A 47,650-nucleotide genomic window follows, 5' to 3' on the forward strand; every position below is an offset into this window, starting at 1 on the left:
GGGGGGAGTACATGGAAACCTATCATAGAAATATGATAAGGCGCTGGGTACTTACCCTACCTTTAACAGTGCAATTTTTTCATTTGGGGGGATACTTCAAAATTTTAAGTTGATGGGCATGTATGGTGACCCCTTATAGGGAAGAAAATTTTAATAATACTTATATAAAAATTATTAAATCTAAATATATTCTTTAATTCTTCCTTTTAAAATTTATATTGATTCTACAAGAAAGGAATAATTATGATGTTAAGGAGAATTTTAAATCGTAAAGTAGTGTGGCTTTTTCTATTTATGGCGGCTATTTCAATTGTAGTGTATTTTTTTATGCATAATAAGTGTATAAAAAATATCGCTGAAAATATTGAAGAAACTTATCAAATATATGAAGAGAATAGACTGTTAAAAAAGAGTCTTCAGCAGTATGAAGTAATGAAAGCACAAATTTATATGCTAAAAAACGATAAAGAGAATTTAGAAAAACTATATAATAAGAGTAAAGAATTAAAAGAACAAGCAACGTATAAATTTATGCATGCTACTGTAATAAATCGTATGTTGGACAAATGGTATGATAGGGTTGCTATTGATAAAGGGGTACAAAATGGTGTGAAACGTGATATGGCTGTAATTACAACAGACGGTTTTATTGGGAAGGTAGAAAGTGTAGAGCAGTATACCTCTATTGTAAATTTGGTGTCTAAAGATGAAAGAACGAATCGTTTAGCAGTAACATTGCTAACTGATCGTTCAATCCTAGGGTTTGTTACAGGATATGATGAGCAGAAGAAAGTTCTTAAAATTGAAAAAATACCAAAAGATAAGGCTGAAAAAATTAAAAAAGGTGATAAATTTGTAACATCTAATTTAAGTACGAAAATAATATCTGGTCTTGAAGTAGCAGAAGTTGTCGATCAAGAGTCAGATGAATATGGTCTTACTCAAATCATTTATGCCAAACCAAAAGCAAATTTGTATGATTTAGAACATGTTATTTTATTAGAGTAAAAAATAATTTCTAATTCTACAAAGAGGCGATTGAAGGATAGCGATAATTTACAAGGGATAATGCCCCCTCGTTATCAACTTAAGAAATTAAATGTGCCCCAAAACGAAAAAATGGACTAAATTCTCATGGATACCTAAGAAAGGAGAAAATTTTCGTTTTGGGGCACTTCAAAGTGTTAGCTTGATGAGCATATGGAAACAATGATAGAAATGAAGTACGGAGAATAAGTAAAATTATTTTTAATGAAATTCAAAAAAATAAAAATGTATTAAAAGCGTCGGAACGTTCGATTAGCTATTGTTCAGATTTCAAAGTAAGACCGGTAAAAGAAAATTAACAAGGAAAAGGTCCTAGCCAAATCTTTTTAGAGAATGGGTTTGACTTAGCTGTGATTGTTGAAGAAGGTTTTTATACAGAACGCCGCGGGAAATGAAGTACGGGACGCCCTTCGGAAAACCTCTCTCTTCTGATGAAAAATTAAAGAAAGCGGAAGCGCGTATTGCGTTTTTAGAAGCGGAATTGACATTCCCAAAAAAGTTAGATGAACTCGAACGGCAGGCGTTAGAGAAGAAGCGTTAACAACACGAGAAACATACACACTGATTGAACAAACCATACGTCGATTCCAATTCCCACGTATGGTACGTTACCTTTGTACACTGGCTGGGGTAAGTCGAAGTGGATACTATGCGTGGCTCATGGTGTTGGAAAAGACAAAAGGAATTTGTATAAATCGTAAACGTATTTACCGTATTATGCGTAAATATAATCTTGTGACAAAGATTCGCCGAGAGAATCCTTATAAACACATCGCAAAAGCGACATAGAAACATAAAACATGTCCGAACCTTTTAAAACGCCAATTCAATCAAGAAGAGCCTAAAAAAGTATGTTAACTGATACTACCTATTTATTTTATGGAAAAGGAAAGAAGGCTTATTTATCATGTGTAAAAGACAGCACAGCACGAGAGATTTTAGCCTATCATGTCTCCTCTTCTTTACAAATGGATATCGTCTATCAAACATTAGATAACTTGAAAGAGAGATTAGTAGAAGTCATCCATCCTGAAGCACTTCTACATTCAGACCAAGGTATTCATTATACACACCCTGAATTTCAGAAACGTGTAAGTGAAATGAGAATCAAACAATCTATGTCTCGTAGGGGCAATTGTTTAGACAATGCACCAATGGAATCCTTTTTTTGTCATATGAAAGATAAATTAGATTACAAAGATTGTCAAACCTTTGAACCTCTTGAGCTCAACATATGGGATTATATGGAGGAGTATAATTATAATCGTTATCAGTGGACATTAAAAAAGGTGGCTCCGATCGAATGATATGATCCCCTTATAGTAGACAGTTGAAAGAAAGTTACTTTACTGTTTATTATGGAGGGAATTTTTTATGGGAAAAATCAGAAGAACTTTTTCCATCGATTTTAAAATGAAAGCTATTGAATTGTACTTACATAGAGGAATTGGAAGTAAATTAATTGGAAAGGAATTAGGAGTTACATATTCAGTTATAGATAGATGGATTAAAAAATATAAAAATGAGAGAATTTTGGGCCTACAAGAAAAACGTGGAAGATCTAAACAAACAAAATAAGTCAAGATGCTAGAATACAGCGATTAGAAGCAGAAGATGCATACTTAAAAAAGCTATTAGCTACGAAAAAGAAGATGAGGTCAAAAAAAGTAAATCAGTAGAATGCGAGGTCATTCATACCTTAAAACAAAACTTTTCAATTGTGTTGCTTTGTGAAATTGCAGCTGTTTCAAGAAGTGGATATTATAAGTGGGAAAAAAGAATCAACGATCCCTCTGAAAAGATGTAAGAGGACCAATTTATCATTTCTAAAATAGTAGAATGCGAACGGGATCCAGCTATAAATAGTAGCTATGGTTACAGAAGAATTTGTATATAGCTCAAAAAGTATTATGGTTTACAGGTAAATCATAAAAGAGTATATCGTTTAATGAGGAAAATGGGGATAAAAGCTAAGATTCGAAAGAAAAATGGGTTACAGATATAACCTATCTTACCTTTAACATGAGCGAATACAACAATTTAAAATTAGTTACAGACACAGTTAATAAAGCTTTTAGAAAAAGAAAAGTCCACGAAACAGTATTACATAGCGACCGCGGTTATCAGAATAAGTCAAAAAAATATAACCAATTACTTAAAAAGCACAAAATAACTGTGAGTATGTCTAGGAAGGGTAATTGTTACGATAATGCATGTATAGAGAGTTTTTTTAGTCATTTTAAGGCAACTAAAAGATATATGAGCTATTACAATAACAAAAGATTTCAAAAAAGATTAAACAACCTTAGTCCTATTGAATTTGGAACTAATGATGCTTAATGAAAAGATACCTAAGCTATTACTGTCTACTTGACAGGGGTAAGACTAGAATATCGGAACCACCTTTTAAGTGCTTGATTTTTCAGGGCTTTTTTATTAAACTGTCCATTTTATAGGGTACAGTTCACTCTAAGGGATATTCGGCTGATATGCTATATTTAGGTTGTAATTTGTTCGCTTCATATTCTTTTAGTAGCTTATAAAAAGTATTTTTTCTTAAGTCCTAATAGTTCCATAAATTTAACGCTCGTTATTTCTCTGTTTTTCACTTTTCATAAGATTTTTTCTATGATAGGTAAATCCTGAAACCTTCTTTGATATCGAGAATGAACTCGCTTCGAGAGTGCGCCACAGTAAGAACAATGTAATAATTCATTCGTAATGAGTCCCTCATCTATGATAATAACATTATATCAAATACATTAACTAACACAGGAAAGAACTCTGATTCAATTATCATTTGTACTTTGTCCATAAACATATCACTTTCTGTAAACCATGAAGTTTACATTGGTACATGTCGTAATTTTCAGAAATATGACGAAGATGTTAGGTTTTTGTCACGTTAATCAATATGAAAAAGGAACTATTCTCTGTATGCTAAGAAAAAGGCATTTCAGTTGTTGAGAAAGGATTTTGAGAGGATAATGAATACTATTTTTGAGGGAACTATAACAACATGAGGATAAAAATCTAACGTTCTTTCAGGGAATTCATTATTGAGCTTAAATAATATTATTTTAAAAGGAAAGGAAACGAGTATATGCAAAAAATTATGATAGTGGAAGATGATATAAAAATTTCAGAATTACTTCAATCTTATATTAATAACTACGGATATAAGGGGGTTATTACAAAAGATTTTGAACATGTCTTGGACTTATTCAAAGATATTCAGCCGGATCTCGTTCTATTAGATATAAATTTACCTTATTTTGATGGATTTTATTGGTGCCGTCAGATTCGAATGATAGCTACTTGTCCAATCCTTTTTATATCCGCACGTCAGGGGGAAATGGAGCAAGTTATGGCATTAGAACATGGGGCAGATAATTATATTACGAAGCCGTTTCATTATGAGGTCGTAATGGCCAAGATTAAAAGCCATCTTCGGCGGATTTACGGTGAATATGCCCCAAAAGTAAAAGAGCGAGTCATACAACAATCTGGATTACAATTGTATCCAGAAAAATTGGAATTAAAACTAAAAGATAGGACGAGTATACTGACGAAAAACGAAGCGCTATTAATAGAAGTTCTCCTACAAGGGTGTCCTAACATTGTCAGTCGGGAGAAAATGTTAGAAAAAGTTTGGGATAAGTATACGTATGTAGATGATAATACACTACGTGTAAATGTTACACGTGTTCGAAAAAAATTAGAAGAACTCGGAATTAAAGATGCACTGGATACAGTTCGAGGGGCTGGATATCGTCTAAAAATAAACTGGGATAACGATGGGGCGCTATAATGAAGTTATTTTTACGTGAGCACATACCTTTGATTGTCATGATAATCATGCAACTCATTGCCATTCTCATGGTGTATTGGTTGGATGGATACAATCATTTGTTAACGGCTTTATATAGTGTATTTTTAGGGATTTGTTTTTTAATTGGGTATTTAATGTACCGTTATTATAGCCATCGTAGATATTACAATATGTTGTCTCATCCTTCTCGAACTTTGCAGGAATCGATACAAAAGATGGATGATACGCCTATATCCATAGCTTTTAGACATGTATTAGAAGCGAAATATAAGCAATATCAAAGTCGATTAAAGGTATGGGAGCATAAACAAAAGGAGCATTTGATATTTATGAATCAATGGGTACATCAAATGAAAACGCCTGTATCTGTAGTGGAATTAATTACACAAGAAGAGCATGGAGAAACGTTTGAAAGTATAGCGGAAGAAATAGATCGTATGAAGTATGGGTTAGAAATGGTACTACACATGGCCCGATTAGAGACTTTTGAACATGATTTTCATGTGGAAAGAGTATCATTAAACACACTAGCTCAAGAGGTGATTTATGAAAACAAACGGTTCTTTATCAGAAATTATGTATATCCAAAAGTGAAAATCGCACAAGATTACATCGTCGAAACGGATATAAAATGGCTCAGATTTATTGCCAATCAAATTCTGTCTAATGCGATTAAATATTCTGCTGGAAGTAGAACGAACATTACAATTGCTGTTTGGAAAACAGATAAATCGGTTGTTTTGGAAATACAAGATTATGGCGTAGGCATTTCAAAAGAAGATCTTCCAAGAGTCTTCCTTCCATTTTATACAGGGGAAAATGGAAGGAAATTCAAAGAATCTACGGGCATAGGATTATATCTTGTGAAAAATATTACAGAAAGGTTGAGTCACAAAATTGAAATAGAATCTGAAATAGAAAAAGGAACAAAGGTCCGGATTATTTTCCCGTCTGCAACGTATGAATCTAATTAAGTTGGAATTTTCAGTATTCTTACGATATTGTTAGAGAGTTGTAAGGGAAATCGATAGGAGAAATAGATTTTCCTCGTTATACTTAGTGATATAGAAAGAATAAAAAGGAGACAAACGAGATGGAAATATTAAAAGTTCACGAACTGAGTAAGATTTATACAGGAAAGATATCGTATGAAGCACTTTCTAATATTAACTTAAACATAACGAAAGGAGAGTTTGTAGGGATTATGGGACCGTCTGGTAGCGGAAAAACGACATTACTGAATATGGTTTCTACCATTGATTCTCCCACATCTGGAGAGGTGTTAATTAATGGTGAGAATCCGCATCGTTTATCAGCTAACAACCTTGCAGAATTTCGAAGACGTCAATTAGGATTTGTATTCCAGTCCTTCAACCTGTTGAACACGTTGACTGTAAAGGAGAACATTGTTCTTCCTTTGACATTAGATGGTATAGATGTCAAACGGATGAATAAGCTTGTGGAACATATCGCAGACAAATTAGGGATTCAAAGCATATTAAATAAACGAACGTATGAAATATCAGGTGGACAAGCACAAAGAACAGCCATTGCACGCGCACTTATTCATAAACCGCAACTCGTACTGGCAGATGAGCCAACAGGGAACCTAGATTCCAAATCGGCTGGGGATGTCATGGCATTATTACAACAATTAAATAAGGAACAAGAGGCAACCATGATGCTGGTTACACATGATCCAATGGCTGCGAGTTATTGTGACCGTGTCGTATTTATTAAAGATGGCAAGCTATATAATGAATTGTACTGCGGTGAAAACCGCCAAATATTCTATCAGAAAATTATGGATGTACTTGCTTTATTAGGAGGACGTAAGGATGAATTTTCGACAATTCGCGTTTAACAACGTCATGCGTAGCAAGCGAGCCTATGCTGCACATTTTCTCAGCAGTACATTTTCCATTATGATTTTCTTTACGTATGCTTTGTTATTATTTCATCCGAATTTACAAGGAGAATTAGCTTCCGGAAGTAAAACAATGGCTGTGCTCGGAACAGTCGGAATGCAAATTTCTCAGTCCCTCATTTTCCTTTTTTCTTTTTTCTTTCTTTTATATTCTGTCAGTTCTTTTTTAAAGACAAGAAAAAAGGAATTTGGGATCCTCATGATGCATGGGATGTCTCCGTCGCAGTTAAATACATTGATATTCTTAGAAAATATGGTAATTGGGGCAGCGGCCATTCTTTTTGGCATTCTGATGGGACTGATTTTTTCAAAGCTGATTTTATTACTTAGTGCCAATCTATTAGCAGTTGAGAATGGGCTTCCTTTTTATATACCGATTAAAGCAATTGGGACGACAGCTGGTGCATTCTTGATTTTATTCCTATTTATTTCGTTATTTACTTCTAAAATGGTAAAAATCAACCAATTAATTGAATTAATGAAATCAGAGGAAAAGCCAAAACCAGAACCAAAAGCATCTTGGATACGAGCATTGTTTTCCCTTCTCTTCATTGGGGCAGGGTATGGGTGTGTATTTGATTTTGTGAAAACATTAACAATTGGGTTTTATCCCCTACTGTTGGTTCTCGGAGTAGCTTGCACCGTGATTGGAACCTATTATTTATTTTCTCAACTGAGTGTGTATGTCTTAGGTAGGTTAAAGAAGAATGAGCGCCTATTTTTTAAGAAAACGAACCTTCTCACCATTTCTGAATTGGCGTATCGTATGAAAGATAATGCCACGATGTTCTTTATGCTTGCGGTTATTTCCGCTGTATCTTTTACAGGAATTGGGACTTGTTTGTCAATGGGAAATTCAGCGTTAATAACAATGCAACAGCCACCATTTGCATTTATCTATGATTCAAGGGGAGAAAATGCGCAAGAAGAAGAGCATATTGAAGAAATAAAAAGGCAACTTACAAAGGCAGGAATGTCTTATCGAGTGGGTAATGTAACTCCAAAACTTAGTGAAATCGATGTAACAAACCCCAAATCAACAAGGCATACAATTATAAAACTTAGTGAATATAATTCACTAGCAAAAGCATTGGGATACCAAACAGAAATGTTACAAAATGAAAACGAAACCATCTTAGTCCCTGGAACCAATTCAGAACGAGATAAATATCAAAAAAGAGTAGGGATACCTTCCGAAATAGACGTCTTACAGGGGGACACGGATCGTTCATTTAAAGTGAAAAAAGCTGTTCCCTATCTTGTTGTACCAAATAGAGAGGGAGTTACTCTTGTTGTTTCAGATTCTATGTATGACGCTATTCCAAGTAGGAACGTCCTGCCTACTACAAAACATTATGGATTTTTTGTAGAAGATTGGACAGAAACAAAGGATGTTGCAAACAAATTAAATGCGAAATTTACGGAAAAAGAGCAGAAAGATCCGAAATACACATTCCAGTCCTTGTATACCGACTCGCATATGTTTAAACAAGCAAACGGAATTTTATTAATTACCAGCTTATTGGTTGGAATTGTATTCTTTACCTTTGCAGCCAGTTTATTATACTTCCGCTTGTATGCAGATTTAGAAAGAGACCAAAAACAATACGAAATGATTGCAAAAGTGGGATTAAGTAAAAAAGAATTAAAACAGATTGTCACAAGACAGCTAACGCTGATGTTCTTTCTCCCAATACTCGTAGCAGTAATTCATAGTAGCGTAGCGTTTCTAGCTTTACAGCAGTTACTTAAATTCTCTATTTGGAACACATCTATTTTAGTACTTGTAGGCTTTATTGGGATTCAAATACTATATTTCTTTATGGTTCGACGGGGATATTTACGACAACTGTATTCAAAGATTTTATATATGTAAAATAAAAGGAGAACTGGAGCAAGAATGATGAACAAAATACTATCTATATGTGGAATTGGAATGCTTGTGATTTCTATGCTGGGTGCATGTTCACTGTTTGGAGGGAAGAAAGAACCAGAAACATTGAATGGGCTGATATTACTAGGTGAACAGCAAGCATTAAAAAAATAGAAGGTGAGCATAAAAAAGATATAAAATCAGCAACTTTATATAAAGCGAAACAAGTAGAAAGTGAAGGTAAGCAAGTATTTGTTATGGATAAAGAAACCGCAAAAAGAGTGATGGATAGAGATATTTTAAGAAAAAGAGATAATAATGACGGTATCATGAGTAGCGCCCCACTGCGTTCTTTCCCCGCTAGCGGAAAAGATGAATCAATTTTATTTGCTAATAAAAAAAATAAAGATATAAAAACTTTAGTCTTGAATGGTACCAAAGTACACGTAAATTATGACAGTGATACATGGTTGGGTGGTTGGAGGCAGCGAAGTAAATTTGATGAAATGATAGTGATTGTACCTTCTTCTACATTTGCTAAGATTTCTGTCCCAGAGATATCTATGGCTATTGTGGAGTTGAATAAAACCTCTAGAGACAATAAAAGACCTGTTGACCAAGATACCGAGGAAAAACAAACTAAATCTGAATTTGAATTTGAAAAAGTAGTAACAGAATTAACAAAAGACCTAAATACCCAAGATGTACTTCGAGTTTCCATTATAAAATAATCAAAATACACATCGAGTGAATAAAAGAAGGATATGTGAACCGGTTCCTTACCGTACAGGGATCGGTTCTTTTTTACTAGGGGGAAGGTATGGTATGATGGATGACACTATGGTTTCAGACGGTTATCCGATAATCATAGTGCATATTATGTGTAATGAGATAGAAGAGAAGCTTCAATAATTTATTTACACATGCAATGGACGCAACTTTATGCCACTTATTATAAGGTGCGTTTTTAATTTATCGTAATACTCAACAATATGATTTTGTCCGTAACGTCGTTGTTTAATCATGTTCTGGATGATGTGGAAAAGGAGCTTCCGCAAATGTTTATTTCCACGTTTATTGATTTTATCTTTAAAAAAGGTTTTACCTGATTGAAACCGGCGTATATCAATACCAGCAAATTAAATTACCATATAACTTTTACCCATACTGACATCAAATGCAATAACGTGTTTCATATAGCTCCTCCTCAGGTGGAATTGAAGTCTTCAACTTCAACTTATCGATTCGCATTTCTTATATACGATCTCGAAGACCAATATACTAAAAACTGATTCAAATAAGGTAAGTGAAGAAGGTCAGTTTTGTATACGGATTCAGGATCCAAAAACACCCACGACCTTCTCTTCACTTCTACTATAAAAAAAATAGTAGTGCGAACCAATGCCTTGGTCTGCACTACTAATCTTAGTATGTTTTGAATAGTTTGGAATAGAAGAAGAAAATAGTCTTTAATCATATATATGGCTTTATACTCACTAAGCTCTTGTTTTATCTTTTTACAATGATGAATTTGAAAGAATGACTTCCACGTTTTAAATAAAATTTGTCGGGTAAAAGACTGGAGCAGTATCATTGTGACCCGTTTCCAGTCTCTCCCCATAAGAACTGCTCGTGAGGTTTTCCCTCAAGCAGCTCACCCCATAAACTTCATCAAAAGGGTTATGAGACCTATCAAATAGCAGAAACTTCCATCGAAAACTTTCTGTACTTTCCAGTCCCAGTAAAGCCCTAGTACACCATAGAGATATTCGTTACTCCATCTTTGCCATCCGATGCTACGCTTTCGTCGTCGTTTCCTTCTCGTTAACAGTGTGCGAATTTTGCTTTTACTGTCGTGCGAGCTGGATTCTTCGGGATCATGAAAACGAAGACTTCTCCTTTTAGGACATTCACCATCTGAGTCTTCTCCAGATTCAGTTCAACTCCCAAAGGGTTTAACTGTTCCCACAGTCGTCGTAATGCCAGTTCAGCCCATCCACTTTTACTGGAGTGTCCGCTTACAGTCGAGTCGGAAAAACGGTGATAGTTTACAGCTTCGTAATTGCCCTCAGCTGTTTTACGTCGAATAGCATCAAATATCCAATCCACTTCATTGAGGTAAATGTTCGCGGCTAGTGGAGAAAATGGCACGCCTTGCGGGACAACGATTTTTCCTGTTGCCTTAATTACCTGTTTTACAAGATGCATAACCTGAGGGTCTTGGACATGTTTCGCGATTTTTTTCAATAATATGTTGTATTGCTTCTAATATGAGTTTTAGCGCTCCTTGTACTACACGATCTCGTATACACGGAATTTGCAGAGTTCGCATTTTGCCGTTTGCCTTTGGGATTTCTACTTTTCGATTGGCTTGAGGTCGGTATATTCCAGCTTGCAATTCCTCTTGAATACCCGTTAAGAATGGGATAACTCCTTCTAGTTATATATCAGCAAAACTTTTTCCGCGCCTGTTGATAGGCTTCGTAAAGGGTGTTTTTGCCATGGCACCCTTGCCTCCTCTAATCATACGAAATGGACCCGTTCTGCCCCCTGACACCTACCGTTCTCACTTCCCGATCGCGGTTATAGAGACGGTCTCCTCGATGAGGTTTCTTCATCGGGTGTCGAGGGCTTCTCCAGTTTCTACATTATCTTTCTCTCCATGTCGGCGCTGATACCCCGCCGGTGAGAACTGCTGTTCCAGACTCGTTTCGGTCAGTTCTTGTTGCTTTCGCACGTTATCGACCGTCTCAGCCACCGGAATTGCGTGTAACGAGGCTACATCTACGTTCACTGTACGTTACAACCTCATGCCTTTTGCATGTGATGTCAGAGTGCTTCGCCATGTCGCTTTCTCTTATAGCTTGATTTTGTAATCGTTTTTGTTGCTGTTGTTTTGTTAATCGATGAACATTTACACGAGCTAGCACTTTATCAATCATTCCTACATAAGCATCAGCTATTTCACATGTTTGTCCTGGTTGAAGGGAGTTCATTAATGTCTCCATATCTATCTGTATATACCCTGTACCTTTCTTAATTCTTCCATCTTGAAAATAATCAGGGTTAGGATTTTTTTTGATAAATACGTGTATTTGACTTGATACGAGAGATATAGTAGGCCTCTTTACCTTGTATATATTGAAGGTCTTTTAAATGAAAATAACCTAAATCTCCGATACATAAATCATTCGCTGTCACAGTTGGGACACACAGAGAGCCGTAAGTGCGATTATGTTGTTTACCTGGACCTGTATGAATAAATATGTAGGAACTGTCCACTTAACAAATCATACTCAAGTTGAAATGCATTTGAATCTAAAATACGAATACGCTTGAAAACAGAAGTGCATGGAGAAGAAATCGGCATAGATGTGGTTAGTAGTTCGGCTAGTAGGTGTTGTAAAAGTTGGACGACCGCTTTATTAAATCGTTGATTCAGTCCCTCAGGACTGATAAGTACTTCTGTTGATGCTTCTAAACAGTTAGATAACTGAGTTAAAGAAGTCATAGCTACATTTTGGCTCACCCATACACATAAAGCTACTAAATCTTTTGCTTGATACTTACTGGTTCGTTGTACCAAACCAACATCTCTAGCAAGATCCCGTAAGGTATTTTGAGATAAAAAACTTTGAATCTCTCGAGCAAATAGTTGTAATTTGTCAGACACAGAACAGACACAAAAAATGCCATCTTTTCCTATGATTCTACAGAAAGAATAGCGTATTTTTTCATTCTAAGGGGCATTTCTTTTTATTAGCTTGATAGCGATGGGGCGCTCCCCCACATCCATCAACTTAAGGAATATTTTCAAACAAAATGTGGTTTTTTCATATAATTTTTTATTATCTTTTGTAGTTTTTATAAAAGGAGGCATATCAAATAAACCCTGACGGGTTTCAATTTTTTACTATGCTACCTGATGATTAGAAGTGGTATACTCATAAACAACACCCAAAATATCAAAGACTGTCTTTTTCTCGTACCGATGAGATTTTCGTCCGTTGTGCTGTAGGAGGTTAAACAGACGAAGGAGAACCTTTGATAATTCTTGGGTGTTTTTGTGTAATGCTTGGTAAAAAAGTGAAAAATAATCCTTAATTATATACATCGCTTTATATTCACTTAGTTCTTTCTGTTTCTTACGTAATAGGAGTTCTCGCATTTTAAACATAGTAGAAGAACATAATAGAATACTAATGAGTTGCCCATAAAGATGACATTCTAATCGCTCTTGTTTAATAGATTTACAACGATGAATTTGAAACCAAGATTTCCATATTTTAAATAACAGCTCAATTTGCCAACGTAATGAATATAAGTCATAGATTTTCTCTTTTGGTACCCATTCCGTAGGAATGTTTGTCATATATACCGTGATACCTTGTAAAAGCTTCGTGCGCTCTGTATATGTAATCCCTTTTTTCTTTTCACGAATAGCTCGGTCACGTAAGCGTTTCTGTTTTTGTTCCTCGGTACACCTATAAACTACAATACGAGTAGGCAGTTTGTCTTTAGTCCCTACATATACATCGTGTAATTCATAAACTTGGCCAGGTTGTAGTTGTTTCATAATGTCTTCCAAATGAATTTGTATATATACTAGTTTCAATTGAGGGGGTTTTGTTTTAAATACGACTGTTTCGAACTCTTTTCTATATATTTTAGTTGGTAACTTAAGACGGGATAAATAATACCCCTGCTTGTCTTGAATAGACTTAAAGTCTTGTAGACGAAAATATCCTAAGTCACGGATATACAGTTCATTCTTTTGTATCATGTCTGTTCGAGTCGCACCATACGCCTGATCACTTCGTTTTCCTGGTTCAATTTTCACATCAGAAAACTCTCCACTCAACAAGTCATACTCTAGTTGGATTTTCACACCAGCTTTATGACTACATCCTCCGGCACCAGGATACATAGCTGCGAATCGATCTGGAACTTGAAAGGTTGTAGAATCAAGGATGCGGATACGCTCAAAGTAGGAAGAAAGAGAATGAGAAATCTTAGATACGCCTCCAATTTTAGCTTGTAGAAGTGTAGTAAATACAGTACGAAAAAAGGCTACAGAAGCCGAGTTAAATCGCCGATTAAGTCCTTCCGGACTTAATAAAACTCCTGTTGAAGTTTCTAATTGACTACATAGTTGAGTAAGAGAGGTAGTAGCGACTTGTTGATTTAACCATACACACAAGGATAAAAAATAATGCCCGTGGCACTTACGTTTTCGTTTCATCCCGCCTGCTTCTATAGCTAATTGATTAAGTGTAGCGGGAGACATATATCGATATAACTCTTCAGCGAATAAAGATAATTCTTGTTTTTGATTCATATTCATAAAAAGCACGTCACTCTTTCTCATTCATATAAGAAAATAGTAACGTGCTTTTAACTTCAAAAATAGTCTAAAACCTTAAGTTGATGGATGTGGGGCGCTCCCCCTTTTTTTGAGTGATTTTTACAAAGGATTAAAAGTAGATATTAATATATAAAATGCAAACGATGTGTAGGATCTCTATACTCTTTGTAGTGTCTTATTTCTTGTTAAAGAGAGAAAAGGTGTTAAGCTACTAATCTAACTGTAATATATAATACGATATGCAACTTCAAGAGGATATAAGAAAGAATCCTACTAACAAAGCATGGGGGATGACATAATAGAAGGTGCCACGGCGTGAGTGGATGGGATTCTTAAGAAAAAGAAAATGTCGATTTTTTCTCTCTTCCAAGAGTATGTAACACCCGTTTGTTATTCGAAAAAAGAGCAATCACTGGTTGGGGAGATTGCTCTTTAGATTATTGAAATATTTTATGCCATCAAGGAATGTTGGCGAAGATATAAATAAGCGTATAATAAATATGATTACAATATGGACTTATGATGCTTGCATATTGTTATTAAGGATTTTTACACACTCCATCATTATTAAAGTGATATTCTTTATTTCCAAGGTATAAAGATTCTGTAACCGCTTGTCCTTCATAAAAGGAATTTTCGTGGGAGTTTGTAACGTCGTCTTGTTCACTGAGGTAATACCTCTCTTCAGCAGGAGTATCAGTAGTATCCACCCAGCCCGTTACAATTTGCCCTTTTTAAAGGTTTTTCCCGTGATGTTTCCAATACCATCGCGTTCGCTAATGTAAAACAATGCAGTTGAATCCTCAAAAATGTCAGCTGATGCTGTTGTTACCTTATTTATTTTCTCAATGTATAAGTCTTTAGCCTGTTTATATGTGTTTTATATATTTATCAGCTAGTTTATAAATCCCATCTTTCGTATACAATTCTTTTAAGCTCTACTCTATAATATTCATTTTAGAAGCTACTGCTTTATCACTTATGTTTTTTTAAAACATTAAATGATCAACTGCAACCTTAGTGTATAGAGGTAAATTTGTTACTTTGTGTGCATCGTCTGAGGTGTGATCTAAAAGGCACCTAAATGATTGCTCAAGAGCATTTGCCAAACACCCCGTTGATTCTTGGTCTTATCATCAGAATTCTGACTGTTTTTTGCATTCAGTGCGTTTAACTGCGATTTAATCCCACTTTTTTCTGGCCATACTGCATTAAGTAGTTGAAAAATATATATTCCTCCATATGGTATGAAATCCGTACCCGCTATGACTATCGATCTTGCAGTATTGTTCAATTGATCTGGACCGCCGTCGTGTGCATACTTAATAATTTCACATATTGAAGTTGTCGTAAATTTATTCATCGATTTGCGATTTATTTCAGTAGTTATTCTTGTAAATAAATTTTTTCTGAAGGTTTTATATTTTCCGTTTGTGTCTCTGCATCGCTGATTGAATTTGATGATATCATTTCAATGTCATCTTGAAACAAATAACACTTTTTTGAATCTACGTTTTGCCTGCGTTCGATCTTTGTATTTCATGAAAAATCTCCTTTTTGTTTTAATTTTATTTTATTTTTCATGGAGGATCAAACTATACCATGTATAAGGGAGAGGATTGTTCAATTTTTTATTTTAATAAAAAGTCGAATAACTTGAAAAGAGATAGAAGGATATAAGCAATTTGATTAATGGCTAAATATTTTCATGGAAATAGGTAAAAATGATTGGATAACAGAAAAAGAGGTCTAAAAAGCAAATAATGCAGTTTCTGAAAAAAATATATGAGAAAATTATAGATGATTTTATAAAAAGAAGCATGTCACCAAACAATCCTCTCTACGAAAAAATTAAATTTGAGATTGATTTTTTGTGCATGTGGAATCATTATGTATATTAAAAATAACGATATTTCTGAATAACCGCACATGGTTATCGTAGTAAAACAAGAGAATTAATTTAAAATATCATATTTTATGTATAGATATGATATATCTATACAATGAATTTTACGATTATATAAAGAGCCTTTTTATATCAAAAAAGTAAAATATAAACACTATAAATGCAATAGACACATAATAATTTCAATTTTATTCCACTTATTTCGACAATGCAAAAGATGAATTTTACAAACTTAATTTTTAAAATGCACATAATAGCTCAATGCCTATAATAAAATTAGGGTTTGAAATGAAAAATCCTATTACTACAAAAAGGGAGCGTAAAACATGACAGAAATTCTATATGAAATGGCTGGAAACTTATACGAAGAGACACAATTAATTGAAAATTTAAATGAGGAGTTTAATTTATATACATGTCCTTCTACACCATGTACAATCCAGTGTGATTAAAATTATATAATAAGAAGGACACCCCTAAAGGGTGTCCTTCTTATTATATTTTCATGTTATAAACAGTTATCAATGTATAAATATTGAAGTGAATTAATGAATGAAGGAGAAAGTATCATGGATCCTCTAGACAACATACTTTTTAGTAATGAGAGAATAAAAATAAATAAACAGCCTTCAAAACATCTACAATTTGATAAAAATATCGAATATATTTATCAAAGAAATACAGGATTAAGAGAAAAAAGTGTAAAAGATATCCTACAGTTCGAATCCCTTGAGAGTATAAAATTAATATACAGTGATTTTATTAATAAATCGGATTATAAACTCAATACTTATCGAAAAATACAAAAAGAAATTTCGGAGCAAATTTTTAATGCTAATAATAATTCTAACATTTTATTTTCCGCATTTCTTTCTAAAATATCTTTATATCTTAAACAACAAATTATTAGTTCGCTTAAATACCAAAATCTAAAAATAATAATTTCTAATGAGGAAATATTTTTTGAGAAAATACAAAAACAATTTGAAAAACAAATGTATAAATTATCTTACCGTACTTTAGTATTAGATTATAATTTTCAAAAAGAAAAAGGGACTTTAAAAGGTAATACTGAGAAAAAAAGAATATCACACTATAATCAAATATTATTAAATGATCCAACCTTTATCATACAACTTTTCAATCGCTTTCCATGCTTATTAAGAATAATTTCAAATGAAATTAGAAAGTTAAAAAAATTTATTTTAGAGTTGCTACACCGTTTTAAAAAAGACTATAAGGTTGTTACTATTAAATTATTAAGTAAACAACAACAAAATATAAAATATATTGATTTTGGGTTAGGCGATACACATTGTGATGGCCGTAGAACTACTAAAATAGTATTAGAAAAAGATATAATTATATACAAACCACGAAATGCATCTCCTGATTTCTTTTATGCAGAAATGATAAAACTATGGAATCAAAAAGGAACAAAGTATAATGTGAAATTTGTAAATGGAGTATATAGAGAAAGTTACAGTTGGTTTGAATATATTGAATATAAAAAATGTACGGATTATCAACAATTAAAAGATTTTTATAGACGCCTAGGTATTCAACTAGCTTTTTTGTATGCATTGAGCGCTACAGATTTCCATTTTGAAAATATAATTGCACAGGGCGAATATCCAATATTAATTGATTTAGAATGCTTATTTCAAATACCTAATGCCTATAAAATAGAAAAAAATAATGATGCTCAATCAATTGTAGAACATAAGATTGCAACATCAGTTTATGCGGTAGGATTACTTCCAACATCTTTAGGCGAAAATAATATTGACATCAGTGGAATTGGAAGCACAAATAAAATTAAAAGTATTAGAAAAGTTCCTCAAATCAACACACATACTATGCAAATTGAACAGAAGATCATAGAGTTAGAAACTAAAAATAAAAATAAACCTATATTATTAGATAAACCTATTGAGACATATAAGTATACAAAATATTTATTGTGCGGTTTTAAAATGGGATATATGCACATAAAAGAAAACCAAAGTGAATTATTAAGATTGATAGAAAAATACAAAATGAAATTACAGGTCAGGTACCTTTTAAAAGGAACAGTAGATTATACCTCTATTTTAAATCTAAGTGTTCATCCGCGCCTATTACATAATTATATAGATAGAGAACTTTATCTTGCAAAAATGTGCGCGCTGTTTAACACTAAAACCATTTTCAATAAAGAAATTGCTTGTGATGAATATAAAAGCCTTATAAATGGTGATATCCCATACTATTCGAATAAAATTACTTCTAAACATTTAATTAATTCTAAAAGAAATACTTTCAAAAATTATTTCGCGAAAACTCCTTATGATTTTGTAAAGCAAAAAATAGAATGTTTCAGTACAAATGATTTGGAAATTCAAATGGATATAATTAAAGGTGCAATGAAATTAAACACACCTTTACAAACTACTACTACCTTTTCTCAAATTATTTTTGATAAGCTATATAAAGTTCCAAAAAATGAGTACCTTAAAGAAAAAGCAATAGAAATAGTTCAGCATTTAAAAAAGAGAGCAGTAATTGGGTGTGATTCCCAAAACGTATCGTGGATAAATACTTCAATTATAGATGGGAAATTTCATCTAAGCTCTATGAATGATTCATTATATGATGGACTATCAGGAATTTCCTTAATGTATCTTTCTTTATGGAAGATTACTAAAGAAAATGATTATCTAGCAACAGCGGAAAAAATAGTTTTTGACATCATGTCTCGAATAGATTCTACAAAAAAGGATATACCAATAGGAGCATTTACAGGTGTTTCTTCTATTCTATATACAGTTTTAAACTTCTATGCTCTTACTGATAAAGCAGTATATGCATTATATGCAAAAAAATTAGTATTCATGATTCGTAATAAATTACCAAAAGATAGCTTTTTAGATGTAATTAGTGGCATAGCAGGGACGTTAATAGTATTAATTAGATATTATGAGTTAACTAGAGAACTTGAAATTTTAGAGTTAGCAAAAAAATGTGGGGATTTAATAATTAATAAAGCAATTAAAGTTTCTTCACAAGAAGTGGGTTGGATTACGATAGATAAAAAACCATTATCAGGTTTTTCTCATGGTAACGCAGGGATTATTTTTGCATTGCACCTTTTAAATAAGCATATAAATTCTAAAAAAATTAAAGATATTATTAATAAGGGGCTTCGATTTGAAGTAAATAATAAATATCGAAGCCGTTGGAATGATTTAAGAACTTCCAAACCTGGTTCGGATATTGGGGCATGGTGTCACGGTTCTGCAGGAATATTACTTAGTAGATTAGAATTGCAATCGTCAGATGATAACTATATCATAAATCAATCAAAAATAGACATTGATCACGCAATATTTAACATTAAACAATTTGGTTTTGGGAAAGAACAAAATCTTTGTCATGGTGATATAGGTAATGCTTTAATAATGTTAAAGTATGCTGAGCACACTCAAGAGGAAAAATGGAATGTAATGCTTCAAGATTATTTTTCAAAGGTTATTCCATCATATATTTTAGAATTACAAAATAACATAAAGCCAATGGGATTGATGACTGGTTTAGCTGGTGTTGTATATGGATTGTTGCTATTTTACGACTTAAGACTTCCAAACGTTTTGACACTAGAATTAGGAAAAACTACATACAAATAATTATTTGACTATAAATAAACTATTCATAAAAAAATATTATTGGGGTGTCTATTATTTCTAAAATTTTACTTGAACAATTTGAAATGACAAGAAATTGTTTTATTCAAGTAGTAGATTCTGTACCTAAAGAACTACTTCATATACAACCATCTTGTTTTAAGAATACAATACAATGGCAGGTTGGTCATGTATTAACAATTACAGAACAGTATATATTTGAATTCCCTGAAAAATCAATGCATATTCCAAAAAATTATATAGAATTTTTTGGCGAAGGAACAAGTCCTTTAAATTGGCCTAAAAATGCCCCGAAAATAAATGAATTGGAAAAAGCATTGAAAAATCAGCTCAATCGAATATGTAAATTATCTTTTGAAAAATTTGAAGCAACATTAAAAGAGCCTGTGTTGGGATATACAACCTTTTACGAATTAGCAAGTATGCTATTATTGCATGAAGCCTATCATTTGGGACAGATATATTCCATGCACAAAATTATTGAAAGTGAAAATCAGGCATCATCAACAAAATTAAAAAAGAAAAATACTTAGAATTTGTTCTTATTTTAAACTGCAATATTGTTCTTCCACCTATGCACACAAATCTGTATTGATGATTTAATTCAGTAAAATAACTGTTGATTTATATATGAGAACATACAAATTGACAAAAGAACAAACTACGAAAATATTGTACAAAATCCTAAAAGACTATTCATTATTTATCAAAGAATAGTCTTTTAGGTATTTCTTTACTTCACTTAATTCCTAATTTAATGCAGCTACAATAGTACGTATTTCTTTTTTATTAACACATTTCAATTATGGGCTTCATATCAGCATATTGTTCTACATTTTTAACTCGTTCTCGGTAAAATTACTTCTATTTTATAAATCTACTTTATCACTTTGCATCTTATAAACTAAATGTGACACAAATGTTAAAGGAATAATTTTTAAATTTAAGAGGTTAAACCTAGTTCGTATTAGATTACTGGTAATATGGTATTAATTGGTATTTTTATTTCTATTTACTTAATGATCATGGATTTAAGCAAATTCCATATTTATCAAACTCGTACTCTTTCCCGCCTATAGTTTTCTTAGTATTGTGTACAAGTTCTCCATTTGGAGAAAAATATAACCAGAATTTTGTGTTTGCTGATTTTTTCATTAGCTCCATTATCTTCGGTAACTCATTGCTATATTTGCCCCCCACATTTTTTGAATACATAAACATCATTACCACGCCCATCTTATTAGAGGGCAAACTTAGCCATCCTGTTGCCATTTGTCCTTTTTCTAATTTATCAGTTTTTTCAGGGCTGAGGTAATACCACTTTCCTCCACTATAAAAGATATGATTAACTAATAACATATCATGATCATAATAATACCATTTACCACTTTCTTGTACCCATGTGTCGATTCTTGCGATTACTCTAAATGCCTGGTTTCCCCATGTTCTATTGTAATATTTATTCTGTTCATTCAATTTATTTCGATAATTATCTATATCTTTTCCGAGATTGTTCATAATCGTATTTTGGCCTGAAAGAACGGAAGCAGCGCCATCACGCATAAAATTCTTTAACAATTCATTATATTTATCTTCCATCTTTTTCAAAGCCCTTACCACAGCATCATCAAAACTACTTTCATTCCCCGTTAAATAAGCATGAGTCACACTTCTTGCTTTTTGTGCTATAGCTATCATTTCTTCTCTGAGGCGGTGTGCTTCAGCGTTGTATGTGTATTCTATATGAATTTTGTATTCCTTAGCAGCTGTCTGGATATCGTGCATAAATTCTTCGTTGAAGCTTGCATTATCAAATTTTATCTTAGGTCCTTTCCCGTTCTTTTCAATGAACTTTAAAAATAACAAATAAGCGGTAGCAACTGTAGTGTACATAGGAAGTTCTTTTGCTTGCAGGATTTCTTTGTTACAATCTCTTATAAGCTCTTTAAATTTTTGGTTAATATGTCGTGCGTGCCAACGACGATTTTCATATACATTACCCGTACTATAATAAACATCAGTTGTATCCAAACTGTTAACTGACCTTTCGAATGATTCTAACTCTTTCAATAAAGTCTCATAGTGTGATTTAAGGGTAGCAGCACTCAAATCTTCAATTTTTTTATCTAGATGATTAATTTGATCTTGTACATATTTCATTTGGTTATCTTCTACATTATTTGGGCATACCGCACCAAGTATTTGGGAAATGAATGCCCCTCCATATGGAATGAGTGCCACCGCCCCTAGTACTACAGTTCTAAGAGTACCACTAAAATCATTAGAATGATATGCGTCTTTATATACTTGTTTTAATGTATCTCCCCCTAATGAAGCAATTGACTTGAGAGTATCTTTATCAAACAACATATCTTTTAAAACTTTAACGACTCCATCGTTCTCCACTTTGAAAACTTCACCAGCACCTATTGATTGATAAGTAGTGCTTTGTGTTTCATTTAAAAATTCTTGAGGGTGTGTCATAATTTAATCATCCTTTCTAAGAAATATTGTTGGTAAAAATCTGCACTAACACACATGCAATAATATAAATAATATTTTGAAATAAAAACTGCCGAAAATAATTAAGTCTTAAGTAATCATATTCATGCCCCAAACATTTCTATTACTAAAAAATGTAACTACTTAAATTTTAAACATAAATATCAATCTAAAAAACGTTCAATTTGTTAAATGTAAAGACAAAATTGACTCTCAAGCAAATGATGAATTTTCAATTTTTTTCAAAAGACCTATCTTTTAGAACACGAAAATTTCAAAAAAACAAGGGATACAAAAATTATTAGAAGAGATTCTAAATGAAAAAAATTGACTGATAAATCTAATTGCAAGAAAACATGCTGTCTTAAGAGTTAGTAATCTAAGATTTCATGATTCTCCATCTGGGAAAGGTGAAGATATTGCTAAGCTGTAGTTGAGGAATTAGGATTCAAAAGAACAAGGTTGAGGAGTTATCTGAGTCTGGTTTAATAAAAAAAGGTCCTAAATTTTAGAGAACTACTTATAATTTAGGTGTTAGCCAAATAAGTGTGCCAGTAAAATCTTCTTTGGGCCATCACATTATTAGAGTACTGAAAAAGACGAATGGAAGCTGTTTGATCAATAGAAAAAATATTTGAGAGGAACTAGAATTAAAATGTTTAACAGACCAGCAATAGCAGCAAAAATTCTTGAGAGAATTATTTAAAGATACTTTTAAAAATTAAATTTGTAAAGCAACTAGTATAATTAAAAAAATTCCCATCTATTTCTTGGAAGTATTTACATCTAAAAGGTATATGAAGTAGCTAGTACAATTGACATATTCTGTGTATCGAATTTTGTTTTAATTTGCCTGGGATTTTATGAAACATTAACTCATGGCATCTTTAAAAAAATAGATTAGAAGACGCGCTAAGTTTCTTTGTTTAAAATAAAGCCAACAATACATTTTTTGTTAAAAAATTTAAAATGCAGAGATGAAAGGAGAATGTTGGCTAAAGTACTATAGTGTGATTTAGCACTTATTTGTTTTTAAAATAGACAAATAAGTGTTTTTTAAATTCTGATTGATGTACTAAAATTATTTTATCATTCCCTGGAATAATAACGGCTAGGAATTCTGTACATATAATAATGGTTCTTTTGGAATAAATGTGACAAAAAATAATATATAGTCTTATTATTCTTCTTATATATCCAAGCAATATAATAAAAAAGTGGGGATGGTGCAAGTATACCTGTACATCCCCTAACTTAAACACTACCAAATCATAAAACAGGGTGATTTTGATATGGATACTATTAATGTTCTGTGATCAATAAAATTTAATGATTACATTCTTTCTTTAAAAATGAAAACTGAACCACTTAACCATCGGAATCTATTGTTTTTAGGATGTGATGAAACGAATAAGGTTGTCACATTTTTTAAAATAATAATTTTCTTTAAATTAATAGTAATGAGATAAAAATAATAATACTTGTCAAACCACAAAAATATTAATTTTCAATACTAATAAGAATACATCATTATGAACTGGTGAAATAAAAACAAATTTATATAAAAATATCTATTTTACCAGTTATTATTTTTGGTTATATTTCTGTAATAATAGTAAGTGATTTTAGAGGTTTGTCATGAATGTTTTCCGCACCTTTCAATGTANNTACATTGAAAGGTGCGGAAACACCGATTTGATGTATTTTATGAATGTATGTATGTTTATTTATGCTTTTACTTAAAGTACGGTTTAATCCTATGGGCTTAGGAGGACTGTGCTTTTTGTTATTTTTAAAGGTTTGATAATGTGATAAAAATTAAGATGATATAATATTTATTCTGTTGAAACCTCGATGGATGTATTGGTAATTGTACGAGATATTTTAGCTCTTACCGTAGAAACTATGGACAAGGACTGTTAAAATTTACTGATGGATCGATGTTTGCAGCTTCAAACAGTCCGTAAAATCAAAAAATCAGAGCAGTTCAAATCTAATTCTAAAGATATTTTTAAATCATCTATTGAAAAATATCTAAATTACTAAGGTGCAAATGTACCTTACGTTAACCCTGTGTACTCCTTTACCTAAAAACTACAGATGAATTTATATACTACTACATATCAACAATTGGATGAGACTATACATACCTGTTAAACAAGTCTGATGGAATAATACTAGCGCATGAATGAGTGTAATATATAATCTGTGTTATTAATTAATATGACTAGAGTCTGTTGTTTGTTTTTTATTCATTTAATTTATTTTCGTACTCTAGTTATAGATCTTTTTTGTATTTTTTATTTAATGAATTAACAAAACAAAAGCACCTATGACCATAATTTTGGTAATAGGTGCTTTATTGATATATGAATCCTGTAGAAATTAAGCGTATGACCAGACCGTTATGAGCCGTTTGGTCTAACTAGCTGAGCTGAAAATACGATTTAAAAAAGCACCCGAAAGAGTGCTTTTTCTTTGTTACTGATAAAAAGTTTTGTTTTCTTACCCAATACCCAATACATATTACATACTATGAACAATAACACTTTCTACACAAATTTATCATTTGTAAAGGGAATAAGAATACGTTTTTTAACTTTGTCAAAATTAATAATAGATTAATAATGGGATTGGTATTTTTTTATAATAATAGAAAATAATTAATTAGAGGGAGAATATTAAATGGATTTTTTATCTAAAAAGGTCTTGATAGGGTTAATTGCAGGGACTATGGGTATATCTCTGCTAACCCCTTCAATACATGCTGAAATTAATAATTCACAAAAAGAGGCAAACTCTACAGCTTTAATGATTGAAAAAAGCACGGGAATTGATGATGTTTTGAATAACTTTAAAGTTGATTCTAACGAAGCAACAGTTGTTGAAAATGCATCAGGCATAGTAAAAATTCCAAACAAATTAAACTCAGAACCTATTACTATTAAGGATAGAAAGGAGTCTTTACATATTTCTCTCCCAGAGTTAAATTCAAGTGAAGTTATCCAAACAAATAATGGAACTCTTATTTATCAAGATAAAAATCAACCAACTGATTTAGCTTTACAAACTACCAAAGATGGTTTTCGATCGTTAATTAAGATAAAAAATCAATTTGCTCCAAAAGAATATGAATTTGTTATTGATATTCCAAATGGCGGAAAACTAGTTACGTCTGCGGAATACTTAGGAAAAGAATATGATACAGGTGAAGTTTTTATAGTCGACTCAGAAAATATTATTCAAAGTGTATTTATGCAAGCTTGGGCAAAAGATGCAAATGAAAAACCAGTTTCTACACATTATAAAGTTGATGGAAATAAGTTGATTCAGATTGTTGAATTTGATAAAAACACCGCATTCCCAGTGATTGCTGACCCTGATTGGGTGAAAATAGGTAAATGTTCTGGTGCTTTAGCTGCTTTTGTAGGCGGAAATTTAATTGCTGTTTCTAAATTAATTAAAATTAAGAAATATATTAATGCTTTAGGTGGGTTTGGAGAAGCTGCAAAACTTCTTGTACAAGCATCTACTTGGGAAGAAAGAATGCGTGTTGGCGGACAAGCTCTTGTAGGTCTGGCTGGAGAATTAACTGGTGCTACAGGGGTGTGGGCTGCCTGTAAATAGGTATTTGAGATGAAATATATACTTACCGGGATTAACGTTTTGTTTAGTTTAAGTATTTTGATATCTGGATTAAAATATTTTAAAAACACAATTGTAACTTATAAAAATGATATTGAATTAAAATATAGTATGACAAGATCTGTTTATTCTATTGCGGTAGATAGTGTCTTTATCTGTATTTTTATACTTACGCCAAATTGGATTAACAATTCAGAAGTTGATTTTTTAGTAGATGTAATATTACCAAGTTTTATAATTGTAGGTGGAATAGAGAGCATTCAATATCTTTTTTTGAATCTGCAATCAAATAACAAATATCTTATATTAATTATTTTAGGTGTTTTAAATGGCGTATTTATCCAGTGACACAATAAGTTTCTGGAATGTTTATAAAATAAAGTGAATTTGAACTACGAAATAGCTTGATATTGATTGTTCCCTTCACTGAAACGAGACAATCTAAGACTATAAGATAAGAACACGCTTAATAAGTCTTTCTATTCTTATAGTTCTTTTATTATTTTTCATTAAACAGAGTGCTCGTAAGCTATAACAAGTTATAAATATGAAATTATTTTGGGAAAAGTGTAAAATATTTTGGAAAGAGAGAATAATTCCTCTCTTTTTTTATAGATAAATAGAAAGGAAAGAGTGTCGATAAAAATTGAATACAATCAAAAATAGTTGGTTACATTCAAATCGATTTAAAATAAATGATAGCTTCACTAGAGAGGAGGAAAGTCAGTAGGAGAATGGGAGTGGTATCCATCAGCTTAGAGGTAATATGGCTCATGATGGGAGATGAGCGGCTTCGAGAAAGCCCCCTAATCTCTTCGATGAAACAGATACATGAATTATATACGCCACATTGGCAATGTTTTTAATATGAAAATCACTGTTTAAGCTAGTTTTTAGCACGAATGAATAGGGTATCAATTATACAGAAAAATGATGGTAGTTTTTCTGTATCCTCGTAAAAAGAATCATCAATGTCTCCTAATTGACTGTAGTATACAGAATGAGTAAGAGCTTGCAATATCTTTCAACTTTAAGTATATACACCGTTTTTTTTGAATGAATTGTTCATTATATTAAACATATTCCTAGTGATCAATAAATTTTATAAAATTATTGAATGATGACAGTTGTTCCTTCTCTCACCTGAGAATGTAACCACTGTATATCTATATTTTTCATATATATACAGTCTACATTTATGGGGTTTTTAGTATTATTTTCACGATTTGTTTCACATATTCCATAATTAACATCATTTGTTTTGGTGCTTTTCAAGCTAATTAATTGATAATTTAACGTTTTTTCCTTGATATTTTTATATGAATAATGTTTGGAAAATGTATACACTACAGTATATCTACCCGCGGGAATCAGTTTCTTACTTTGGTCAGTTATAATTAAAAATTCTTTAATTAGTAATTTATGTTTTACATAATATAACTTATTTTCAAAGCGCTTAAAAACTAAGTATTTTGGAGTTGCAATCGATGCTTGTACTTGTTGTACACATGTTAATGTGAAAATCATGGTGAATATTAGCTTATATTTAAATTTCAACTCACAACACCTCTTATAACGTATTTTGATTCATAATTTCTATTTAATGCTACCTACATCTCTCACTTTTACATTTACTTTTATATCTATGTTTGCTTTAGATAATTCTTTCCCCCAGTTTTGTTCATAAGGTACCCAATTTTTATATTGAAATGCACGAGCATATAATCCGAATCCAATAGGATCTATGTTTGCTCGTTTAACCTTTTTGATAAGTCGTGTTAATTCTTCTGTGAATTGTTGTGAAATAGCTTTTTCTAATTCCCTACTAGTTATCGATGTGTAGGAAGCAGGGAATTTCTCTATAATTTCTGTTCCCATATTAATTTGTATTTGAAATTTAAAACGGTTCGTATATGCCATTTTTGTGTCAACGTTCATTCTTTGCGCCGAAATACTAATCCATTGTTTGTTTGTTTGCTTGAGTGGATTTTTTATTGTAAATGAATAATCCCCTTTTATTTTACCTTGTAATAAGGTTAATAATTTATTTTCATTTGGATTTAAGCTTTCTATAAGCAAATTTTGATAATCTAAAAGCATTGTTCCTGTAATTTTTATTTTTTGGTTATTTATCCTTTTAATGCTAGAAATACTAGGAGTTATTCCTTTATCTTTAACTTGTCTATACAGTTCTTTAAATGTCGTTTTAACAGTAACATTCCTTGCATTCCCTGTTTTAATTAATTTAGCTAAATAATCCGAAAGAAAGTTTTTTTGAGGAGAATGAGAATAAATAATATCAGAAACTTTCCCATCTACACCAATGACTTTGGCAGTCATAGTATTTTGAGGATCACGATAAAACGGTTCTAAGTATTCAAACCAATTCTTTTTTTGAAGAAGTTTTTTTCCTAAAAGAACAATCTGAATTTTACTTCCAGAAATAATACCTGGATCTATAGTATCAAATTGATCTCTTGCCTTTCGAACTGTGATATCTGTAGCATAATGTTTTTCTTCGTTTCGCTTCCGATCTTTATTAATTAAAGAATTTACTACATATACTTTCAAATGATTTTTTTGATCTATATCAATTCCTACTATTAATGTCGCAGCCACATCTTCAACATATACTTGGTCATAACAACCGGTGAGCACTACTATACAAATAAGAAAGTATAATATTTTTCTCATCATTATGTATCACCTCCTTAATTTTATTACCAGTAACATGAATATAGGGAATATGTAGGCTGTTCCTAATCCTACATGTGAGATTAAGCTCTTCCAACTTTGTACCTGACTCCATGATGGATGTATCAGGAAAACACTCAAAATAATACACATAAAAAAAATATAAATGTGTATATTCTTTTTTTCTTGTTTAGTTAAATTACTTATACATAATAAGCTGGCATAAATATATGGAGTCCATGCAGTAAAAACTACAAATAGATATAAAGTAATAATAAGTAAATCAAACCTTTCTAAAAAACTAACCTCAATGATTTTAAGTATACTTAGAACCGGTTGATTATAAGAGGTTATTTCATCAGGACTAAAAAATATATAGCAGGATATTGTCATGAAAGTATAAAATATCAATGTAATGCTATTAGCGATTATTACGCCTTTAATTGCGGCCTGTTTTCTTTTTAAATAAGGGTACATACAGGCTACCATTTCAAAACCTGTAAATGGAAAGATAGCCTGAGGAAAAGCATTCAAAAAGCCACTAATTCCATTTTTAAAAACAGGAAGCATATTCAATAAATTTCCTTCTTTTAGAGGTATTAAAAATAATAATACAATCCAAATCGTAAGGTAAAATACAATTTCACAGTAACGGCCTAATACATAAACATTTTCGGCTACAACAAGATACGTAGGAATTAAAAATAATAAAATTAAGAGATAATCAGGTGTTTTGGGAAGTAAATTCCCCTTAATATAAAGCATACCGTTTAATAGAATAACCCATGCATAAAAAGAGAAATAACAAATATAAACTATAATGAGAACTTTCTTTGTATATTCAATCATTTTATTATTCGATCCTTTTGTAAAGTGTATTTGATATCTTTTAGCCACTTGCACCCAAGCTATACTAGCGATAGTAGAAAACACAAAACAAAAAGGGAGGACTAACCATCCATCAGTTCCAGTTTTTTCTGCCAATGTACGGGGAAGGAAGAGAATTCCCGTTCCAACCTGAGCACCATGAATAATAAATATAAATTGGTTTAAAGAAAGTATATTAGCATTATTAATTTTAGATATCATATGTCACCTTTGGTTTCATTTTTATATTTAAGAATGAAATTTTTAAATTTATAAATTTCCAATGGGAAAAATGAGACTCCATACGGGGTACCTATAGAACGAATGCTTAATATATGTGCTAGTAATATCATAAGACCAATAATAATACCTACAAATCCAAACCATGTAGCTAATAGCATCATTGGAAAACGTAAATACCTAACAGCTAAACTCATATCGTAATTAGGAACCGTAAACGATGCGATGGCTGTTACAGAAACGATAATAATCATGATATTACTCACAATTCCTGCTTGCACGGCAGCTTGACCAATAATAATGCCTCCAACAATCCCCATTGTTTGTCCAATAGGGGCTGGTAAGCGTAAGGCTGCTTCTCTCATCATCTCTAAAGTGATTTCCATAATCATAGCCTCTACAATAGCTGAGAATGGAACATTTTCCCTAGATTCTGCTATAGATAAAAATAATGGAACAGGAATCAGGCTATAATTAAATGAGATTAATGCAATATATGTAGCTGGTAAAATGAGTGCTAGAAAAAATGCTACTATGCGTAATATTTGAAGAAAAAAATTAATCATCCACCGCGTACTACAATCATCTATATTTCTAAAAAAACTTAAGAAGTTTGTTGGTCCAATTAATACATTAGGTGAATGATCAACAACTATTACAAATTTCCCGTCTAATAAGGAAGATACGGCCGTATCAGGTCTTTCAGTCAGTAAAAGTTGTGGGAAAGGTGAATACGGATTATCTTCAATATGTTTAACCAATTCACCAGTATTAACTATAGAATTAACCTTAATATTTTCTAATCTACCCTGAGCCTCTGCTATTATTTGAAAATCTGCCTTTTCCATTAAAAAAAGTACATGAATTTTTGTTTTTCCTTCTTCACCAATTTCTGTAGATGTTACAGTCAATTTAGCAGTTGGCAAATAATTTCGTATTAAAGCAATGTTTTTCCCGGCAGCTTCTACAAATCCTTGATGTGTACCTTTTATAGATATTTCATTTTTGGAATCAGATGGCTGCCGATTAGGTCCACCTTTAATTTCGAATTTATATGCAACGGTATACTCGTTTACAAGAAGAATAGCATTTCCTTCTAATAAACTTTCTTGAATTTGATTAAGATATAGCACTCTTGAAATATTCCCAATGGGTATGATTAGCTCAATTTCATTGGTAAATTCTTCTCTTAACAAAGGTTTAAGAATACTATCATTAATGTCTTTTTTATCAGTCAACTCTGATAGATAAACCAAGGCTAGTGTGTGATAATTTCCTTTCTGTATCCTTCTTATTACAAGGTCCGGAGCATCCCCCATATATTTTTTTATAAACTCAATATTTTTATCTAAAGAAGCAATTATTTCCGTATTCATAAAATTTTTCTGATTAGATTCTTTACCTGAGCATGAGATTTTTTCCATAAGTTTATTCCTCGTAAAAAATGATTTTGTACGCTTATTATTAAATAATTACATAATAAATATGTGCCGAAATTGTCTATTGTTTGGACAAAATAATCTTGTACAATAATACCTCTTAATCATTACAATAGGTGAGTCATATGGGACCAACATCGTCAACGATAAAATCAAAATATTTCAGCTGTGAAAATAATTACAAGTACATAAAGGACAGAGATATGTAACACCATAAAGGATACTTTAGTATTTTAAAAGTTCAATCACAAGTCTTATCGTATATAACAATCGATATATAGTTTTATTAAACAGCCTATATAAAAACATAATGGCCTATAGTTCTCGTAATTTTCCCAAAAATAAACGTTTAACATTTCTATATTTCACTTAATATAAATGCATACATTCATTTATATTAAGGAACTGAAAATAAATATATAAATAACCTCAAATACAGTAAAAACATATACAAGGTGGAGATAAATTTGGAATTTAGAGATTTAAAAATTTTTCAAAGTGTAGCTAGAATTAAAAATATTACAGCCGCTGCCAAAAGTTTAAATTATGTGCAATCCAATGTAACTGCACACATAAAACAATTAGAACAAGAGTTAAATACAGTCTTAATTCATAGGCATGCTAGGGGGATATCATTAACTGGAGATGGACAAAAATTTCTTGAAAAAGTTGACAAAATCCTTAAAGAATTCGAGGAATTAAATAATATGTTTAAGGATGAATCTTCTGTTGGTTTTTTGAATATCGGAACAGTAGATACCGTACACCCATTACCTATGATATTAGCTGGGTATTATGCGAAGTATCCCAATGTAGATATTTCGCTAAAAACCGATGTAAGTAATCGACTAATGGTAGATGTACTTAATTATAAATTAGATGGTGCTTTTGTTACGGGGCCTATAAAAGAGCTATCATTTGAACAATATGAAGTTAGTAGCAAGACACTTACATTGGTTACAAATCAACCTACATTTAAATTACAAGATTTGAATCATGAAACATTTTTAGTGTTTGGACAAGGTTGCGGTTATAGAGCAATGTTAGAAAAATGGCTCGAAAACGAAGGATTTATTAATAATAAATTTATGGAGTTTAATATGCTAGAAATGATTTTGCATAGTGTATCCCTGGGCTTAGGTGTGACACTTTTACCAGTAACAGCTGTGGGTTTATTCTCTAGTCTTCCTAACATTTATTGTCATGAAATCCCAGAAGAGTTTCGTCAAATCACAACCATGTTTATTAGAAATAAAAATATAAATCCAGGACCTGCTATGAGAAATTTTATAAAAGAACTTCAAGTATATAAATAACAAAGAAAACTGCATGAATTTTTTGAAACATGTAACACAGAATAATAGCCAAAAAATTTTATTGAATAAATTTTCTAGTCATTTAAACCATCATTTAAAATGATGGTTTTCATCATTTGTTTGAATTTTACATTGCATCTTAATTTAAATAGAATTGCATAGGAATCGATTTCAAAGCTTCTTATTTAAGAAACATTTTTAAGGATAGTGATTTATATGTCGAAAAAAAATTTCAATTTAATTATCAAAAAAAAAATAAAAAGAACGAAGTGCTTAATTTTTGTTTTTACAATACTATTAGTGACGCTCATTAGTTTTAAAATAATGTATCATATTTCTTCTGTGAATCACGATTTAGAAGAAGTTGTTTTACCAAACACTCACATTGAATCAGTTGATGTAGGAGGGTTAAATAGAAAGCAATTAGAAAGTATGAATCAAGAACAAATCAAACATTTAATGCAAAAAGAGATAACATTTGCATTAGGAAAAGCCAAAAGAACTTATAGTTATCAGGAAATGGGAATCATGTATGAACCTACGCTTGTCATAGATAAGATTTTTGACCAACAAGGTGAAAATAAATGGACTGGCTGGTTAAAACAATTAACAGCAGAAATTGGCTTTCGAAAAATAGATTATAAATTAGAACCGAAAATTGATGACAATAAATTACAACACTTCATTGCGAACGAGTTCACTAAATTTCAAAAAGAACCTACTAATGCATTTATAAAAATAAGTGATTCTAATTCTAAAATATCTTATTTTGATGAAAAAATTGGCAAAAAGGTGAATATTACTATGTTAAAAAAAGATATACTAGACGCTGTTTATAAAGAAACAAATAACGTAGTCGTAAAATATAGCAATATCCACCCTAATCTTTCCCTGCAAGATTTAAAAAAAATATATATGAAAAACCCTATGTCTGAATATAAAACAGATCTTTTAGGACGAAGTGAAAATGTAAGGGAGAATATTGAAAAAGCTGCTATGAAATTAAATGGTGTAGTAGTACCTTCAAATAAAGAATTTAGCTTTAATGAAATTGTGGGTATAACTGATCAAGCTCATGGCTATAAAAATGCACCAGTCATTCTACATGATAAAATAATACAGGCTGCAGGGGGAGGCGTGTGCCAAGTTTCTAGCACATTATACAACGCTGTTTTATTAGCAAATTTAGATATTGTATATAGAGTAAATCATAGTCACCAAGTAAAGTATGTCCCGGCAGGATTAGATGCAACAGTAGCTGATAACGGTCCCGATTTTAAGTTCAAAAACACCACTGATACGCCGATATATATCAAAACAATTGTAAAAGATAATCAATTAATTGTTAAATTATTTGGGAAAATAAGCGATAACATTGTACATGTGTATACAAAAACAATGGAACAAACAAATTTCTTATTAAAGGTAAACACATATCGTGAAGTGGAAAATAAAAACAAAAAATTAATAAACAAAGAATTTATAAGTGCTAGTACCTATAAAATTAAATAATATTATCTTCAAAAAATAGTTAGTGTATTCCGTACATTTTATAGCGTAAATTATTAATTAACGTATTAGAAGGGGATTTATATGTTAAAAACATATTTTAATCATAGATTAATTATTCTGCTTCAGTTTTTTATAAGTTTGTATATATTTACAAATATATTCCACTTATTTTTAGACACTAAAAAAGTATCTCCTTATTTTAAAGATACGATTCAAATAAAAAAAAAAGCAAATCAACCAAGTAAATATGAAGTATTAACTCAAAGGTTAGATCAATATTTAAAAGATAACGCGTTTAATGGTTCTGTCCTTGTAACCATTAAAGATCATGTAATTTTAAGAAAGGCTTATGGCTATGCCAACATACAAGATAACGTACTAGCGACTCCAAAAACAAAATACCGTATTGGTTCCATCACAAAAACGGTTGTAGCTGTTTCTATTATGCAATTACAAGAACAAGGAAGATTAGATATAGACGAAAATGTAAATAAATATGTTTCTACATTTCCAGCAGAGAAGCAGATTACATTAAGACATTTATTAACACATACATCCGGATTACCTGAGCAAGGACAAGGAAATGTTGATACAACTTCACACCTAAAGTTAATAAATTGGATTGGATCCCAAAAACTTGAATTCCCTCCTGGAACAGGGTGGAGATATACAGATTACAATTACATGGTTTTAGGATATATTGTTGAAAAAATATCAAAACGCCCATTATCCGAGTATATAAATGAACATATTTTTAACCCAGCTGATATGAAAGAATCAGGTATAGGGGAAAAAATGCCTGAGGATATATTTTTGGCAGAGGGGTATAGAAAAGAGAAAGATTCACTTGTACCGGCACAGAGATTACAAATGAAATGGCTATATGGTTGTGGAGATATGTATACTACTGTAGATGATATGAAAAAATTAGATGAAGCAATCATGGCAGAAAAATTGATTTCTAAAAAGGGTTTATCAGAAATTTTTACAGTATCACAAGTAAAAAAATACGGATTTGGTTTTTATGTTCATCCAGACTATTATCATAATCACGGTGTATTATCTGGATGGAATACTTATAATAATTTCAATTGGGATAAACGTATATTTGTTATCTTGTTCTCAAATGTTAAAAATAGCATGGACGATGAGTTTAATCAAAAATTTCGTAGTATGGTAATGAAGATACACAATGAAATTTAATAATTATCCCATTGAAATTAAATTGTGGGAAAATGTTAAACAGAGTTTCAAAACCATTAACGGCTAATTATGATCTGTTTATCCTTGCACCTAATCTTTAAAAGTTCATCAACTAGTTCCAAATGAGCAATTGGATAATATATCTTCAATAAAACCAATTGATAAACTTAAAGAAACAACAAAACTATTAATTAAGCAAGGATTAAAAAGAGAAACTATGAATGATGGAAAGCTTGTATTATCCATTGGTATAGAGACATAATTATAAACTTAAATGAAGCAACAAAAAAGGTGGAAATACTGATGGGGACATTATTACTCATGGAATGGAACAATATAGATTATCCATAAAAAGATGAAAAAATCTTTGTAGTATCTCCTAAAGGGGATACTGTTTTAATAATAGGGTGGGGAAGATGTACAAAAATTTATTCGCAAAAACATTATAGTATAGGGCTATATATTTTATAATAACAGATCTTACAATGTGATTGTTCCTGAAAGTAAGACGCTAATTAGTTGGAGTGATTATGTTCCGAAAAGTTTAGAATTTGTACAAAAATTAGCGTTAATTAGAAAAGCTAATAATACTACCAATATAAGTGATATTAGTACATTGCTTAAATTACAAATGGTTACAAAACTATTAGAACAATATTATTATCCAGCTAAACAGTTCGAGAGTCAAAATCCGAGCCATTATGAAGTTTATTTATTTTGCGGAATACAAGCTAACTATAGGAAAAGATTCACCAAATAAAGAATATGAAAATTATGTTAAAATGTTAAAGAGTAATAATATTAAAGTCAATTTAGATGAGATTAGAAAAAATCGAACTTTAATAATTTAAACGAAAATATACATTTTGATCAGTTTAGAGCAATACTAAAAACAACTAAATAATAGATTTGTTAAGAAAAAAGTTTTCGAAAGATGGATACAGTAAAATACTGTAATCATCTTTTTATTTTGCAATTTAGATGTTTAAAGTTTCTATTGCTTTGTAATTTGATGCATTATTTGGACTTCTAATAAATACTTTATGGGGATTATTGTACTAATAACTGTAGCTATGCTTAGCTTACTAGTATCTTAAATAGAAAATATTCTATATTTAAGTTAAATTGATAAAATAGCTAGTAATATTAGTTTGTTAAATTATTAAATATATACAATACCTATTTTGTCTATCAAATAAACAAATCAGATGTTTTTAAGATAATTATTTAACTTTATGATTTAGGTGTAGCGTTTCCAATAAATAAAATAGAGGTGAGAGGATATTGATTAAACATTAGTGGATATCGTTTAGTTTTACTAAAAATATTATTGTGAATTAAATCGTGAATTATCCCAAAATGCTTCTTAAATTCATTCTATTCTAATTATTTTACAATTGGTAAGTTTAATGTTTTTTGTCTTAATAAATAGATTTGAAATATTAGCTGAAAGGATGATTATATTATGGAACATACGTATGAGATACAAGAATCTATTTCACAACCATTAGGTGCTGGCGGTGGTAGTGATCCTGTTGTCGATGTGATCGAGATACTTGCAGATGAAAGTATCAGATTGCTTAACGAACATGCTTTTGATTCGACAATTGCAAAGACAATTACTTCATTGGGGGGAAAGGCGCTTAAAGACCTTTATAAGGACGCACACAAAAACGAAGTAAGCTGGAATAATACTTTTAAAAACCTAACAGTAGCGGTCACGGCACTCATTCCATATGGAGGATCGTTTGTTTCTGCAATGATTGGTGTAATATGGCCAGATGAGGTGATAGATAACGATAATCAAGCGACAAATATAATGGACCAATTTGCTGATTTAATGAATGAAAAAATTGAAAATTATGATCGACAAAGTATTAAAGTAGCACTAAAAGCTCTGCAGCACGAATTAAAACTACTCGATGCCTCATTGAATGGAAAGTCTATATCTGAATCATATTATGGATCGGATAGCCCGGAAGAGCACAACCGTAGTAGAGCAAGGATTATTCACAGTAAATTTAAAGATCTTATTCTTCAATGTAGTAAAGAAGGTTATGAAGAGCCAGAGCTTCCTCTGTACACTGCAGTTGCAACCACCCATATACTATTTTTAAGATGCATAGAAAAGCATGGATTAGGTCCTAGACTACAATTTCATAATAGCAGCTACAATGAGTTTATGAAAGATCTTAAGGAATTTCCTGATAAATATATAAAGCATATAAAAGAAACATATCCACAGGGAAGTTCAAAACTTTCTAAGGAACCGACTTTAGTGCCAAAATATTATGCTGAAACAAAGGGAAATAAGGCGTTCTGGATGGCAGTAAAACGCAATACATTGATACCGCAACAAAATGGAAAGTGGTATTACTTAGATCAGGATGGGAAAATGAGAACTGGTTGGGTTAAGACTGGTGGATTTATTATGGATGATCATGGGCAACTAGAGATGCATCAGCCAGATGCATATTATTACTTCAGCCCTAATAATATTGATAAAGGTCAAATGGTTATAGGCTGGTTTACAGATGCGGATGGTAGAACATATTACCTTACCCCGGAAGAAACTCAAAAATTTTATAAAGGTCAAATGGTTGAAGAGTTTGTGGAAATTGGAAAGGGAAAGTGGTTCTATTTTAATCCACTTGATATTTCTCGTTTGGCACCGAATGGCTATGATAACCTCCCTGAGGCTGGTAAAAATATGCTTAAAGATACGTTCGGCATTACCAAAAGCGTTCTAAGGGGAGAACAAAGAACAGAGTGGGTCCATTATAATGGAGAATGGTATTACTGTAGCCCGGAAAAAAACAACAGATTTGATAAAGGACAAATGGTTACGGGAGAAGTTGCCATCAAGAATTCAGCGGGAAATATTAAAACATATCATTTTAATAACGATGGGGTATGTACTAATCCTTAATAGAATATAAAGTTCCCTATTCATTTTATTTGAAGGTCGCGGGATGTCATTTGTTGTAATCTCTTTGAAAAACATTCTCCTCTATTGGGAGAACAGATTCATAAGTTTTATGAATTTTATAATTTAATTTAAGGGAGGCAATGTGATGAGTTCTTCAATTACAATTAATGATCAAAAATACAATTGGATGGAAATATCAAGAGGGAATAATAGAGGAATGAGATTTAATCCGGGCCAGCATCAATATATTTTTACTCCTAATCCACATAACGATAAATGGTACAATAAAAATCAAATGACATTCTATGCGCTTGCTGCAAAACAAGTTGAGGCTAAAGGTAATTCAGGTAGATGGACTACTGATAATTGGCCTAGTTCTATAAATAATATTGATATCCATGGTATTACTTATAAATTACAATAATGGAGAAACACTTAGAAATCAACAATATGTCGCATTCTGCTTTGTTTGATTATACGTAAAACGAACGGAATGAATCCCTTCAGATAACAGAGAAGTAAGTTTTTCACTAACATAATTGGATTTTTTGTTGTTCGACTAATACGATCTGGATAGAACATTACTTCGATATGGACGGTATACAGAAAAACGGTTTGATTTAGCTTTAGGATAAAAGGTATTACTTTACCCCTGGAAAAACAGGATAAAAATGGTACCATGGTGACTAATTCCCATAAGATTGGTGTATGTGCAAATCCGAATAAAAACATTAACGTAATAACATTTTCGTCTAATAAAAAAATAAGTCCCCAAACAATTGAAGTGCATCCCAATTGTTAGACCGTGTCTAACAATTGGGATGCATTTTTTATGGCTAAATTTTCTTCAAAAAAATAATCCAAGCGGTGAAACGATATTTAGATGGTTCAGGAAGTGGAAAAACAATTGCTAAATCTATAGGAGTTACTCTTAACTTACTTCGTGAGTGGATTAGACGATATGAATCTTCAGGTGAAAATGCTTTTGAAAAACGCTATACATCCTACTCTACCCAGTAAAAACTAGATGCACTTCATTATATGAATGAACAAGGGACATCTATCAGAGAAACAGCGGCACTTTTCAATATACCTTCTTATGAAGTACTTCGGAAATGGAAAATAGCCTATGAAACAGGAGGATTAGATGCCCTACATTCAAAGAAAAAGGGCGTCCAACCATGAAAGATAAAAAAATAAAACCAGTAGTAGAAGGTTCAATAGAAGCACTACAAGCAGAAAATGAGCGTTTGCGTATGGAAAATGCATATTTAAAAAAGTTAAATGCCTTAGTTCAAAACAAGAAACAATCACCAAACAAGACAAAGCCTAAGTAATCTATGAGTTAAGGCATGAATTTCCTGTCAAAGAGTTACTTCAACTCGCAAACATTCCACATAGTACGTACTATTACTGGATGAAACAGTTCAATCGTCCTGATTCAAATGCGGAGATAAAAGAACGGATTTAAGCTATTTATGATGAACACGATGGGTGTTATGGGTATCGGCGTATTCGTGATGAACTGATGAATCGTGGACACAAAATAAATCATAAAAAAGTGTATCGCCTTAAGGGTTAAAATGCTTTGTTCGTATGAAAAAATATCGCTCTTACAAAGTGACAGTTGGGAAAATTGCGCCGAATATTTTAAATCACGACTTCCAAGCTGACAAACCAAATGAAAAGTGGGTTACAGATATTACGGAGTTTAAGTTATTTGGGGAGAAGTTATACCTATCACCAATGTTAGATTTATTTAATGGTGAAATTATCACGTATACAATTGGTTCAAGACCGACCTATTCCCTTGTTTCAACGATGTTAGATCAAGCCTTTGAACGTGTAACAGATCAAGACAAACTCCTCATTCATTCTGATCAAGGGTGGTACTATCAAATGAAAAAATATCGTCATTCTCTTAAGAAATGTGGCATAACACAAAGTATGTCTCGCAAGGGAAACTGTTATGACAATGCCGTTATTGAAAATTGTTTCGGTATCATGAAATCAGAATTTCTGTATCGAAAAGAATTTGAAAATATAACACATTTCAAACAAGAATTAGTAAAATACATAGACTACTATAATCATAAAAGAATTAAGGCATCATTATTAGTTGTCAGCAATAGATAGAATTTTTGTTATGGGGGATTTTGATTTTTTAGGTTGATAGACATTTGACGCTACCAAAAATATGAGTATTTGGTGACAAATAGAAATCTTGTGGGTATTATAACAAATGTGACTTGTAAAAAATAGTTACAGGAATTACAAAAGTATATATTTTTAAAATTTTCTTATAATCATAGAAGTATGTAGATACATAGACAGAGAGAACCTTTCTGTTAAAAAATATTAATTCCGACAGTAATTATGTTTTATGATATATTAGGGAACGAGTTATATTGAGAAGTAAAAGTTATGTATGAACTACTATTATTTAGATTAAACCCACTATTAATAGCCCCTTTTTATTTACAAGTATAGATAAAAGAGAGGGTGCTAAATATAGCCGGTATGTAGATTTATTTGATAATCTGTACATACCTTATAATCTTTAAATAATTAATCATATAATTAACTAACTGAAGCAATAACATTTGTATCTTTTAATGCTTTCAAAAGGTTTAGAAATAATATATGATTAAAATGAAGAGTATTTAGCAAAATTTCTGTTGAAATAACAATCGATAAATGCATTAAGTAATTATAATTTTATAATGTATTTTAATATATATTAAATTTGATTTAAATCTAAATAAACAGGAGGAAAAAATGACATATTCTATTAAGGAAATAAGTACAAAAATGAAAGTTTCTGTATCCGCTCTACGCTATTATGAAAATGAAGGGTTGATACCCGTTATAAAACGTGATAATAATGGGAATCGCTTATATACCGAAGATAATATTGAGTGGATTAATTTTCTTTTGGCATTACGTCTAACAGGTATGCCTATAAAAGAAATTAGGCAATATGTAGAATTATATAATCAAGGTAATTGCACACTTAGTAATCGAAAAAAAATAATGCTTCAACATAAAAAAAATGTAGAAAATGAAATATCACAAATAAATAAGTATTTGGAAAGAATAAATTACAAATTAGCTGTATATGATACATTGGAAGCTCAATTAAAGAAAAAAAAGATAATGATTTAATAGAATTTTTAACATTAATGTTAAGATTAGCAAAAGGGCCATTAATGGTCTTACCCCTGTCAAGTAGACAGTATGAAAAAGACTAAGCAGCCATCGAGATTCGAGATTCTATCGGAGTTCGATGATTGCTTAGTCTTTTTTGGAACCGTTTATAGTTATAAAAGTAAATATATTCTTCAATTGCTTGTATTAAATCTTCTTCTGTTTTAAAATAATTCAAATACAACATCTCCGATTTAAAATGGGAGAAAAATGACTCGATACAAGCGTTATCATGGCAGTTTCCTTTGCGAGAGTGACTACTAATGATACCAAAAATCGAAAAGTCTTTGTTGTAGGCATGAGATGTGTACTGGAATCCCTGATCTGAATGGAGAATGGTTCCATGCACATCTCTTTTTTGTGCCAACATTTCAATTGTATCTAACACAAGTTCATTATCATTCCGCTTGGATATTTTCCAAGAAACAACTTCGTTATTATAAATATCTTAGACAACAGAAAAATACCGAAATCCCTTTTGGAATCGTAGATAAGTAATATCTGTAACAAGCGCTTCATTTTGCTGGCGATCTTTGAATTCACGGTTTAAAACATTTGGAAAAGTATTAAAATAATTCCCTTTAAAGAAGCGATGCTTCTTCCAAATAATAGACTGAATGTTAAGCTCACTCATTAATCGATATACTTTTTTGTGATTTATAAAATGTCCCTCTTCCTGTAAAGCAATTTTGATACGTGAATAACCATATTCCTGTGCTTTATGTGAATAGATTGTATTACCTTTTTTAATCGTTTCTCGGATTCCATTCGTATGTTTTTCATACCTTTTGTATGAATCACTTATAATAACTTGAGCGATGTACACCAGCAAATTTCGTAAGCCACATAACTGGATATGTCCCTTTTAATGATTCAATGATGTGATATCTTACCGTATATTTTAGTGCACCCCCATTTACAGATTTGGATACTGCTTTTTTAAATATTCAACCTGAGCCTTATAGTAGTCACGCTCTTCTTCAACAGTTTTAAAATGAATCCGTTTGCCTTTTAAAGGGTTCGGTATACCTTTCATTTCACTATTTTTTCCACGAGTATCTGTAATTTCACCACATGCTTTATATTTTTTCATTCCCATTTTTAAGTTGTGTAGAGCTTCTAATCTGATATTTCTCCGCTATCATATCGTAGCTTCCTTCACCGTTTAAATAACTTTGAACAGCTGATAACTTTATCTCATTTGAGTATGTATTAAATATTGTACCTTTTTTTGCCATGAAAAATCCCCTCCAAGTAATAGTGTAACATCCATGTGTGTACATGGTCTTTTTTTACAGTGTCTACCTAAAGGGGATAATATCAATATCATATATGCCATGGTCATTTTGTATCTATAGATTCATATTTGAATTAACGAAAAAGAGGTTGTAGTATGATTTTATTGTATATTTTTATTTTTCAGTTCCCGAACCTCCTCTAATTATATGTAATCATTAATTAGTATAAATAGGAGAATCGTGAATGTTTATATAATATATAAAATTGATATATATAACCTTAGCTACTTTCTTGAAATGGAAAGTCTCTAACGTATAGTGGCTATTTCCTTTGTCTTTTGCGATTATTTACTTCATTTCTTTATGAATATTTCTTGTTTGTACTAAAATATTCAATGGATACTATTGTAACGTTATATAGTCAAATTGTAATAAAAATAAAATTTCTATAATGATTAGTAAAGGAGATAATTAAGGTATCTAATAAAGAATTTGACAAATTTAAAGTTTGAAATTTTTAGTATAAATGTCCTTTTTATGATGAGATAGTAAAATACCCTCATCCTTTTAAGAATTTGTTTAAACGCATTGCAAGTTCTTTTTACTAGTCTATTTTTTAGGATTAATTAATATTTAAACGTTTAATAGATTCTTTCCTCTGATAGCTTAAGGTACATTTTGGGCCAGATATATGGGATATTCATATCTTCGTATTAAAGGAATCGAAAACTAACCATTAATATTTTCTTATATAAGACGAATATTAGAAAAAAATATTAGAAAATATACAAACAAATGCTATTATTCCACTTGAACTAGTCTAAAAAACAAACAAATCTAGCAATGAATACTTAGTTTAATTAAAGAAAATCCAGATGCGTTAGATATGTCAAATCAGAATAATAACCGAACTTTAAAGTCTCAGATTTTTATTTCTTCAAAAAAAATAATAGATCTTTTATATTATTCATTTACTAAAGCAGTTAGTATCGTTACCAGATAGAAAAAATAAAAAGATCTAAAATACGAATAAATATTTCATAAGATTAAAACTATAAATATATCGTTTCATATGTTTATTTAGAAATTAAACAAATCTCTAATAAGGAGTTGTGTTTATAAACATTTCAAACCTAAAAATGCAGTATATAATCATATAAGGCTTATCATAAATAGAGAAGTAGTACATTGAAATACGGACCCCTTTTTAGTAAATGAATAAGATTAAACTATCTATCGTAGACTTATTTGAAATTTAATTATTGTAATGGGAGGGCATAATGGCAACTATCCTGAAAATAACTAACAAAGCTAGAACTCAAGAGTTACTTATAACACATATGAAAAAGTATAAATATAAACCCGTATTCGTAAAAAAGGTTGATAATATCTTAAATCAATTTTGTGATATAAATCCTGAAGTAGTTATTATTGATGAGATGTTTCTAAGATTTAACGCATTATATTGGCTTGTAGTATATCTTTGCTACAGTCTTTTATAAGCTTCTTTAAATTTTTGGTTAATGTGTCGAGCGTGCCAGCGACGGTTTTCGTATACATCACCCGTACTATAATAAACATCAGATGAATCTAAAATATTAACACAATTTTCAAATAATTGTATTTCTTTCAATAAAATATCATAGTGTGATTTAAGAATAGCAGCACTTAAATCTTCAACTTTTTTGTCTAGACGATTAATTTGACTCTGCACATATTTCAGTTGATTATCTTCCACATTATTTGGGCATACTGCACCAAGTATTTGAGAAATAAATGCTTCGCCATTTGGAATGAGTGCCACTATAATCATTGGATTGATATGCGTCTTTATAGGTTTGTTTAAGTGTGTCGCCTCCTAATGAAGCAATTGCCTTGAGACTATTTTTATCAAACAACATGTCCTTTAAAACTTTCACAACTCCATCGTTTTCTACCTTGAAAACTTCACCAGTACCTATTGATGAAAAAGGGGCACCGAAGTGAGCAGAAAAATCATATATATATCTTGACTTAAAGCGAACTCTAGGTTGTAAGATAAATTAATGATCGAAACATCCATATTACGGAGGGATTTAAAATGAAAACTATTTTTATTACGGGAGCATCATCGGGGATTGGAAAAGCAACTGCAAGACATTTTGCTGAAAAAGGGTGGAATGTTATTGCTACAATGCGTTCACCTGAAAAGGAAACGGAATTAACTGGACTAGATAATATTTTAATATTAAGGCTTGACGTTGAGCAAAAGGAAACAATTCAAGAAGCAATAGTAAAGGGAATTGAGCGATTTGGTAAGATTGATGTTCTTCTAAATAATGCTGGGTATGGCACAATGGGAATTTTCGAGAGTGCTACTGATGATCAAATCAGAAGACAGTTCGATGTGAATGTATTTGGACTAATGAAAATGACAAAAGCAATGTTACCCCATTTAAGAGCCAATAAAAATGGATTAATTATCAATATCTCTTCAATGGGCGGAAAAATTACGTTTCCCACTATGTCACTTTATCATGCTACTAAATTTGCGGTCGAAGGTTTTACGGAATCTTTATCATTTGAGCTAGCTTCACAAAACATACATGTCAAATTAATTGAACCTGGTTCTATCAGCACTGATTTTAGCGGAAGATCAATGGACTTCTTCTTTGATGAATCCCTAAAGGACTATCATAAGTATACCGATTCCTTTAAGGATGGACTTGAAAAAATGAGTGAGCGTGGACAATTCACTTCTCCTGAGGTTGTAGCAGAGGTTATCTATCAAGCTGCAACGGATAGTACAAATCAGATGAGATACATTGTTGGTGAAGATGCAAAGTATTTAATTAAGATAAAGGAAAAATCCGGCGACTTGGCATTTATCAAACATATGACCCAAATGTTTTCTTGAAGCAGAAACCATGTATTAATGGCATTTGTAAAGGGGTTATTTAAGTGAACTTTACCATTGGTCAAGTATCTGAACAAACAGGATTACCTATTCATATTTTAAGATATTATGAGAAGAAAGGCATTCTTCCAGTCGTTAAGCGTAATGATAGTCGCATACGATTGTATGGAAAAAATAATATTGAATGGCTACATTTCGTATGTGGTCTCCGAAAAACGGTTATGACAATCATAGAACTGAAGGGATTTGTACATTCTTGCATCACAAAGTGATGCAAGATTAATGAGCCTATGATAACGCTTAATAAGCAAAAAAGAAAGATTACAGTCTCAAATGAAACAATTTACATCCTATATGTCGATGATTGAACATAAATTCGAAGGGTATTCCGATATTTTGGACAAGCAGAGAGAAGAGTAATATTCCTATGTTTTTTATCACTTTAAATCAATTTATAACATGTCCCATGACGGTTGTCATTAAATTAAGGCATAACGATGGCATTCCTGTGGAGCGCTAATTTTGAGCTTTGCAAAAACGAGCGCCTCGGTACGATGGGAGTACGAAACGGTTCATAGCCAAAACCCTATCATCCAAGAGAACGTTCTACTATGAAGTTTAATTTTCCCATAAAAACAATATCATATAAAGAATAACAGTGTGATATAAAATACAGAAAGGTTGGGTCTAGATGACAAATGGCTACCTAAAAACACCTAACAGCCGGTATATTTTAACACATACATCTAAAAAAAGAAAAAGAGTTACGAAATAGTGATATTACAACCTTTGGAGATTCAACTAAAACACGTGTATATCTCAGCTGAACCCCCTAATACAAAAATAGGTTTAAATAATGGGACGGTTGGTACTATATTGTTTCTTATTTCTACTGTATATTCAAATTACACATGGAAAAGAGCATTTTTGATTCCTAAATTTTGAATGGAAGCCAACATAATTCATGAATACTCATGAATTATGTACATTGTCTACAATTATTGTGATAATGCAGCAAAACAATCCAACTAAAAAATAATAAAAACTCATATTTAAATTTTAGCGATAATGAATTCAATAAACCTAAAAATTAAAATGAAGAATATTTCTAATTAATTAAATTCGCAAACATACACAAGCTAACGTATACTACTAATGTGATGAGATAATTTATATATCTATATACAAATAAATATTTTCATCATTCATATACTAAACAAAGCGAAAGATAAACTGTGTATTTTTTACATAATAAAATTAAAAATCACCTCGAATAATAAAAGGTTCAGCGATCATTTTAATTGCTGAACCCTTTATTATTTATCTTTCCCTATTCTTCCTAAACTATCTTTAATAGTTGTTTCCCCAAGTTGTGTATATAGCAATGCTGTATCTTGACTAGTATGCCCAAGCTGCTGCATCACTTGTAACGAGTCTTTCTCCTCCATGTATAACTTATTTGCCAAGGTATGTCTTAATTTATGAGGAGACATTCTTTTTCCATAAGCCTTAGTATATTTTTCTACTATATCTTGGATGGCCCTAACTGATAGAGGCTGTGCAGTATGTTTATACTTCGATAAGAACACATTTTTTAATTCTTTTCCTGGTGCATATTTGTTATCTCTAATTTCCATATACTTTTCAAGATCATTTAATGCAATTGGTGTAATCTATACAGAATCTTCTTTATTTCCTTTGCGGATTACATCAATTAGTCTTTCTTTTAAGTTTATATCTTCCATGCGGAGATCGGCTAATTCACTTACACGAATACCACTACCAAGAAAGAGGGAGAGGATAGCTACATCACGCTCCTTATCTCTTAGGAAATAGAATAACTGATGTTTTGTTAAAGATTTTTCATGTTCGTACTTAACATAATTCAGAAATTCTTGATCATCATTATGGAATATTTTAGATCTCATACGTTTTGCACGAGCATTTAATGTTTCTTTATCTTTATGTATTTCAATTTTAGCCATTACATTTCTATAAAAATAGCATTCTCCATCTTCATTCTCTGATAGGGAGGTGAGGTACTTAAATAAAGACTTTAAGGCCGAAATTTTTCTGTTAACAGAGGAATTTTGCATGTTTTGTTGTAGTTTTAGAAACCTCATAAAGTTCTCAACATCTTTTTTCTTTAAATTCTCCAAATCAGAGAAGGATATGTCTTTAATGGGCTTAAATTCAATAATTTGTTCAGATAATAGCCAATTAAAGAAGACTCTAAAATCATATACATAATTCAGTAGGGTGGAGGGAGAGGCATCATGCAATTCTTTGTACTCCACAAATTCTTCTATGTAAAAGGGCATTTCATTTA

35 protein-coding genes and 9 pseudogenes are annotated in these 47,650 nt (G+C 31.4%); 27 read left to right on the forward strand and 17 right to left on the reverse strand.

The window, feature by feature from the left end; all coding sequences use genetic code 11:
- Positions 1 to 246 precede the first annotated feature (246 nt).
- From mreC to CN409_RS32840, 5 genes and pseudogenes are all read left to right on the forward strand, one after another.
- Positions 247 to 1,008, forward strand: coding sequence for a rod shape-determining protein MreC (mreC, locus tag CN409_RS20150; RefSeq protein ID WP_097981470.1), 762 nt, complete (start codon positions 247 to 249; stop codon positions 1,006 to 1,008).
- Positions 1,009 to 1,232: 224 nt separating this feature from the next.
- Positions 1,233 to 2,354 (forward strand): annotated as a pseudogene (locus tag CN409_RS20155) (IS3 family transposase).
- 67 nt (positions 2,355 to 2,421) lie between these two features.
- Positions 2,422 to 2,726: pseudogene (locus CN409_RS20160) on the forward strand (transposase).
- A 230-nt stretch (positions 2,727 to 2,956) separates the two neighbouring features.
- Positions 2,957 to 3,052, forward strand: a pseudogene (locus CN409_RS32835) (IS3 family transposase); the annotation flags it as partial.
- 17 nt (positions 3,053 to 3,069) lie between these two features.
- Complete coding sequence (locus tag CN409_RS32840; RefSeq protein WP_097981471.1) at positions 3,070 to 3,387, forward strand: DDE-type integrase/transposase/recombinase; 318 nt, start codon at positions 3,070 to 3,072, stop codon at positions 3,385 to 3,387.
- Between the two features lie 272 nt (positions 3,388 to 3,659).
- On the opposite strand, the gene CN409_RS32845 is transcribed toward CN409_RS32840, so the two are convergent.
- Positions 3,660 to 3,791 carry a transposase family protein gene (locus CN409_RS32845; RefSeq protein WP_368665671.1) on the reverse strand — a complete coding sequence of 44 codons (132 nt, stop codon included), beginning with the start codon at positions 3,789 to 3,791 and terminating at the stop codon, positions 3,660 to 3,662.
- Positions 3,792 to 4,150: 359 nt separating this feature from the next.
- Here CN409_RS32845 and CN409_RS20180 point away from each other — a divergent pair, with 359 nt between their 5' ends.
- From CN409_RS20180 to CN409_RS20200, 6 genes are all read left to right on the forward strand, one after another.
- Positions 4,151 to 4,858 carry a response regulator transcription factor gene (locus tag CN409_RS20180; protein WP_044306604.1) on the forward strand — a complete coding sequence of 236 codons (708 nt, stop codon included), beginning with the start codon at positions 4,151 to 4,153 and terminating at the stop codon, positions 4,856 to 4,858.
- On the forward strand, positions 4,858 to 5,853 hold the full coding sequence (locus tag CN409_RS20185) for a sensor histidine kinase (RefSeq protein WP_044306605.1): 996 nt from the start codon (positions 4,858 to 4,860) through the stop codon (positions 5,851 to 5,853). Before CN409_RS20180 ends, CN409_RS20185 begins: the two co-directional genes overlap by 1 nt.
- Before the next feature lie 119 nt (positions 5,854 to 5,972).
- Positions 5,973 to 6,743 (forward strand): ABC transporter ATP-binding protein, encoded by a 771-nt coding sequence (locus CN409_RS20190; protein WP_044306606.1) that lies wholly within the window; start codon positions 5,973 to 5,975, stop codon positions 6,741 to 6,743.
- Positions 6,718 to 8,682, forward strand: a complete 1,965-nt coding sequence (locus CN409_RS20195) for an FtsX-like permease family protein (RefSeq protein WP_097981473.1) — start codon at positions 6,718 to 6,720, stop codon at positions 8,680 to 8,682. The genes CN409_RS20190 and CN409_RS20195 overlap by 26 nt, the downstream gene beginning before the upstream one ends.
- 27 nt (positions 8,683 to 8,709) lie before the next feature.
- Entirely contained in the window at positions 8,710 to 8,853 is a 144-nt protein-coding gene (locus CN409_RS31935; RefSeq protein WP_170955793.1) for a hypothetical protein, read from the forward strand.
- 20 nt (positions 8,854 to 8,873) lie between these two features.
- Complete coding sequence (locus CN409_RS20200) at positions 8,874 to 9,410, forward strand: lipoprotein BA_5634 family protein (RefSeq protein WP_240518650.1); 537 nt, start codon at positions 8,874 to 8,876, stop codon at positions 9,408 to 9,410.
- 115 nt (positions 9,411 to 9,525) lie between these two features.
- On the opposite strand, the pseudogene CN409_RS20205 reads toward CN409_RS20200, so the two are convergent.
- From CN409_RS20205 to CN409_RS20230, 5 genes and pseudogenes are all read right to left on the reverse strand, one after another.
- Positions 9,526 to 9,818: pseudogene (locus CN409_RS20205) on the reverse strand (transposase); the annotation flags it as partial.
- Positions 9,819 to 9,916: 98 nt separating this feature from the next.
- Positions 9,917 to 10,246, reverse strand: a pseudogene (locus tag CN409_RS20210) (hypothetical protein); the annotation flags it as partial.
- 87 nt (positions 10,247 to 10,333) lie between these two features.
- Positions 10,334 to 11,182, reverse strand: a pseudogene (locus CN409_RS20215) (reverse transcriptase domain-containing protein).
- A 349-nt stretch (positions 11,183 to 11,531) separates the two neighbouring features.
- Positions 11,532 to 12,370: pseudogene (locus CN409_RS20225) on the reverse strand (transposase); the annotation flags it as partial.
- Between the two features lie 222 nt (positions 12,371 to 12,592).
- Positions 12,593 to 14,023, reverse strand: a complete 1,431-nt coding sequence (locus tag CN409_RS20230; protein ID WP_141527719.1) for an IS4 family transposase — start codon at positions 14,021 to 14,023, stop codon at positions 12,593 to 12,595.
- A gap of 2,253 nt (positions 14,024 to 16,276) precedes the next feature.
- Between CN409_RS20230 and CN409_RS32565 the strand changes: the two genes are divergently transcribed.
- The 3 genes from CN409_RS32565 (at position 16,277) to CN409_RS20245 (ending at position 20,166) form a co-directional block, all read left to right on the forward strand.
- Positions 16,277 to 16,402, forward strand: a complete 126-nt coding sequence (locus tag CN409_RS32565) for a hypothetical protein (RefSeq protein ID WP_255260090.1) — start codon at positions 16,277 to 16,279, stop codon at positions 16,400 to 16,402.
- A 117-nt stretch (positions 16,403 to 16,519) separates the two neighbouring features.
- A complete protein-coding gene (locus tag CN409_RS20240; RefSeq protein ID WP_044306839.1) occupies positions 16,520 to 19,615 on the forward strand; it encodes a type 2 lanthipeptide synthetase LanM family protein in 3,096 nt (1,031 codons plus the stop codon).
- A gap of 44 nt (positions 19,616 to 19,659) precedes the next feature.
- Entirely contained in the window at positions 19,660 to 20,166 is a 507-nt protein-coding gene (locus tag CN409_RS20245) for a DinB family protein (RefSeq protein ID WP_052508618.1), read from the forward strand.
- Positions 20,167 to 20,656: 490 nt separating this feature from the next.
- Here CN409_RS20245 and CN409_RS20250 read toward each other — a convergent pair whose 3' ends face one another.
- Entirely contained in the window at positions 20,657 to 22,117 is a 1,461-nt protein-coding gene (locus CN409_RS20250; RefSeq protein WP_097981477.1) for an insecticidal delta-endotoxin Cry8Ea1 family protein, read from the reverse strand.
- 2,703 nt (positions 22,118 to 24,820) lie between these two features.
- On the opposite strand from CN409_RS20250, the gene CN409_RS20255 reads away from it, so the two are divergent.
- Together CN409_RS20255 and CN409_RS20260 are read left to right on the forward strand one after the other, a co-directional pair.
- Positions 24,821 to 25,762 (forward strand): hypothetical protein, encoded by a 942-nt coding sequence (locus tag CN409_RS20255; RefSeq protein WP_044306838.1) that lies wholly within the window; start codon positions 24,821 to 24,823, stop codon positions 25,760 to 25,762.
- Positions 25,763 to 25,771: 9 nt separating this feature from the next.
- Complete coding sequence (locus CN409_RS20260; RefSeq protein WP_044306837.1) at positions 25,772 to 26,128, forward strand: hypothetical protein; 357 nt, start codon at positions 25,772 to 25,774, stop codon at positions 26,126 to 26,128.
- A gap of 762 nt (positions 26,129 to 26,890) precedes the next feature.
- Here the strand turns inward: CN409_RS20260 and CN409_RS20265 are convergent.
- Genes CN409_RS20265 through CN409_RS20280 form a run of 4 tightly spaced genes read right to left on the reverse strand, consistent with a single transcriptional unit; the run spans position 26,891 to position 31,005 of the window.
- Positions 26,891 to 27,337: a L,D-transpeptidase gene (locus tag CN409_RS20265; RefSeq protein WP_044306836.1), complete on the reverse strand. Its 447-nt coding sequence runs from the start codon at positions 27,335 to 27,337 to the stop codon at positions 26,891 to 26,893.
- A 39-nt stretch (positions 27,338 to 27,376) separates the two neighbouring features.
- Entirely contained in the window at positions 27,377 to 28,477 is a 1,101-nt protein-coding gene (locus CN409_RS20270) for a Ger(x)C family spore germination protein (RefSeq protein WP_044306835.1), read from the reverse strand.
- A gap of 6 nt (positions 28,478 to 28,483) precedes the next feature.
- Complete coding sequence (locus CN409_RS20275) at positions 28,484 to 29,563, reverse strand: GerAB/ArcD/ProY family transporter (RefSeq protein ID WP_097981479.1); 1,080 nt, start codon at positions 29,561 to 29,563, stop codon at positions 28,484 to 28,486.
- Positions 29,560 to 31,005: a spore germination protein gene (locus tag CN409_RS20280; RefSeq protein ID WP_044306833.1), complete on the reverse strand. Its 1,446-nt coding sequence runs from the start codon at positions 31,003 to 31,005 to the stop codon at positions 29,560 to 29,562. Before CN409_RS20280 ends, CN409_RS20275 begins: the two co-directional genes overlap by 4 nt.
- A gap of 482 nt (positions 31,006 to 31,487) precedes the next feature.
- On the opposite strand from CN409_RS20280, the gene CN409_RS20285 reads away from it, so the two are divergent.
- From CN409_RS20285 to CN409_RS20320, 8 genes and pseudogenes are all read left to right on the forward strand, one after another.
- Complete coding sequence (locus tag CN409_RS20285; protein WP_044306832.1) at positions 31,488 to 32,336, forward strand: LysR family transcriptional regulator; 849 nt, start codon at positions 31,488 to 31,490, stop codon at positions 32,334 to 32,336.
- A gap of 216 nt (positions 32,337 to 32,552) precedes the next feature.
- The gene (locus CN409_RS20290; protein WP_097981480.1) at positions 32,553 to 33,848 is read left to right on the forward strand and encodes a VanW family protein; all 1,296 of its coding nucleotides are present in this window, start codon (positions 32,553 to 32,555) and stop codon (positions 33,846 to 33,848) included.
- 81 nt (positions 33,849 to 33,929) lie between these two features.
- On the forward strand, positions 33,930 to 35,051 hold the full coding sequence (locus CN409_RS20295) for a serine hydrolase domain-containing protein (protein ID WP_097981482.1): 1,122 nt from the start codon (positions 33,930 to 33,932) through the stop codon (positions 35,049 to 35,051).
- 487 nt (positions 35,052 to 35,538) lie between these two features.
- On the forward strand, positions 35,539 to 35,811 hold the full coding sequence (locus CN409_RS20300; protein ID WP_044306829.1) for a hypothetical protein: 273 nt from the start codon (positions 35,539 to 35,541) through the stop codon (positions 35,809 to 35,811).
- Between the two features lie 705 nt (positions 35,812 to 36,516).
- The gene (locus CN409_RS20305) at positions 36,517 to 37,980 is read left to right on the forward strand and encodes an insecticidal delta-endotoxin Cry8Ea1 family protein (RefSeq protein WP_044306828.1); all 1,464 of its coding nucleotides are present in this window, start codon (positions 36,517 to 36,519) and stop codon (positions 37,978 to 37,980) included.
- Between the two features lie 145 nt (positions 37,981 to 38,125).
- Positions 38,126 to 38,404: a hypothetical protein gene (locus CN409_RS20310; RefSeq protein ID WP_097981483.1), complete on the forward strand. Its 279-nt coding sequence runs from the start codon at positions 38,126 to 38,128 to the stop codon at positions 38,402 to 38,404.
- A gap of 408 nt (positions 38,405 to 38,812) precedes the next feature.
- Positions 38,813 to 40,116 (forward strand): annotated as a pseudogene (locus CN409_RS20315) (IS3 family transposase).
- A 642-nt stretch (positions 40,117 to 40,758) separates the two neighbouring features.
- Entirely contained in the window at positions 40,759 to 41,145 is a 387-nt protein-coding gene (locus CN409_RS20320; RefSeq protein WP_044306826.1) for a MerR family transcriptional regulator, read from the forward strand.
- A gap of 82 nt (positions 41,146 to 41,227) precedes the next feature.
- Here CN409_RS20320 and CN409_RS32850 read toward each other — a convergent pair whose 3' ends face one another.
- The 4 genes from CN409_RS32850 to CN409_RS32400 form a co-directional block, all read right to left on the reverse strand.
- A complete protein-coding gene (locus CN409_RS32850) occupies positions 41,228 to 41,575 on the reverse strand; it encodes an IS3 family transposase (protein WP_257147504.1) in 348 nt (115 codons plus the stop codon).
- A gap of 60 nt (positions 41,576 to 41,635) precedes the next feature.
- Entirely contained in the window at positions 41,636 to 42,013 is a 378-nt protein-coding gene (locus CN409_RS31525; protein WP_176523108.1) for an IS3 family transposase, read from the reverse strand.
- Between the two features lie 90 nt (positions 42,014 to 42,103).
- Positions 42,104 to 42,280 carry a hypothetical protein gene (locus CN409_RS32395; RefSeq protein ID WP_235355682.1) on the reverse strand — a complete coding sequence of 59 codons (177 nt, stop codon included), beginning with the start codon at positions 42,278 to 42,280 and terminating at the stop codon, positions 42,104 to 42,106.
- Positions 42,267 to 42,425, reverse strand: coding sequence for a transposase (locus tag CN409_RS32400; RefSeq protein ID WP_142330547.1), 159 nt, complete (start codon positions 42,423 to 42,425; stop codon positions 42,267 to 42,269). The genes CN409_RS32395 and CN409_RS32400 overlap by 14 nt, the downstream gene beginning before the upstream one ends.
- Positions 42,426 to 43,705: 1,280 nt before the next feature.
- Between CN409_RS32400 and CN409_RS20340 the strand changes: the two genes are divergently transcribed.
- Positions 43,706 to 43,927 (forward strand): hypothetical protein, encoded by a 222-nt coding sequence (locus CN409_RS20340; RefSeq protein WP_044306825.1) that lies wholly within the window; start codon positions 43,706 to 43,708, stop codon positions 43,925 to 43,927.
- On the opposite strand, the gene CN409_RS20345 is transcribed toward CN409_RS20340, so the two are convergent.
- Positions 43,912 to 44,238, reverse strand: a complete 327-nt coding sequence (locus CN409_RS20345) for a hypothetical protein (RefSeq protein WP_097891102.1) — start codon at positions 44,236 to 44,238, stop codon at positions 43,912 to 43,914. The genes CN409_RS20340 and CN409_RS20345 overlap by 16 nt on opposite strands.
- Positions 44,239 to 44,505: 267 nt before the next feature.
- On the opposite strand from CN409_RS20345, the gene CN409_RS20350 reads away from it, so the two are divergent.
- Together CN409_RS20350 and CN409_RS20355 are read left to right on the forward strand one after the other, a co-directional pair.
- A complete protein-coding gene (locus CN409_RS20350) occupies positions 44,506 to 45,321 on the forward strand; it encodes an SDR family oxidoreductase (RefSeq protein WP_097891100.1) in 816 nt (271 codons plus the stop codon).
- Positions 45,322 to 45,365: 44 nt separating this feature from the next.
- Positions 45,366 to 45,593 (forward strand): MerR family transcriptional regulator, encoded by a 228-nt coding sequence (locus CN409_RS20355; RefSeq protein WP_097891098.1) that lies wholly within the window; start codon positions 45,366 to 45,368, stop codon positions 45,591 to 45,593.
- 1,044 nt (positions 45,594 to 46,637) lie between these two features.
- Here CN409_RS20355 and xerS read toward each other — a convergent pair.
- A pseudogene (gene xerS / locus CN409_RS20360) lies at positions 46,638 to 47,650 on the reverse strand (tyrosine recombinase XerS); the annotation flags it as partial.

This window comes from Bacillus sp. AFS012607, assembly GCF_002558005.1.
In the GTDB taxonomy this organism is placed as follows: domain Bacteria; phylum Bacillota; class Bacilli; order Bacillales; family Bacillaceae_G; genus Bacillus_A; species Bacillus_A thuringiensis_S.

Coding starts and splice junctions, on each gene's coding strand:
- CN409_RS20260 (WP_044306837.1), top strand. CDS start 25,772: ATGAAATATATACTTACCGGGATTAACGTTTTGTTTAGTTTAAGTATT.
- CN409_RS20340 (WP_044306825.1), top strand. CDS start 43,706: ATGGCAACTATCCTGAAAATAACTAACAAAGCTAGAACTCAAGAGTTA.
- CN409_RS20240 (WP_044306839.1), top strand. CDS start 16,520: ATGGATCCTCTAGACAACATACTTTTTAGTAATGAGAGAATAAAAATA.
- CN409_RS20280 (WP_044306833.1), bottom strand. CDS start 31,005: ATGGAAAAAATCTCATGCTCAGGTAAAGAATCTAATCAGAAAAATTTT.
- CN409_RS32565 (WP_255260090.1), top strand. CDS start 16,277: ATGACAGAAATTCTATATGAAATGGCTGGAAACTTATACGAAGAGACA.
- CN409_RS20255 (WP_044306838.1), top strand. CDS start 24,821: ATGGATTTTTTATCTAAAAAGGTCTTGATAGGGTTAATTGCAGGGACT.
- CN409_RS20345 (WP_097891102.1), bottom strand. CDS start 44,238: ATGATTATAGTGGCACTCATTCCAAATGGCGAAGCATTTATTTCTCAA.
- CN409_RS20270 (WP_044306835.1), bottom strand. CDS start 28,477: ATGATGAGAAAAATATTATACTTTCTTATTTGTATAGTAGTGCTCACC.
- CN409_RS20230 (WP_141527719.1), bottom strand. CDS start 14,023: ATGAATATGAATCAAAAACAAGAATTATCTTTATTCGCTGAAGAGTTA.
- CN409_RS31935 (WP_170955793.1), top strand. CDS start 8,710: ATGAACAAAATACTATCTATATGTGGAATTGGAATGCTTGTGATTTCT.
- CN409_RS20290 (WP_097981480.1), top strand. CDS start 32,553: ATGTCGAAAAAAAATTTCAATTTAATTATCAAAAAAAAAATAAAAAGA.
- CN409_RS20180 (WP_044306604.1), top strand. CDS start 4,151: ATGCAAAAAATTATGATAGTGGAAGATGATATAAAAATTTCAGAATTA.
- mreC (WP_097981470.1), top strand. CDS start 247: ATGTTAAGGAGAATTTTAAATCGTAAAGTAGTGTGGCTTTTTCTATTT.
- CN409_RS20320 (WP_044306826.1), top strand. CDS start 40,759: ATGACATATTCTATTAAGGAAATAAGTACAAAAATGAAAGTTTCTGTA.
- CN409_RS20250 (WP_097981477.1), bottom strand. CDS start 22,117: ATGACACACCCTCAAGAATTTTTAAATGAAACACAAAGCACTACTTAT.
- CN409_RS20185 (WP_044306605.1), top strand. CDS start 4,858: ATGAAGTTATTTTTACGTGAGCACATACCTTTGATTGTCATGATAATC.
- CN409_RS32400 (WP_142330547.1), bottom strand. CDS start 42,425: ATGGCAAAAAAAGGTACAATATTTAATACATACTCAAATGAGATAAAG.
- CN409_RS20310 (WP_097981483.1), top strand. CDS start 38,126: ATGAGTTCTTCAATTACAATTAATGATCAAAAATACAATTGGATGGAA.
- CN409_RS20195 (WP_097981473.1), top strand. CDS start 6,718: ATGAATTTTCGACAATTCGCGTTTAACAACGTCATGCGTAGCAAGCGA.
- CN409_RS20275 (WP_097981479.1), bottom strand. CDS start 29,563: ATGATATCTAAAATTAATAATGCTAATATACTTTCTTTAAACCAATTT.
- CN409_RS32840 (WP_097981471.1), top strand. CDS start 3,070: ATGAGCGAATACAACAATTTAAAATTAGTTACAGACACAGTTAATAAA.
- CN409_RS20295 (WP_097981482.1), top strand. CDS start 33,930: ATGTTAAAAACATATTTTAATCATAGATTAATTATTCTGCTTCAGTTT.
- CN409_RS32395 (WP_235355682.1), bottom strand. CDS start 42,280: ATGAAAAAATATAAAGCATGTGGTGAAATTACAGATACTCGTGGAAAA.
- CN409_RS20190 (WP_044306606.1), top strand. CDS start 5,973: ATGGAAATATTAAAAGTTCACGAACTGAGTAAGATTTATACAGGAAAG.
- CN409_RS20350 (WP_097891100.1), top strand. CDS start 44,506: ATGAAAACTATTTTTATTACGGGAGCATCATCGGGGATTGGAAAAGCA.
- CN409_RS20305 (WP_044306828.1), top strand. CDS start 36,517: ATGGAACATACGTATGAGATACAAGAATCTATTTCACAACCATTAGGT.